Source organism: Lentzea sokolovensis (genome assembly GCF_033949975.1).
Lineage (GTDB): Bacteria > Actinomycetota > Actinomycetes > Mycobacteriales > Pseudonocardiaceae > Lentzea > Lentzea sokolovensis.
Genome location: NZ_JAXAVU010000009.1, coordinates 506,652 through 563,632 on the forward strand (window position 1 = coordinate 506,652; position 56,981 = coordinate 563,632).

The window sequence follows — 56,981 nt, forward strand, 5'->3', positions numbered from 1 at the left end:
AACCTGCTGCTCGTGCGCGAGGACTTCGCGGCCAACAACGCCTGCGCCGTCACCAAGCTGATCTTCGACAAGAAGGCTGACCTGGAGAAGGTCCACCCGGCCGTGAAGGACATCTCGAAGGACAAGGCCTCGGCGTCCGACCCGGTCCCGCTGCACCCAGGGGCGAAGCAGGCGCTCGGCTGAACTACTGTGAGCCCTCGTGCGCGTCCTGGTCATCGGGTCTGGAGCCCGTGAGCATGCCCTTGTCCTCGCGTTGTCGCGCGACCCGCAGCTGACTGCCCTGGCGTGCGCGCCGGGCAACGCCGGCATAGCCGGGCACGCCGAGCTCTACGGCGTCGACGTCGCCGATGCCTCGGCCGTCGCCGGCCTCGCGAAGGAGTGGAAGGCCGACCTCGTCGTCATCGGCCCCGAACAACCGCTGGTGGTCGGGGCCGCGGACGCTGTCCGAGCGCTCGGCATCCCGTGCTTCGGTCCGTCGAAGGCCGCTGCCTGCATCGAGGGGTCCAAGGCGTTCGCCAAGGACGTCATGAACGCCGCGGGGGTGCCGACCGCGCACAGCGAGGTCGTGGACAACCCGGCGCGCCTGGACGCCGCTCTGGCCCGGTTCGGCCCGACGTGGGTCGTGAAGGACGACGGCCTTGCCGCCGGCAAGGGCGTCGTCGTGACCGGCGACCTGGCCGCGGCCCGTGCGCACGCGATGACGTTGCTCGACGGCGGCCACCCGGTGCTGCTCGAGTCGTTCCTCGACGGCCCCGAGGTGTCGCTGTTCTGCGTCACCGACGGCGTGTCCGTGGTGCCGCTGATCCCGGCGCAGGACTTCAAGCGCGTGGGCGACGGCGACGCCGGCCCGAACACCGGCGGCATGGGCGCCTACGCGCCGTTGCCGTGGGCGCCCGACGGCCTGGTGTCCGAGATCGTCTCGCGCTGCGTGCAGCCCGTCGTCGACGAGCTGCGCGCACGGGAGACGCCGTTCGTCGGCCTGCTGTACGCGGGCCTGGCGCTGACGTCCAACGGCGTGCAGGTGATCGAGTTCAACTGCCGCTTCGGCGACCCGGAGACCCAGTCCGTCCTCGCGCTGCTGAAGTCGCCGATCTCCGCCCTGTTCCTGGCGGCGGCTGATGGTTCGTTGGCGTCGTTGCCCGCTCTGGAGTGGGAGAACGGCTACGCCGTGACCGTCGTCCTGGCGGCCGAGGGCTACCCGAACCGCCCGCGCACCGGTGACGTGATCACCGGCTCGGAGGCCGAGGGCGTCCTGCACGCCGGCACGCGTCGCCGTGAGGACGGCGCCGTGGTCTCGGCGGGCGGCCGCGTGCTGTCGGTCGTGGGCACCGGCAAGTCGTTGTCGAAGGCCCGTGACCGCGCCTACAAGCGCATCGCGGACATCCACCTCACCGGCTCGCACCACCGTTCGGACATCGCTTCGAAGGCCATCGACGGGAAGATCACACTGCCGTGAGCCTGCTCGGGTGTGTGCTGGGCGGTGCCGTCGGCGACGGCCTGGGCGCGCCGATCGAGTTCTCGTCGATCGACACGATCCGCCGCCAGCACGGCCCCGCGGGTGTCGTCGACCTCCCCGCGCTGGAGATCACCGACGACACCCAGATGGTGCTGTTCACACTCGAAGGTCTTTTGCTGGCAAGGAATCTGGGCATCGACCCGCACCTGACCGTGCGGGCCGCCTACGCGCGCTGGCTGCACACGCAGGGCGGCCCGGAGGTCGCTTCGGACGGTTGGCTGATGGCGGACCAGCGCCTGCACTCACGGCGGGCGCCGGGCCACACGTGCATAACCGCGTTGAAGCACAACGAAAAGAACAACTCGAAGGGCTGCGGCGGCGTGATGCGCGCCGCCCCGGTCGCCGTCTGGTCGTCCGACGTGCGCGAGGTCTTCGAGCTCGCCGTCGGCACGGCGAAGATGACGCACCACCACCCGAGCGGCTACCTGTCCGCAGGCGCCCTGGCAGCGATCGTCCACGCGTTGCTGGCTGGTGCGGACTTGCGTTCCGCTGTCGCCGTGGCCCGCGCCGAACTGGTCCGCTGGGACGGCCACGAGGAACAGACCTCGTTGCTGGACAAGGTGATGGGCCTGGGCCCGTTGACCCCGGAGGAGATCGAGTCCGAACTGGGCGGCGGCTGGGTGGGCGAGGAGGCCCTGGCCATCGGCCTGCACGCCGCCCTGGTGGCGCCGGACTTCCCCACCGCTCTGCGCGTCGCCGTGAACCACTCGGGCGACAGCGACTCGACGGGTTCGATCTGCGGCAACATCCTCGGCGCCCGCGACGGCGTCACCGTCATCCCCGCCGACTGGCTCGCCGTTCTGGAACTGCGAGACGTGATGGAACGCCTCGTCCTCAGCTGGTGACGGGAATCCACAACTCCGCGGTCGCCTGGTCACCGTTGATCTGCGTGCGCAACATCGACGGCCCCTCAACGCTCTCGTAGCTGTTGGACGGGAACCACTGCGTGTACACGTCCCGCCACATGTGCTGAATCGTCTCGGGATACGGCCCCTCAGCCGTGAACACAGCCCACGTGTTCTTCGGTACTTGCAGGGTCTCCATGTCCTCCGGCGCTTCTGCGCTCGTCACCACCCCCTGGAAGTAGTCGAGCATGTCGCCCTCCTCGACCCCTTCCTGGTTGAAGGTGAGAGCCAGCATCCCTCCCGGCTCCCCGTCACTGAGCGCCTTCATCCGGTCCAGCGCAGGCATCCCGATGCCCTTGACGAACTCGACGATCGCGGGATTCATCCCGAGGTGCACCAACGGCACCCGCGTCCCCCGGCCGACCACCCGGAACGCCTCCTTCTCGACCACCCGGTACTCCATGCTCGTACTCCCCTCCACAACCAGTCTGAACGTGAGAATCTGCTGCGACTGCAACACCTTCTTGCTGGCCCGAGCCTCCTGAGGCCCAACCCCGTGCATAGCCTTGAAAGCCCGCGCAAAGGCCTCGTTGGACCCATAACCCCACCTGACAGCGACGTCGAGCAACGACCCCCGTCCACTGAGGACCTCGTTCGCCGCCTTCGTGAGCCTCCTGCGGCGGATGTACTCGCTCAGCGGAATCCCGGCGAGCGCACTGAACATCCGGCGCAGGTGGTACTCACTGGTGCCCGCGATCCGCGCGAGCACCTTGACGTCCACCTCGCCTTCGAGGTCGTCCTCGATGCGGGCCATGGCCTCGTTGAGTCGTTCCAGCACGTGGTCAACGCTATGGGGCTCGACGCCTTCACACCCGACTAGCTGTGCCCTATCCGATCGCCTGCCGGACCTCGTCCGCCACCTTCTGCGCGATGGGCGTGAACGTCTGGACGTAGGTCCTGGGGTCGTCCGGCGCCCAGTCGCCGTACCCGGTGAGCTGCACCTGCGTGCGTCCGGCCACGAAGGAGATGGTCGGCGAGTCGCCCACCAGGTAGCTGCAGGCCGCGAAGTCGCCGATCTTCTCCGTGCTCATCACCGCCTCGCCCGTGATCTTGCGCGACGGCGAGGCCGGGTTGCAGTCCTGCGCGTCCTTGACCGCCATCTCGGCGTCCCGATACGTCCTGAGGCTGATCTTCAACGCCTTGCCCCGACTGCGTTCCGCGGCGTTGAACCACTCCGGCGACAGCCGCCTGCACTCCTGCGGGTTCGAGTAGAAGTACCGCACCTCGTTCTTGTCGTTCTCGAACCGCTCGTAGGTCTCGCGCTCGTAGTAGTCCCCCTCGACCACACCGGAGTCCTTGCCGTTCGTGATGTCCTGGAAGCGCTGGCTGCTCAGGACGTCACAGGCGTTCGGCACGCTCTCGTACCGTCCCGTGTGCACGTGCGTGGTCCTGCCTTGCGGACCTTTCGCAAGGTTCGCCGCAACACCCTCCAGCAGCTTCACGAACGTCGCCTTGGGGTCCGTGATCTCCTTGACGTTGCTCATGCTCGACGCACCCAGATGCGCCTGGGCCTTGACGTCCGCGCTGGTGACACGAGCGTTGAAGCTGTCCGGCTTGAGGCCGGGGCTCATGTACGCCCTGAGCCCGGCCGCGGTCACCGGCGTGTCGTCCTTGCCCTGGTAGTCGGCCGGAAGCAGATCGTTGAACGGCCGCTGGCTGATGGAGAGCGTGAACCGCTCGATCCCGCCCTCCGCCGTCGACTCGTAGAGGCACGTGGAGATCGCGTCAGTCTCGTCCTTGAGGTGGCATCGGCGGCCGGCACGGACTGCGGCAGATAGCTCTGGCTGTGCCAGCCGTGAGCGGCGTCCCGGAAGCCGATCTCTTCGAGCAGCGTGGCCGGCATGACCGTGCAGGCGTCGATCACCGCCAGGTCGCCGTACCTGACCATCTCCGGCTCGGCCTTCTGAGCGATCACGCTGGTGTCGGCCGCCTCAGGTTCCGGCGCGGCCGCCTGCTTGCCGTCCCCCTTGAACAGGACGGCCGCGGCAACCCCTCCGCCGACCAGCAGAACCGCCGCGAAGATGGCGGTGATGATCAGTCCGGTGCGCCTTTTCTTCGGCGGCTGCCGGTGAAACGGATAAGGCTGTTGATACGGGTGTTGCGCAGGGTACGGCTGCTGTCGTGGCGGGTATGGCTGTTGTGGCCCGTGCACTCATTCCCCCAGGTGGTCGCGTGTCTTCCTCCCCCAAGTCGCGGAAGCTACCGGAATCGCGACGCGCCGCCAGTGGAATCGGAACGGAGAGTGATGTGGAACCAACGAGGGGTGGTCTTCGTCCAACCACAGGTACGTCTTACGCAGGCGTTGGTAGCCTGCGAAGCGGGACCGAACCGTTACCAACCGTACGGGGGTAGGACGTCGTGACACAGGAGAGCGCGGGGGCGGATGCCGCTCTCAGTGCCGTCGCGGGTGCAGCCGGTGGTGCGATCGGAGCCGCGGTCAGCGCGTTCCACTCGGCATCGGCCTTCTTGGACGGCCTGACGTCGGGTCCATCCAGTCAGAACTTCCACGTCAACAAGGACAACGTCCTCAAGGCCGGCGTGATCATTCAGGACCAGGCCGCAGTGCTGGCGAGGGCGCTCAGGAAGGCAGAGACTCACCTCGACGTCGATGTCAACAGCGGAGAATCAGGCATCGTCAGTTCGAACATCGCAGGCGCGTGGAATCGCCGCCTGACGGTGGGTGATGACTCTTATGTCGGTCGTATCAGGCTGTACGTCGAAAGTCTGGACAAGTTGTCCCAGCAGCTCAGGGAATCGGCCAAGCAGTACGGCTTCACCGAAGAAGAAATCACCACGACGTTCGGACCGGTGGCGTGAGCAAGTCGATTCTCAAGATCATGGCAGCGGCGTCCGTTCTCGTGGCGACTGCGGCGTGTACGACGAACGGTGTCGGAGGGACGCCTGGGCCGACCTCCGGAGGGTCTCCCACGTCAGGATCCTCAAAGTCTGACGTCGAGGTGCCGAAGCGCCCTGCGGATCTGAAGGTCAACGGCGTTGATCCGTGCAAGCTGCTCACGGCTTCGCAGATGACGGAGATCAAGGTTGCCGAGGCCGTGCCTGACCAGATCGAAGTTTCGGATCTGGGGAAGCAGCCTGGGTGTTTCTACGAAAATGGCGTCAAGTACGCCTACACGGTCGTCGGACTGACGAACAGGGATATTCGGTCCTGGCTCGACGGCGGTGGGAACACCACGTCGAAGCTCCTGGACGTCTCAGGATTCGGTGCCGCTGAAATCATTCTGACGGGCACCGAAGGCGTCAACTGCGCCGTTGCTGTGGATGTTTCCGACGGTCAGGCGCTTTACGTGAACTACTCGCCGACCACCCAGAAGGGCGAGTCTCAGGATCAGCTGTGCGGCAACGCGAAGAAAGCGGCCACGCTGGCGGTCGAGACTCTCAAGACTTTGAAGTGAGGGGGAGACATGTCGGGTAACGAGCGAATCGCAGACTTCAACTTCGACGGCTGGTCCAACCAGCAGCTCGCGGCAGAGGTCCAGAAGCTCAGCAACGGTGATCTCGCCCGCAAGTTCGCGTCGGCTTCTGACGTCCTTCGCGACCTCGCAGGCACCCTGCAGGACGTGGACACAGAGTTGCGCAACCAGCTGAAGGTTCTCGGGATCGACTGGGGCGGCGCGGCTGGCGAAAAGGGGCAGCAGACGACGAAAGTCTCCGCTGAGGGCATTGGCGATGCTGGCGAAGCGACCGTGGGGAACTCGGACGCCATCGCGCGCCAGAGCGAGAGCACGACGACCGCCCGCAACACCTCGCCTGAGTCCCAGACGCTACGCGGCGACACGGAGCAGAACTTCGGAGACAAGGTCGGCGGCTTCTTCGGCGTCGAGACCGACCACGCCCAGGAGGTCGCGGCGACCAACGCCGCCCGCCAGCAGGCCATCGACAGCCTCAGCGGTTACACCGCGAACAGTCAGAGCGCGCTCGACTCGTTCCGCACGCCCAACTCTCCGCCGGACATCGTGGTGGCCAGCGCTGCCGTCGCCACGCCCGTCGGATCCCAGGTCGGCACGCCGGCGGGTGGTCCTCCCGGCGTCAGCGGCGGACCGGGCTTCACCGGCTCGCCTGGCAGCCCAGGCTCCCCCGGCTTCTCCGGCGTGCCCGTCGGCCCCACTCCGGGCACTCCCGGCAACGCCACCGGCATCCTTCCCGGAGGCGGTACGCCGACCCCGCTCGCCGCAGGCCCCGGCCTGCCCAAGCCGTTCGGCGTTCCGCCGATCGGTGTCGCCGCCGCCACCGCCGCGGCCGCCGGTCTCGCCGGTGGCACGGCCAGTGCACGCGGCGCGCAGGTCGTGGGCGGTGGACGTGGGCCCAGCCAGGCCCCGAAGACGCCCATCGCGCCTGCCGGGCCGAAGGGTGCGCCGAGCACGATCGGTGGCGGCAAGTCCGGCGCCGGTGCTGGAGGTGCTGGTGCCGGTGGTACCGGGGCCGCGGGCAAGGGGCCCGGTGGCGCGATGACGCCTGGTGGCGCCAGTGGCGTTGGGCCTGAGGCCGGCCGGGCTGGTGCTGCCGCGGGCAAGGGTGGCGTCGGTGGCAAGGGCGCCGGGTCGCTCATGTCGCCCGCGGCCAGTGCTGCCAGGGGTGAGGAAGAGGAGGACGGCGAGCACGTGCGCAAGTACGGCGTCGACTCCGACGAGATGTTCGGTGACGACCGCATGGTGGTTCAGTCCGTCATCGGCGAAGACCCGAAGGACAAGTAGATCCCTTGAGCTCACCAGGTTCTGTGGTTCTGTCCACAGTGGAGTTCGCCGTGGTCTGGGAGGCGCAGCGCCTCCCGGCCGCGCACGTCGCGCTCGACACGCGGATTCCGTCCATCACCCACACCGAGAAGTCCGAGGTGGTGAAGCGGGCCTGGGAGTCGCTGGAGGCGCGCGGCCTGGCCCGCAACGGCCGGGTCGTGCCCGAGCTCGCCGACGGGTTCGCGTTGCTGGCGAACCACCAGGTGGCGATCGACCTGTGGATCTGGGCCGACCGGCAGATCACCGGACTGGCCGCGGCCATCGGAGATGAAGCGATCCTGGCGGTGCGGGATCGTGACGAGATGTGGTTGATCGAGGCTCGGGGCACAGCGCTCGCCGAGGCCGCTGTGTCGGTCGCCGGGGAGATGCCCGCCGGTTTCGGACGGTCGATCAGCGCGCCCTACGACGAACTCGTGGCCGCTGCCAAGGACGTCGGGCTGGATGCACAACGGATGATCACCACGCTGGAGCGGCGGGGAATGCGGCTCGGCGACGCGCAGGAACTGGCCGGGATGCTCGACGGCATGTCCACGCGTGGGCAGTTCGGCGTGCAGCGCAACGGACAGCGCGCCGGCCGCGTCGTTTCCTTCCACGACACGCACAACGGGCGTTACCTCCGTCAGCTCAAGCCGAGCAGTGACGGGCGCAACTGGTGCACCATCACGCCGGTCGACAACCATCGACTCGCCGCCTCGATCTGGGAGCTCTTGCAAGAAGTCTGATCGCGGAACCCTCGTTCGTGCCCGCCCGTCGAAGTTGACGGGCGGGCATCGTCGTTCGAAAGAGCGAATCGGCGCATCGCCTGACGCAATTCGTTCTAAGGTCGGCGAGTAGACGTTGAGGGGGTAGGCGCGCGTGGCTGCGATGAAGTTCAACACTGAAGCCATGGAACAGTGCCGAACGACCGTGAGCAGTCAGGCCGGACAATTCGGCGCGATCGGTGACGGCTTTTCCGGCCAGTACGGCAATCCGGACATTTTCGGGAAACTCGGCTCTTCCGGTGCGATCTCGGGCGCGGTGTCCGCAATGGACCAGGCGGGCACTCAGGAGTTCGAAGCGGCCGAGAAGGTGCTGCGCAAGGTCGAGGGCGCGCTCGACACGATCCAGACCAATGTCGCGAACGTCGACGAAGTCAACAAGAACTCCCTGAAGGCGGTGTGACGTGAGCGCGATGGACGAAGTCGCGGCGTTGCCCGGAGGCGCGGAACTGGCCGCGCTCGCGGACGAGATCGAGACCGCGCAACCCCAGGCCGTGCGCGACATCGCGAACCGCTGGAAACAGGCAGCAGGCAAGTGCGGCGACCAGACGAACGTCCTGCAGCGGTCGGTGACCCAGCTCGACAGCGCCTGGGAAGGCAAGTCCGCGGACGGCTTCGTCACCTACATGGCCAACGTCACGAAGTGCGGCACCTCGATGACCGACGCGCTCAACGGCGCCGCGACCGACCTGGAGGCGGCCGCGAACGCGTTGGAAACCGCGAAGACCTCGATGAGCCGCATCTGCGAAAACCTCCTGAGCCGCGCCCGCCAGACGCGCCAGCAACTCCACGGCCAACCGCAGGAGGACGTCGACAGCGTCATCCGCAGTTACTGCGCCGAGGCCGTCAGCGACGCCCAACCCGTTGTCTCCCAAGCGGAAAGCGCAGTCAACGCCGCCGCAGGCACCCTGAAGGGCCGCCCAGGAGCGCTGACCCCGAAGTTCTCGTCGCTCGAAGACCCGAACGCCCAATCCTTCACACCCGCGCCGGGCAAGCCCGTCGAGTGGGCCCCGACCGCACCGCCCGACGAATCCACCAAGGCTTCGTCCACAGCGGACCCGCAGCCCACGTCCACCTCGACGCCCACGGCTTCCGGCCACGGCGGAGGCGGCGGCGGCGCTTCCGGCGGTGGGGGTGGAGGCGGCGGTGGCGGTGGCGGTGAGGGCGGCGGCATGGGCGGCCTCGGCTCCAGCGGCGGCCCGCCCTCGGGCAGCCCGCCTCCCGGCAACGTCGAGGAATGGATCCGCGAGGCCATCAAGATCCTGCAGGCCAACGGCATTCCGGTCACCGAGGAGAACATCGACGAGATCTGGAAGATCATCGAGAAGGAGTCGAGCGGCAACCCGCACGCCATCAACCTCTGGGATTCCAATGCCCAGGCGGGAACGCCCTCCAAGGGCCTCATGCAATGCATCGACTCGACGTTCAACGCCCACAAGCTGCCCGGCCACGACGACATCTGGAATCCGGTCGACAACATCATCGCCGGCGTCCGCTACACCTTCTCGCGCTACGGCGGCTTCGAAGGCCACCCCGGCCTGAAGGCGATGTCCCAGGGCGGCGGTTACCAAGGGTATTAGCTCGCTCGATCGGGTGAGATTTGTCCGGAACCCGGCACTTCTTCGTCAGGTATGTCGTGACGGAAAGGCGCCGGGTTTCAGTTATCCACACCCACACGGGTAACGAATGTCCTGAAACACTGTTATCTGCGCCCGCATATTGCGGAAGCGCGGGGGGTGCGACGGAGGTGCTGCAACCCAGACGCTCCGATCTGGGTGTGGCGACTCCACCGTTGCAACCCAGGTGTGGCGACCGGGACGTTGCAGCCCAGGTGTGGCGATCCAGGTGTGGGGACCGAGATGTGGGGACCGAGATGTGAGGCCGAGGCGCGGGACTGGGTGTGGGGACCTGGGCACGGGACCTGGGGCGTGTCGGAACGGGGCGTGGGGACCTTGGGGCGTGCCGGAATCGAGGGCGCGGGGACCTGAGGCGCGATGGCCTGAGGCGCGGGGGTCTGAAGTAGAGAGGCCTGAAGTAGAGAGGCCTGAGGTGGGGTAAGCCTTGGATGGGAAGGCTCGCGGCGAGGTGTGGACGGACGTAGATGAGGTGCGGAACAGGCAGCGGTGGGAAGAGGCGATGGGGAGTTAGCCTGGCGGCATGCTGACCGTGGCTGCCCGCGCCGACGTCCCGCCCTTCCACGTCATGGACGTGCTGTCCGCCGCCGCGCAGAGGCAGCGGACGCACGGGGACGTGATCTCCCTGGCCGCCGGACAGCCGTCGAGCCCCGCGCCGCGCCCGGTGCGAGAGGCCGCGGCGCGAGCTCTGGGCGAGCACGCGCTGGGGTACACCGAGCAGCTGGGGATTCCCGAGCTGCGGCAAGCCATCGCCGGGCACTACAAGCGGCAGTACGACCTGGACGTGACGGCCGACGACGTGGTGGTGACCACGGGGTCGTCGGGGGCGTTCACGCTGGCCTTTCTGGCGGCTTTCGACGCGGGCGACAGGGTTGCCCTGGCGCGGCCGGGATATCCGGCCTACCGGAACATCCTCAAGGCGTTGGGGTGTGAGGTCGTCGAGTTGCCGTGCGGGCCGGAGACGCGGTTTCAGCCCACGGTCGAGATGCTCGATCCTGGGCTCAAGGGTGTGATCGTGGCGAGTCCGGCCAATCCGACCGGGACCACGGCCAACGTCGAGCCGATCGCTGCCTGGTGTGCTGCCAACGGGGTTCAGCTGGTCAGCGACGAGATCTACCACGGGATCAGCTACGGGGAGCCCCTGCGGTGTGCCTGGGAGACGTCGCGGGACGCGATCGTCGTGAACTCGTTCTCCAAGGCGTTCGCGATGACCGGGTGGCGGCTCGGGTGGATGTTGTTGCCGGAGCGGCTGCGCAGGGCTGTGGACTGTTTGACGGGCAACTTCACGCTTTGTCCGCCCGCGCTGGCTCAGTACGCGGCGGTTGAGGCGTTTCATGAGGACGCGTACGCGGAGACGGCTGAGCATCTTCAGCGATACGAGGTGAACCGGGACCTGTTGCTCGAAGGGCTGACGAACCTCGGCATCGACAAGTTGGCGCCGGCGGACGGGGCGTTCTACGTGTACGCGGACGTTCGGCACCTCACGGACGACTCGATGGGGTTCTGCAAGAAGTTGCTCGACGACACCGGGGTCGCGATCGTGCCCGGCATCGACTTCGACCCCGTGGACGGGCACCACTTCGTGCGGATGTCGTTCGCCGGCGCCACGCAGGACATCGAGGAAGCGCTCAGGCGGTTGAAGGCCTGGCTCTGAGCATCGGGCAGGCAGCCGAGCAGGACGAGACCGGCAGCACCGGCACGACCAGCAGGACCGGCAGGACCGGCGAGCAACAAAACCGGTCGGCCGGACGTTCACGGGGTGGAGGAAGGGGAGTCCTATGTGGGCGATCATCGGGTGGCTGGTGGCGATCTGGATCGTGCTGGCCGTCGTCGGGGCCGTGGTGAAAGGCCTTTTCTGGCTCGCTGTGATTGGAGGACTACTCCTCGCAGGCACCGCGGCTTACGGTGCGATCAAATCCAAGCGTTGACACTGGCTAAATGACTACGCACCGCTCACCATGGGGCGGTGTTGTTAGCCAACGAGGCCCGCCTTGAACGGTGGGAGCGAAAGGTCGAGTGGCCGTTGACGGCACTCGCCGCGGTGTTCCTCGGGGCCTACGCGTGGCAGGTTCTTGATGATCACGGGGCCATGCACGTGCCTCTGGAGATCGCGTTGTGGCTGGTCTGGGCCTTGTTCGCGGCGGACTTCGTCACGCGGCTGACTCTGGCGCAGAACAAGATCAGATTCCTCAGGACGCACATCTTCGATCTTGCGGCGGTTGTTCTGCCGATGGTGCGGCAGCTCAGGGTGCTCCGGCTGATCACGGTCATGAAGCTGCTGAACAAGAAGTTCCAGCACAAGATCAGGCAACGGGTCAGCATTTACGTCGCCGGGGTGACGGTAATCGTCGCGTTTTGCGCGAGCCTCGCGGTGCTGGACGCCGAAAGGCACGCGGAAAACGCCAGCATCACCACGTTCGGTGACGCGTTGTGGTGGACGCTGACCACCATGTCGACGGTCGGGTACGGCGACCGCTACCCCGTCACGGGTGAGGGGCGGCTGGTCGCGGGGTTGTTGATGGTCGGGGGCATCGCGTTGCTCGGTGTCATCACCGGCACGATCGCCAGCTGGCTCGTGGAGAAGCTGCGCGGTGTCGAGGAAGCCGAGCTCGAGACCGTGCAGGAGTTGCGGAGCCTACGGGCCGAGATCGCCGAACTCCGTGCGGAGCTCGGCACGCGCAACAGCGGCTGACGTCCACAGTCGCGCGTCCCAGCCCGCGATCAGGGCGCCCTCCACATTGGACAGGCGGTCGTCGAAGAAGATCACGTCCGACGAACCGATCACGTCCGACGTGTGCTTCCAGATCGCCGCGTCCGGTTTCGCGCAGCCGAGGTCGCCGGAGAAGATCAGGTGCCGGAAGTGCTTGGCCCACGGCACCTTCTCGGCCAGCCGCCCGAACGTCGACGGCGCGTTCGACAGCAACGCCAGCGGTGTGCCGAGAGCCGCCAGGTCCTCGATCAGCGCGACGGTCTCCACCACCGGGTCGTCGAGCCAGCCCGCGTTGTCCGTGGCGGTGAGCTCGCGGACCAGAGCGTCGTCGAGGGTCAGTCCCAACGACGAACCGATCCGGCCCCAGTACTCGGCGTCCGATCCGCCGCGGTCGTAGGCGTCACGGTCCCAGTACGCCGCCTCGAAAGCCTGCAGCGTCACCCCGAGCTTCGCCGCCATCGCGGGCCGCGCCGGGTTCCGCTGGCTGATCACCTCGCCGAAGTCGAACACGATCCAGCGCATCTCAGACGTCCTCTCGAAGCCGGCGCAGCACCTCGGCGATGTCGGACGAGTCCACGTCGCCGTGCGTCACGAACCGAACCTTGCCTGACATGGGACTGGCGAAAACCCCGACCTCGCGCAACGACAGCAGCGTCTTGTCCAGGTCGGGCACCGACGCCAGCACGATGTTCGTGGCGGGCTCGGCCACCTCCCAGCCCAGCGCCCGCAGTCCGGAAGCCAATTCATCGGCTTTCGAATGATCGTCGGCCAGCCGACTAATCCGGTCGAGGGCGACTAGACCCGCCGCGGCCAGCACTCCGCCCTGCCGCACCCCGCCACCCAGCATCTTCCGCACTCGCCGGGCCTCGACGACGAACGACGCGGACCCCGCCACCACCGATCCGACCGGTGCGCCGAGCCCCTTCGACAGGCACACCTGAACGGTGTCCACCCCGGAGGCCAGTACAGCGGGCGACACCCCGAGGGCCGCGGACGCGTTCCACAGCCGGGCCCCGTCCAGGTGCACCGCCAGTCCGATCGACCGAGCCGCCGCCACCAGCGAAACGTGCTCGTCGACCGACGTCACCGTGCCGCCGGACGCGTTGTGCGTGTTCTCCAGGCACAACAACGTGGTCCGCAGCCCGTAATAAGGAGACTCACCGCCACCAGCGGCGATCACGGCCTCAGGAGTCATCGAGGCGAGCGCGTGCGGCATCCCGCCGGCCAGCCACGCGGCCGTCCCGAGTTCGGCGTCGAGCACGTGCGCGCCGAGTGGGGCCAAGAACCGGTCACCACGCTCAAGGTGCAGGAACAAGGCGATGAGATTGCCCATGGATCCGGAGGGAACCCACAGGGCGGCCTCGACCCCGAGCAGCCCGGCCACCCGCTCCTCCAGAGCGGCCATGGTCGGGTCGTGGTCCAGCACGTCGTCGCCGACCTCGGCCGCCGCCATCGCGCGGCGCATGGCCTCGTCGGGCTTGGTGACGGTGTCCGAGCGCAGGTCGATGGGGGTCACGAGCTCGATCACATCACATCCGGTGAACGACCGAGGGGGTGATGTAGCTCTCGCCGATGGTTCGTGCAACCGTTGGTGCCTCAGTTTCCGTCCAGTCAGTGCAACTCGAGGAACGAGCGGAGAGCAGTCCGCGTGGATCAGCGCGACGAGCAGGAGTTCGCGGAGTACTTCGTGGCTCGCCGTGAGGCCGTGCGCCGAACGGCATACCTGCTGTGCGGCGACTGGCACCGCGCTGACGACTTTGCGCAGACGGCCTTCGTCGCGGTGCACAGGAGGTGGCGGAAGATTCGGGACAAGCAGGCTCTTGACGCCTACGTCCGCCGCACCGTCGTGCGCGCGGTGATCGACGAATCGCGCCGCCCGTGGCGTCGCGAGAAGTTCACCGACGAGATGCCCGAGTCGCCGACGACGGACAACGAGATCGGCGAGACGGTCGCGACGCGCGAGGCGTTGCTGAAAGGCCTGCGCAGAGTCCCGCCCAGGCAACGGGCCGTGCTCGTGCTCAGGTTCCTCGAGGGCCTCGACGTCACGGCCACGGCCGAGGCGCTGAAGTGCTCGGAAGGAACTGTGAAGAGTCAGACCGCGCGCGGGCTGGCAGCGCTCAGGGAAGCTCTGGGTGACGCCATCGACGACCTGCGACCGGCGTCGTGACCAGCGAGAGGAGGACGTAGATGGACGAGCAGAAGCTCGCGGACCTGTTCCGCGACGCAGCACAGGACGCACCACCGGCGTCCTTCGACGCGGGCGACGTCCGCACGGCTTCGCGCCGTGCCACGCTGCGAAGGCGCAACTCGATCGCCGCCGGCACCACCTTGGTCGTGGTGCTCGGATTCGGCGGGGTCTTCGCCGCCAACAGCTGGGAGAGCCAGGACTCGAGCAGTTTGAACAACGCGGGTTCTGGGCAGAACCGTGACAACGCGGCAGAATCCCCAATGACTCCGTTGCAGGCGAAACCGCCTACAGGCTTCTCCGGTGAAAGCGACTCCACGCAGGGGGATGCGCAGACGCCGGGAAGCACTGGCCCTTCGGCCAGTGAAAGCGCAGTGCAGGGCTGCGCAGGTGTGGACCGAGAGCTCGCTGACGCCCTCGCCGACGAGCTTTCGGTCTCACCGGACTTCGCAGTTGCACCCACGCAGAGCTGCCCGCCCGACTCGCGCTCGGTCTCGTTCAAGATCGACGGGCTGACGATCACCGCGATCGTCACGCCGCAGCCGTTCGACGCGCCCGCCGGTGCGGAGAAGGTGAAGACCGCCCAGGGCCAGGACCTCTACGTGTTCACGCAGGGCGACGGGGAGCTGAAAGGCCAGGCCAAGCGGTTCGCGGACGCACTGGCCCCCAGGTTCTGATCGTCCGCCCAGTACTCTGGCTCGACTATGACGGCAGCAACTCCCAAGGGTGAGCGCAGGCGGCAGGCGCTCGTGGAGGCCGCGTCCGGCCTGTTCTCCGAGGGCGGGTTCGACGCGGTCCGGCACCGCGCGGTCGCCGAACGCGCAGGTCTGCCGCTCGCGTCGACCACGTACTACTTCGACTCGCTGGACGAGCTGATCATCGCGGCCGTCGAGTTCCACGGCCGCAGCGAGCTCGCGAGCTTCCGGGGACGGCTCTCGTCGCTGCCCGAGCAGATGACCGACGACGTGCTCGTGGAGTTCATGCTCGACCTGCTGGTCGGCGAGGACGCGACCGACATCGAGGCCGTGCTGCTGCGCTACGAACGCCTCGTCGCGACCGGCCGCCGCCCGTATCTGCGGCCGTTGATGCGCGTGCTGTCGACCGAACTGCGCGAGCTGATCGCCGACGTCTTCGCCCGCTCAGGCAGGGACATCGGGAGCGACCGGGTCGAGGAGTTGATCGCGTTGGTGGACGGATCTGTGGTCAACTCGTTCATCGAGCTGAAGTCGGACCCTCGCGGCGTGGCGGCCAGGATGCTCCGTTCGGCTCTTTCGCGTCACGCCTGATGCAACCTCGCGTTCCTCCCATGCGTTCCCCTGGTTGAGGACGCGAGAGGGGAACGCATGCGCAAGGCCGATGAACAGGGCTTTCGTGAATTCGCGGCAGCCAATGCCGCGTCTTTGCGACGTACTGCGTATCTCTTCTGTGGCGACTGGCACACAGCCGAAGACCTGATGCAGTCGAGCCTCATGAAGATGTACGTGGCGTGGAAGCGCATCAAGGATCTCGACAACCTGATCGCGTACGCCCGCAAGGTGCTGCTGCGCACCTGGCTGGACGAGAAGCGCAGGCCTTGGCGCAGAGCCGAGCAGCGGGACGGGGAGCTGCCCGACGCCGCGGACGCCACCGTGGATCCCGACACGACCAGCGCGAAGCTGTGGGCGCGCGAGCTCGTGCACACCGCGCTGCTGCAGGTGCCTCCGCGGCAACGGGCGGTGCTCGTGCTGAGGTACTTCGAGGACCTGCCGGTCGCCGAGGTGGCGGTGGCCATGGGGTGCACCGAGGGAACGGTCAAAAGCCAGACGGCGCGCGGTCTCGCGACACTGCGCACCATCGTGGAGAAGCTCGACAACAGTTCGGGGAGGGTCGCGTCGTGAGTGAGCAGGAGATCCGCGAGGGAATGCTGCTGGCCGTCTGGGACGAGCCGCCGCTCGACTTCGACCCCGACACCCTGATCAAGCGGGTCGAGCAGAAAAAAAGTCGTCGACGAGCGCTGGTCGCTGTGGGCGTGGCTACGGCGATGATCGCCGTCGCGTCGCTCGCGCTGCCCGGCCTGCTGCCGCGCGACCGGGAAAGCCAGCTCGGCGCCGACACCCCGGCGAACTCCTCCGCGCCGCCGACCGTGTCGGTGGACAAGAAGGCCCAGCAAATCGGCGACCAGCTGGCGCGGCGGCTCGAGCAGCAGGTGCCGGACTTCAGGGACATCGGCGCGGGCTTCCACTCCGGCGGTCGCACGTACCCGCCGTACCCGACGTCGAACGCGCCGAAGCGGCCCGACGAGCCGGAGTTCTCCGGTTTCGTGTACTTCACCGACGTGCTCGGACCGACCGCGATGGAGGTCGTCGCCGGCAAGAACCAGCCGATCGCGACGTCCTTCTGCCAGAGCGCCGTGCTGTGCCACGAGGTGCAGCAGCCGGACGGATCGGTCGTGACCGAGATCGAGCTCGCCGAGGGCGCTGAGATCTCGTCGTCGATCGTGGTGCGGACGTTCCGGAGCGGGTACAGCGTCAAGATCGGCACCTACAACTACAACGTCTCCACCCAACTCGGTCTCCGGCGGACCGTGCCGGTGCGCGTGGGGGTGCTCACAGCCCTGGTCACCGACCCGGCCATCAACTGGGAGTGAGTGCGGGGTGCACTAATCTGAGGGCGTGACGAAGCCCCGCATCGCCAACGTCCTCGCAGGTCGCTACGCCTCCACGTCGCTCGCGACGCTCTGGTCGGCCGAGCACAAGATCGTGCTGGAGCGCCAGTTGTGGCTCGCGGTGCTGCGGGCGCAGGCGGCCGCGGGCATCGACGTCCCGGCGACCGCGGTCGCGGACTACGAGCGCGTGCTGGAGCAGGTCGACCTGGAGTCGATCGCCGCGCGTGAGCGGGTGACGCGGCACGACGTGAAGGCGCGCATCGAGGAGTTCAACGCGCTCGCGGGCCACGAGCAGGTCCACAAGGGAATGACCTCGCGCGACCTGACCGAGAACGTCGAGCAGCTGCAGGTGCTGCGGTCGCTGGAGCTGATCAGGTCCAAGGTCGCCGCCGTCCTCGGCCGCCTCGCGCGTCTCGCGGCCGAGCACTCCGACCTCGTCATGGCCGGCCGTTCGCACAACGTGGCCGCGCAGGCGACGACGCTGGGCAAGCGGTTCGCGACGGGCGCCGACGAGCTGCTGGTCGCGTTCTCCCGCCTCGACGAACTGATCGCGCGCTACCCGTTGCGCGGCATCAAGGGCCCGGTCGGCACGGCCCAGGACATGCTCGACCTGCTCGGCACGCCCGAGAAGCTGGAGGAGCTGGAGCGCACGGTCGCGGGCCACCTCGGCTTCGAGCGCGTGCTCACGAGCGTCGGCCAGGTCTACCCGCGCTCGCTCGACTTCGACGTCGTGTCGACGCTCGTGCAGCTCGCCGCGGCGCCGTCGTCGGTGGCGAAGACCATCCGGCTCATGGCGGGCCACGAGCTGGTGACCGAGGGCTTCAAGCCCGGCCAGGTCGGGTCCAGCGCGATGCCGCACAAGATGAACACCCGCTCGTGCGAGCGCGTGAACGGCTTCGCGGTGATCCTGCGCGGCTACCTGTCCATGGTCGGCGAGCTCGCGGGCGACCAGTGGAACGAGGGCGACGTGTCGTGCTCGGTGGTCCGCCGGGTCGCGCTGCCCGACGCGTTCTTCGCGTTCGACGGGCTGCTGGAGACGTTCCTGACGGTGCTGGACGAGTTCGGCGCCTACCCGGCCGTCGTCGCCCGTGAACTGGACCGCTACCTGCCGTTCCTCGGCACGACGAAGGTGCTGATGGCGGCCGTGCGCGCGGGTGTGGGCCGGGAGACCGCGCACGAGGCCATCAAGGAGAACGCGGTGGCCGTCGCGCTGGCGATGCGCGAGCAGGGCCTGGCGCAGAACGACCTGCTCGACCGGCTCGCCGCGGATTCCAGGCTGCCGCTCGACAAGGCCGCTCTGGACGCGCTGCTGGCCGACCGCCTGTCGTTCACCGGCGTGGCGTCGGCGCAGGTCGCGTCCATCGTGGAGCAGGTCGCCGCGGTCGTCGACAAGTACCCGGCCTACGAGCCGGAGCCCATTCTGTGATCGTGTCCGAGCTGGTCGTCTACCCGGTCAAGGGATGCGGCGGACACTCCGTCGCATCCTCCGTCGTGGAGCCGACCGGCCTGCACGACGACCGGATGATGATGCTGGTCGACGACGACGGCGTGTTCCTGTCGCAGCGCAAGATTCCGGAGATGGCCGCGCTGCGTCCGTCCCTCGTGGACTCCTCGCTGTCGATCGGCGGCGAATCCTTCCCGGTCGTCGTTGACGGGCCCAGGGTTCCGGTGGTCGTGCACACCTGGCAGGGCTCCGGAATCGACCAGGGGGACGCTGCCGCGGCGTACTTCTCCCATGCTCTCGGGAAGTCCGTGCGGCTCGTGCGGACACCACCGGACCTGCACCGCGAGACGACCGGCGAGACCACCGGACTGGTCGGATACGCGGACGGCAACGCGTTGCTGGTGCTCTCGCTGTCCTCATTGGACGGGTTGAACGAGCGCATCCTGGAACGCGGCGGCGAACCGGTGCCGATGAACCGCTTCCGCCCCAACGTGGTCGTGTCCGGCTGGCCGGAACCGCACACCGAGGACCGGGTTCGGCGCGCGGCGATCGGCGACGTGGAACTGGCCTACGCCAAGGACTGCGTGCGTTGTGCCGTGCCGATGGTCGACCAGGAGACCGGGCTGAAGGACGGCCCAGAACCGATTCGTTCGCTGGCGACCTACCGGCGTGACCCCGACGGCGGCGTCACGTTCGGCATGAAGGCCCAGGTCGTGCGCACCGGCACGATCAGCGTCGGTGACAAGATCGACGTGCTGGAGTGGGCCTAGGCCTTCTGCCAGCGCAGCCGGTCACCGCGCTGAGGATCCTTGCGGCACACCAGCTTCTCGCCGAGCAGGCCGATGCCGTTCGCGCCTTCCGGATCGCAGCGCGCGCCCTCGTTGACCAGGAGTCCCTGCTGCGGGGGCTCGGTGGTCGTCGGCTGCTGCACGGCGGGAGGCGTCTGCGTGGGTGGCGGCTTCGGCTGCGTGGTCTTCGTCGTGGTGGTCGTCGTCGCCGCTGAGGACGACCCCTTGACCGTGATCTCGACACCGTCCGGAGTCGGGACGATGGTCACGGACTGGGTCGTGCTCGAAGTGAGCGAACCTCCTGCGGCAGGAGACGAGATGGGGCTGGAGTCGAAGCTCCACCCGGCCACGCCCAGCACGATGAGCAGTCCCAAGCTTGCCAAAGCCGGGATCCACAGGGCCTTTCTAGGGAGCACGGGTGCACCTTAAGCTTCTTTTGCCTTGATCTGTAGTGGTGCGGGGGTGTACGTCGGTTTGCGAAACGCGGGCCACGTAGGCTGACCAGCGTGCCTACGCTCGCTGACTACCAGCACGTCGCCCGCGGCAAGGTTCGCGATCTGTACGACGTGGACGACGAGCTGCTGCTGTTCGTCGCGTCCGACCGCATTTCGGCGTACGACCACATCCTGAGCACGGAGATCCCCGACAAGGGCCGCGTGCTCACCGCGATGAGCGTGTTCTGGTTCGAGCGGCTCGCCCCGAACCACCTGGTCGCGTACGACGACCCGCGCATCCCCGCCGAGGTCCGCGGCCGCGCGCTGCTGGTGCGCAAGCTGAAGATGGTCGACGTCGAGTGCGTGGCGCGCGGGTACCTGACGGGCTCGGGCATGGCCGACTACACCGCGACCGGTGCGGTCTGCGGGATCGAGCTGCCGGCCGGTCTGGTCGAGGCGTCCGAACTGGACCCGCCGATCTTCACGCCCGCCTCGAAGGCCGAGATCGGTGCGCACGACGAGAACGTGTCGTTCGACGTCATCGCCGAGAAGCACGGTGTCGAGCTCGCGTCGAAGCTGCGCGACCGGACGATCGAGCTGTACAGCGAGGCGCGCGCGTACGCGTTGACGCGCGGCCTGATCCTCGCGGACACGAAGTTCGAGTTCGGGCTGGACGCCTCCGGCGAGCTGATCCTGGCGGACGAGGTCTTCACGCCGGACTCGTCGCGCTACTGGCCGGCCGAGGGCTACGAGCCCGGTCGCGTGCAGCCGTCGTTCGACAAGCAGTACGTGCGCGACTGGCTGACGTCCTCCGCGTCCGGCTGGGACCGCAAGAGCGACACCCCGCCGCCTGCGCTGCCCGAGGACGTCGTCGAGGCGACTCGTCAGCGGTACGTCGAGGCGTACGAGCGGCTCACCGGCCGGTCTTTCGCTGACTGGCCGGCGTGAGTTAGCGCCGCTTTCACGCGGATGTCACCACGGCATGGCGCACTCATACGGTGCATTCACAGCTCGTGGTCTCTCTGTCCGGCATCGGTCCGCAGACACTCGACCGATGCGCTGATCTCGCCGCGGCCCTTGATCCGCGGCAGGTGCCGTTGTCGCTGCTCGTAGCACCTCGCGAGCTCGGCAGGGCGCAGGAATGGGTGCGGCAGCGCGCCTCGCACGGCGACGCCGTCGTGCTGCACGGCCTCGGTCAACGGCGGCTGCCGGCCTATGAAGCCGGGTTGTTGCTGACGGGCGCACGTCTGCAGATGGACGCCATCGGGCTCGACGTCGACACGTTCGCGCCTCGGCGTTGCGTGGCGTCGCCCGGGACGTTGATCGCGCTGGCCAAGCACAGGTTCCAGCGCTGCGCCGACGTGCACGCCGTCCGCGAGGTCGGCAGCGGCCTGGCGACCCTGGGCCGCCTGCACGCGCTGACCGAACGCACCAGCTTCGGTGAGCTGCGGTCGCTCGCGCTGGTCTACGCGGCCGCCAGGTCCGCGCGCCGCGGCGGACTGACCCGGATCACCGTCGACGCGCGCGACCTGCACCGGCCCGGTGCGCGGCAGGCAGTGCTCGACGCCGTGGACATCGCACTCGCCCACGACGCCGCGCCGACCACCTACGTCAAACTGCCGTCTCCTCGCCTGGCGTCAGCTGCCTGACCTCGGTGCCCTCCGGCTTCAGCATCTCGAAGAACCGGACGGCCATCCCAGGGCTCGCGAGCGTCTTCTCGTGGATCGGCACGGCGACGCGCGGCTTCACGGCGCGCATGAAGTCGACGGCCTCACCGGTGCGCAACCACGGCGCGCCGGCGGGCAGTCCGAGCACGTCGACGTCCTCGTCCGGCACGAACAGCGAGTCTCCGGGGTGGTAGAACGCGCCGTCGCCGATCACGTAGGCGGCGTTCGGCACGATCGGGATGTCCTCGTGGATCAGCGCGTGCTGCCCGCCGGTGACCTTGACCGTCGTGTCGCCGACCTTGAGCACGTCACCGGGCCGGGCGACGGTCGCGTTCTCGACGTCGGGCGCCGTGCCCTCGTCGACGATGAGCTGCGCCTGCGGGTTCGCCTTGAGCAGCGCGGGCAGCCTCTCCACGTCGATGTGATCGAAGTGCTGGTGCGTGATCAGCACCGCGTCCAGGTCTTTCAGGTCCTCGAACCCCGTGGAGAACGTGCCGGGATCGATCAGGATGCGCGTCGAACCCGAGTCCAGCAGCACGCAGGCATGACCGAAATGGACAACTTTCACGAAATCCTCCATTACCGACGTTTGGCGGGCTGACACAGTCAGGTGACGTCGGAAGTATCAAAAGGCATGAGGAAAACCCTGCAACTCCTCACGGCACTGGCGCTTGCCCTGCCGATGACGACCATCGTCCCTGCTACCACCACCTCTACACCTGCCGAGGCCTCGTCGCCGCAGACGCAGGAAATCGGAACTGAGGAAAACGTCTCAGTCCGCGTGGGTGGCGCGAATCGTTCGACGTTGATCGAACGACCGGGGTCCGGCTACGTGAAGCTGCATTTCACGGACCTGCGGATCCTGCCCGGCGACGTGCTCACGGTGTCGAACCCTGACGGCACCGAGAAGTACACGTACACGAGAGATCTGAAGGCCTCGCTGACCGCCACGCTCGACGCGTCCGGCTTCTGGGCCATGTCGATCACGGGCGACCGCGCGGTCGTCTCCGTGACGAACCCGCTGTCGCGCGTGCGGATCGACAAGCTCACGCGCGGCTACACCGACGCCGAGATGTCCTCGCAGCCGTCCGTGCAGAGCATCTGCGGCACGAACGACTACAAGGACGCGGTCTGCTACCAGTCCAGCAACCCGACCGAGTGGGGCAAGACCGCGTCCGTGGCGAAGCTGCTGCGCAACGGCAGCTCGCTGTGCACGGCGTGGCGGGTCGGCCCCAACAACCGCATGCTGACCAACGAACACTGCTTCACCAGCACCAGTGGCATCGAGGTGTGGTTCAACTACCAGTGCCCGACCTGCGGTGGCACCACTTCGGCCACCGTCACGAAGGTGCTGGCAGCGCAGGTCCTGAAGTACAGCGCCGCACTCGACTACACCCTCTTCACCGTGAACAACTTCGCGGCCATCAGTTCGTTCGGCTACCTCGAACTGGACGCGCGCGTTCCGGCCGTGGGTGAGGAGATGTACATCGTCGGCCACCCGGCAGGGAAGCTGAAGAAGTTGTCGTTGCGCGACAACAACAACGGCGGCGGCTACTGCGTCGTGCGTGCCGTGCGGGTGAACGGCAGCTCGTCGCAGTCCGACATCAGCTACATGTGCGACACCGAAGGCGGCTCGTCCGGTTCGCCGGTGCTGTCGAGGCGCACGCACAAGGTGATCGGGCTCCACCACTTCGGCGGCTGCCCGAACCAGGGCGTGCGCATCGACCTCGTCGCGGCGCAGATCAACTCACTGCTGTAAGGATTTCCTGCTCTTCCTGCTGGGTGAGTCCCGCCTTGCGGGGCCGGTCCAGCCCGAGGCCGCGCTCGTACTTCAGCGAGTCGAGCGCGGTCTCGGCCAGTGGCCTGACACGCAGCCCGTTCGCCAGCGCGTTGCTGACGTCGCGGCCGACCATCTTGGCCCACTCCTGCGGCAGCCACAGCGGCAGCGACCGCGGCCCGGCCCACGGGTTGACGTTGAGCTCCTTCAGCACGCTCTCCGGCACCGGTACGAGCTGCGTTCCCGCCGGCGCCGTCGCTCCGGCGATCTCGCCGATGGCCATCTGGAACGGCATGACCGGACCGGTCGAGTCGTACGTGCCCGTCACCCGCTCCTCGGCCGCGAACACGATCCACTGCGCCAGATCCCGCGCGTCGATGTGCTGGAACCCCAGGTCAGGGCTGTCCGGCACGACCACGCGCCCACCCTGAGCCATCCGCGCGGGCCAGTACCCGAACCGGTCGCTCGGGTCGTCCGGCCCGGTGATGAGCCCGGCTCTGACGATGAACTCGCGGCTCGCCACGGCCTCGCGCACCGCGATCTCGCTGGCCACCTTGATGCTGCCGTACCGCTCGGCCGTGAACTCCTGCGCCGGGTCGTCCTCCAGCGGCGGCAACAGCTCGTCGCTACCCGTCGAGTGGTCCGCGTAGACGGAGATGCTGGACACGAACGTCCAGTGCGGCGTGGTCGACCCGAACGCCTCCAACGCGTCCCGAACCCAGTTCACCGAGTACTTCGACACGTCGATCACCGAGTCGAACCGCTCACCGGCCAGCGCGTCGAACGCACCGGGCCTGTCCCTGTCGACCTGGACGAGCGCGGCTCCCTCCGGCACCCCGCCGGAGGCACCGCGGGCAGCGCAGACCACGTCGTGGCCGCGTCGGACGGCCTCCGCCGTGATGGCCTTGCTGAGGAACACGGTTCCGCCGAGCACGAGGATCTTCATGATCCCCAGCATCCGTCCGATCGGGCTCGGCTGCCAGTGGTCTCGCTTTAGGCGAAATAGCTTGTTGGAATAGGTCCAACACCCGATCGTTCGGACCCGATCAGTTGGAGATGCTGAACTGTTGTTCGTAACTTGCCGATCAACGTTCCGTGAGTGTGCACGCCTTCGTCGACGAGTCTCGGCGCAACGACACGTACCTGCTGGCGGTGGCCCTGGTGTCGCCCGGCCAGCTGACCAAACTGCGCAAGATGTTGATGAAGCTGCGCATGCCGAACCAACGCGAGTTGCACTTCAAGAAGGAGACCCCTGCTCGACGCAAACAGATCCTGTCCGTTTTGGCGCCGGCTGTGGTCCACGTCGACATCTACCTCGCCTGCTGCCGCAAGGGTGAGGAGCGGGCAAGGCAGACCTGCGTTGCCAGGCTGACTGACGACGTCCTGAAGGTCGGCGTCACGCGGTTGGTGTTCGACAGCCGGGAGGTTCGCGACGACCACGACCTGCTGACCATTCGAACGACTCTCGGCAAGTCCTCGTGGGGCACGGGATTGTTCTACGAGCACCTGCCCAGCGAGAACGATCCGTTGTTGTGGATTCCGGACATCGTCGCGTGGTGCTGCGGCGCCGGCGGTGACTGGCTGCGCCGCGTTCGACCGTTGATGGGCAACGTCATCGACACGAGGTTGCCCTAGAAAGCGCGAAGCACGGCGGCCGACCGTCCGGACGGGCACCGTGCTCACTTCTCCGGCTTACGGGCCGAAGCTGAGACCAGGTTATCAAACGGCGCTGCCGAGGCAAGTTCGTTCACCCGAAGGTGGACCGGTGACGATGTGCCCCCGAACACGTGTCGGGAGGATGAACGCACAGGTCAGATAGGCTCTCGAGGTACCGCCAGCCCCTCCGAGCACGGGAGCAGTCTGTCGTGGCCCGAGTCGTCGTCGACGTCATGCCGAAGCCCGAAATTCTCGACCCCCAAGGCCAGGCGGTGGCGAACGCGCTGCCTCGTCTCGGCTTCGACGGCATCACCGCCGTCCGTCAGGGCAAGCACTTCGAGCTGGAGGTCGCCGACGACGTCGACGACGCCACGCTCGCCAAGATCGCCGAGACCTTCCTCGCGAACCCCGTGATCGAGGACTGGACCGTGCGCAGGGTCGAGGCATGAGGGTCGGTGTCATCACCTTCCCCGGCACTCTCGACGACGTCGACGCGCAGCGGGCCGTCCGATACGCCGATGGGGAAGCCGTGCCGTTGTGGCACGGGGATCACGACCTGAAGGGCGTTGACGCCGTCGTCGTGCCCGGTGGGTTCTCGTACGGCGACTATCTGCGGTGTGGCGCCATCGCGCGGTTCGCGCCCGTCATGCAGGAAGTGATCGAGGCCGCGAACAAGGGGATGCCGGTTCTGGGCATCTGCAACGGTTTCCAGATCCTCGCCGAGGCCCATCTGCTGCCCGGCGCGCTCACCCGCAACCACAAGCTGCACTTCGTGTGCCGCGACCAGTGGCTGAAGGTCGAGAACAACACCACCGCCTGGACCGGCCGGTACGACCTGAACGCCGAGATCCTCGTGCCGCTGAAGTCGGGCGAGGGCGGCTACCAGGCCGACGAGGACACCCTCAAAGAGCTCGAAGACGACCAAAGGGTCGTGTTCCGGTACGTCGGCGACAACCCGAACGGCAGCCGCAACAACATCGCCGGCATCACGAACGCCAGGGGCAACGTCGTCGGCCTCATGCCGCACCCCGAGCACGCCATCGACGCGCTCACCGGCCCCACGGACGACGGTCTGGGCGTGTTCCTGTCCCTGCTCGACACGGTGGTGAACGCGTGATCGACACCGTCAAGAACGCCGAGGCGACGCCCGACCAGGAGCAGCCCTACAAGGAGCTGGGCCTGAAGGACGACGAGTACGCGCGCATCAAGGAGATCCTGCAGCGCCGCCCGACCGACGCCGAACTGGCGATGTACTCGGTCATGTGGAGCGAGCACTGCTCCTACAAGTCGTCCAAGGTGCACCTGAAGTACTTCGGCGACACCACGACCGACGAGATGCGCAGCAAGATGCTCGCGGGCATCGGCGAGAACGCCGGCGTCGTCGACATCGGGGACGGCTGGGCCGTCACGTTCAAGGTCGAGAGCCACAACCACCCGTCGTACGTCGAGCCCTACCAGGGCGCCGCGACGGGCGTGGGCGGCATCGTCAGGGACATCCTCGCGATGGGCGCGCGGCCGCTCGCGGTCATGGACCCGCTGCGGTTCGGCAAGCCCGACGCCGACGACACGAAGCGCGTCCTGCCCGGCATCGTCGCGGGCGTCGGCGGCTACGGGAACTGCCTCGGTCTGCCGAACATCGGCGGCGAGGTCGTGTTCGACGAGTCCTACCAGGGCAACCCGCTGGTCAACGCCCTGTGCGTCGGGGCGATGCGGGTCGAGGACCTGCATCTCGCGCACGCGAGCGGCACCGGCAACAAGGTCATCCTCTACGGCGCGCGCACCGGCCTCGACGGCATCGGTGGCGTGAGCGTCCTCGCGAGCGAGACGTTCGACGACTCCGCCGGCAAGCGCAAGAAGCTGCCTAGCGTGCAGGTCGGCGACCCGTTCACCGAGAAGGTGCTGATCGAGTGCTCGCTGGAGCTCTTCGAGAAGGGCATCGTCGCCGGCATCCAGGACCTCGGCGGCGCGGGCCTGTCCTGCGCTACGAGCGAACTGGCGTCCGCGGGTGACGGCGGCATGCACGTGTGGCTCGACCGCGTCCCGCTCAGGGCGAAGAACATGACCCCGGCCGAGATCCTGTCCAGCGAGTCCCAGGAACGCATGTGCGCGGTGGTCGAGCCGGCCAACGTCGAGGCGTTCCTGGCGGTCTGCGCGAAGTGGGACGTCATCGCCACCGAGATCGGCGAGGTGACCGAGGGCGACCGCCTGGTCATCACCTACCACGACGAGGTCGTCGTCGACGTGCCTCCGCGCACCGTCGCCCACGAGGGCCCGGTCTACCACCGGCCGATCCAGCGCCCCGCCGACCAGGACGCACTGCAGGCGAACACGCCGGACAGCCTCCCGCGGCCCGAGAACCTGCTGGAACTGATCAAGATCATGGCGGCCAGCCCCAACCTGGCCTCCAGGAAGTGGGTCACCCAGCAGTACGACCGGTACGTCCGCGGCGGCACGGTGCTCGCGCAGCCCAGCGACGGCGGCATGATCCGGATCGACGAGGAGACCGGCCGCGGTGTGGCTCTCTCGACGGACTGCAACGGCCGCTACGCGAAGCTCGACCCGTACGAGGGCGCGAAGCTGGCGCTGGCCGAGGCCTATCGGAACGTCTCAGCGACCGGTGCGACGCCCGTGGCCGTCACGAACTGCCTCAACTTCGGCTCGCCGGAGGACCCGGCGGTCATGTGGCAGTTCGAGCAGGCCGTGAAGGGTCTCGCGGACGGCTGCGCCGAGCTGGGCATCCCGGTGACCGGCGGCAACGTCAGCTTCTACAACCAGACCGGCTCCACGGCGATCCTGCCGACGCCGGTCGTGGGCGTGCTGGGCGTGATCGACGACGTGCGGCGCCGCATCCCCACCGGGATCGGGGCCGAGGCCGGCGAGACGCTGCTGCTGCTCGGTGAGACGCGGGACGAGTTCGGCGGGTCGGAGTGGGCGCACCACGTCCACGGCCACCTGGGCGGACTGCCGCCGAAGGCTGATCTGCAACGCGAGAAGCTGCTCAGCCAGGTCCTGGTCGCGGGCTCCCGTGACGGCATGGTCTCCGCCGCGCACGACCTGTCCGAGGGCGGCCTGGCCCAGACACTGGTCGAGACGTGCCTGATCGGCGAGGTGGGTGCGCGGATCTTCCTCGAAGGCGACCTGTTCACCGCGCTGTTCAGCGAGTCCGCGGGCCGCGTGCTGGTCGCCGTGCCGCGCACCGAGGAACAGCGCTTCGTCGACATGTGCACCGCGCGCAGGCTGCCGTGGCGCAAGGTCGGAGTCGTCGACCCGGAGTCGAACGCCCTGGAGATCCAGGGCCTGGGCGAACTCCCGCTGGACGAGCTCCGCGAGGCCTGGGAGGGCACCCTCCCCGCCCTGTTCGACTGAGCACGAAGGGCCCCGTCGCCGGCGGGGCCCTTCTCAGCTCGTGGCGATGCGCTGGAGCTGCTCGAACCGGCCGTTGAACAGGTTCTGGTCGCCGGGGAAGAGCCCGGCCGCCTGCCACTGCCAGATCGTGTGGAAGTCGAACCCGACCGGCAACGGGCCGAGCTTCGAGGTGTAGTGCGCGATCCACAGCGGATTGGTGTCGCCGAACTTCACCGAGCCGCCGACGCACTTGTTCCACCAGCTCGTGGACGTGTAGATCGCCGGATAACGCCTGGTGCGGGCGAAGACGGTGTCGCTGAACTCCTTCACCCACGCGGTCATCGCGGTCTGGTTCATGTTGTAGCAGGTGTCGCCGTACGGGTTGTACTCCATGTCGAGCGCGGGCGGCAGCGTCCTGCCGTCGGGTGACCAGCCGCCGCCGTTGTCGACGAAGAAGTTCGCCTGCGCCACGCCGTTCGCGCGGTCCGGCAGCGCGAAGTGGTACGCGCCGCGGATCATGCCGATGCCGTAGGAACCGTCGTACTGCTGGGTGAACTTCGGGTTCCGGTAGTGGACGCCCTCGGTCGCCTTGACGTAGGAGAACCGGGCTCCTTTGTCCCAGGAGGACTTCCAGTCGACGTCGCCCTGGTGACTGCTCACGTCCATGCCGGGGACTTTGCCCTCGGTGGGCGGGGACTCCTCCGCACGAAGGTTGCCGCCACCCTCGTGTTTGAGGATCTGGGATCCCGCGGTGTGGTCCGCGGAGCCCTCGGGCAAGGGCGCCGCGGACGCGGGTGCCGGCGTCATGCCGGCGACGATCGCCACGATGCTGATCAAGGTCCGCATGGGTTAGATCGTGCGACCATTTGTCGCAATTTGCTACCGGGGTCACCCGTCCAGGCGGGACAACTCCTCGGCGGACAACTCCACGTGGGTGGCCGCGGCCGAATCCGAGATGCTCGCCGGTCGAGAAGCACCCGGAATGGGGACTACCACTTCCGACTTCGCGAGCATCCAGGCGAGACAGACCTGGTGGGCGCTCACGCCGTGCGCCTCGCCGACCTCCTTGAACGGACCGGCCAGCGCGCCCGCCTTGCCGATGCCGCCGAACGGGCTCCACGGCAGGAAGGCGATGCCGAGCTTGTCGCACAGCTCCAGTTCGGGCTCACTCGATCGGAACGACGGCGAGAACTGGTTCTGCACGGCCGCGAGCCGTCCGCCGAGGATCTCGTTGGCGAGCACGATCTCCTCGGGGTTGAAGTTCGAGACGCCCGCGTAGCGGATCTTGCCGCTGTCCAGGATCTCCTTCAGAGCTCCGACCGACTCCGCGATCGGCGTCTTCGGGTCCGGCCGGTGGAACTGGTAGAGGAAGATCTGGTCCACGCCGAGCCGCCGCAACGACCCGTCGACGGCCTTGAACAGGTACTCCGGCCGTCCGTCGAGCTCCCAGCCACCGCCCGGCACACGCGTGTGCCCGCCCTTGGTCGCCACGAACACCTCTTCGGAACGGCCGCGCAGCCCTTCGGCGATGAGCGACTCGTTGTGGCCGAAGTCGGAGTCGTCGAGCGAGTAGGCGTCGGCGGTGTCGATGAACGTCACGCCCGCGTCCAGCGCGGCGTGAATGGTCTCGATCGCCTGCGCGCGCTCCGGCCTCCCCTGGACGGAGATGGGCATGCCGCCCAGGCCGATGGCGCTGACTTCCACTTCTCCGATGCGACGCTTCTGCATGTCCTCCACTCTGGACCCTGACGATTAAGCTGTCCAACGCAGAGAAGTGATCTCATTCAGCAGCGACGGTGATGAATCGTGGAACTCAGACAGCTTCAGTACTTCATCGCGGTCGCGGAGGACTGCCACTTCACCAGGGCAGCGGGCCGGATGCACGTCACCCAGTCCGCGCTGTCGGCGTCGATCAGGGCGCTGGAGGTGGAGCTCGGCGCGCCGCTGTTCCTGCGCACCACCCGTCAGGTCGAGCTGACCCAGGCCGGCCGGGCGCTGCTGCCCGAGGCGCGGCGTGCGTTGGGCAGCGTCGAATCGGCCAGGGACGCCGTCGCCGCTGTCCAGGGGCTGCTGCGCGGCACGTTGTCCGTCGGCAGCCTGCAGTGCCTGCACGTGGTGCACCTGCCCGCGGTGCTGTCGCGGTTCCACGAGCTGCACCCCGGCGTGGAGATCAGGATGCGCCAGTCCGGCAACGCCGAACTGGTCGAGGACGTCCGTGCGGGTCGCCTCGACCTCGCGTTCGTCACGCGGCAGCCGAAGATCGCCGACGACCTGCGAGTGTCCACTTTGTCCAGTGAGTCGCTGGTGCTCGCGTGCGCGCCGGAAAGCCCGTTCGCCACCAGGGAGTCGGTAGGGCTGGAGGAGCTGGCAGGTCAGTCGTTCGTCGACTTCAACGCCGACTGGGGCACGCGCGACGAGGTCGACCGCGCGCTGGCCGCGGCCGGGGTCGAGCGGCACGTCGCCGTCGAGGTCAACGACGTGCACTCACTTCTTGACTTCGTCGGGTTCGGTCTCGGGGTCGCGCTCGTCCCCCAGTCCTTCGCCGGGAAGTCGGAACTGGTTCGCTTCCTCGGGCTCCGCGGCGACGTAGACGTCCCCGTCGCGGAAACGGTCGTCGTCACCGGTCACACCGTCGGCGCCGCCGCCCGTGTCCTTCTGGACATGGTCTTCGAGGCGCGGGGCGGCCGGCTTCGGACTGCCGGATAGCTTCCAGCCCTTGTGCTCGGTGCGCATCGCCGTGTCGGGCAACACGGTCAGCTCGCCCGTCTGCTTCCGCGGTGGCGGATCGGTGAGCGCGAGGAACGTGTCGACCGTCGTGGCGCGGACGTCGACCTCGCCCTCGAACGTGGCTTCGGTGAACGCGAGCCCGCCGTCGAACTTCGTCTCCGTGAGGTTCAGCCGTCCGTGGAAGGTGGCGCCGGAGAAGAGCGTCGGCTTGCGGATCTCCATGCGGGGCAACGTGGTGATGCCGTAGAACTGCGCCCGGCGCGCGGTGAACCTGTTGACCCGCCTGCCGTCGAGCTGGAAGTACTCCAGGGCGGCACCGGTCAGGTCGAGGTCGTAGTACAGCTTCTTCTGGTTGCCCCACGAGAGCAGGTCGCGGATCAGCCGTTGCGCGGTCCGCCGGACCTGCTGCTCCCGCTGGTCCTCCGGCTTCACCTTGGCGAACACGGTGTCCGGGTCGCCGCCGTTCTCGTCCCAGGACGGGTGGTGGAAGGGTCGGCGCAGGTAGGCGCACAGGACGTCGATGACCGTCTGCTTGTAGCGCGGCGTGGAGTTCGCCAGCCACACCAGCGAATGCATCGCGCCCACCCGCACCTGGTCTGCCTCGTTGCCGAGCATCTCGACCGAGCGCGCGAACCGTTCGTCGGCGACCTTCTCGCTCTCCAGGTTGTGCTTGCGGTCGTTGAGCCACAACGCGTACAGCGCGACGACCGCACCACCCGCGACCCCAGCGGTCTTCACGATCTCGACCGGCGGCGCCTTCACCAGCCACAGCGCCACCCCCGTCGCCGCGGTCGTGAGCAGCGCGGCGAGCACCGCCACCAGCCATGCGGCACGCACGTCAGTTCCTCCACGCTTCGGGAAGATCGGCTTCCACCGCGAACGTACAGCCGTCCGCCTTCACGTCCGCCCACTCCGAGTTCGCGAACTTGGTCTCGCCGCCGAACTTCGTGTCCGTGAAGATGGCGATCCCCTGCGCCTTGAACCTGCTGAACCAGGCCCTGCCCACGATCTCCGTGTGGTGCATGTGGAACCGGCCGTTCATGGTGGCCTCGGTGACGTAGAAGTGGCCGTGGATCTTCATGTGGTGGAACGAGTTGGAGTCCTCGAAGTGGGCGACGCGGATGTAGAGGTCGCCGACCTGCCGGTACGACAGGTCCATGAACTCGAGGTGCGCCTTGGTCAGGTTGAGGTCGTAGATCGGCGGGTCCTTCTCCTCCAGGCGCGGCAGCAGGTCCTCGATGAGACGCTGCGAGGTGAGCCTGACCTCCAGCTCGATCTCCTCGGGGTCGTTGCGCGTCTTCTTGTACGGCTGGCGCAGGTACGCGCAGAGGATGTCGAGCACGGTCTGCGTGTACTCGATCCTGGACTTCGCGAGGCCGGCGAGCGCGTGCATGGCGCCCACTCGCACCTGGGCGGTCTCGTGGCCGAGCAGTTCCACGGCGCGCGCGAACCGTTCGTCGGCCACGCGGGACCGGTCGTGCTCGATGCGCTGGCTCTCGAGCTCCTGGCGCGCCTCCTCGACCTTGCGGCGCCGGTCGTTCAGCCACAACGCGTAGAGGGCGACGATCGCGCCGCCCGCGAGACCGCCCGTCTTGATCGCCTCGTGCTTGGGCGCGCCGGGGTCCAACAGCAGGAGCACGCCGCCGACCAGCACAAACGCGCATATCGACGCGAGAATGGTCGACAGGAGCAAACTTTTCCTCACGAGGTCGGCATTCTGCCAAGCGGCGGGTGCATGATGGGCGCGAACGGTACGAACGCGGGTGGGGTGAGCGGGTGGAGCGGCCGAACTGGGCCCCGGGGGACATCGACCTGGAACGGCCGAGTGTCGCGCGCGTGTACGACTACTGGCTCGGCGGCGCGCACAACTTCGCCGCGGACAGGGCCGTCGCTCAGAAGACCCTGGAGACGATGCCGGAGATCCGGGACGTCGTCCTCAACCACCGCGCGTTCCTGCGCAGGGCCGTCCGCTACCTGCTCGGCCAGGGCGTCCGGCAGTTCCTCGACCTCGGTTCCGGCATCCCGACCGTCGGCAACGTGCACGAGATCGCGCAGGCCGCAGACCCCGAGGCCCGGATCGTCTACGTCGACATCGACCCGGTCGCCGTCGCGCACAGCCGCTCGATCCTCAACAGCAACGGGCACGTGAGCGTGCTGCAGGCCGACGTCCGCGACCCGGCGAACGTGCTGGGCTCGCCCGAGGTCGACAAGCAGCTCGACTTCGACGAGCCGGTCGCCGTGCTGATGATCGCGCTGCTGCACTTCGTGTCGGACGACGAGGACCCGTGGGGCATGATCGGCGGCTATCGCGACCACCTGGCCCCCGGCAGCTTCCTCGCGCTCTCCCACGCCGGTTACGAGGCGGACGAGGAGACGGACGCCTCGCGGGAGGCCCGCAAGATCTACAACCGCGACGTCACGCGCACGACGTTCAGGGACGGGTCCGAGCTCACCCGGCTGTTCGACGGGTTCACGCTGGTCGAGCCGGGGGTGGTCAGGGTGCCCGCCTGGCGTCCCGAGTCACCGGCCGACATCGGGGAGTCCGGCAAGCGCTTCCCCGGCTTCGCCGCGCTGGGCCGGAAGGCTCAGAGATGACTCCGGACGGCGACCGGCCGTATGCTGCGCGTTCGTGGGGTTAGGGCCGAGAAGATGACCGATCGGGTTGACCAGCGGGTGCGTGAGGAACGCTCTCCTTTGAGCCCGGCCGTACTGGCCGGTGCCGAGTCGTTCGCGCGCAGCTGGGCCACAGCCGTCATCGGGTCGAGCTACGTGCCCATGACCAGGGCCGAGGTCGCGCAGCACCTCCAGGACCTCACCGAACTGCTGGTCGAGGCGCTGTTCGCGAGCCCGTTCCGCACCGCCCCCGGCTACGAGATCGGCTCACGGCTGGTCGACGCCCACTTCACCGGCACCGACACGCTGGGCCGCACCGTCCAGCTGCTCGGCGACGACCTGCTGGCCGAGCTGGGCTTCCCCGGCGACGAGCGGCTGCAGTCTCGTCTGGCGGCCCTGCAGGGCGCGCTGGCCGCCGGGTACGCCCGTGCGTTGCGGGAACGCACCCTCGCCGAGCAGGAGGCGATCAGGGCGGCCGTCCTGGACGCCCGCGACCAGGCGGAGGCGGCGCTGCGGGCCTCGGAGGCCCGGTTCCGCGCGATGTTCACCGAGGCCGCGATCGGCATCGGCATCGCGGCCATCGACGGCCGGATCCTCGACGTCAACCAGGCGCTGCAGGACATGCTCGGGTTCAGCGTCGAGGAGATGCGCCAGTACAACGTGCGCGACCTCATGCACCCCGAGGACGCGGGCAGCGTGTGGCGGCTCTACGACCAGCTCATCGCGGGCGAGTGCGACCACTACCGGGCCGAGAAGCGCTTCCACCGGGCCGACGGCGAGCAGGTGTGGACACACCTGACGTTGTCGCTGGTCCGCGACGACCACGGCGAGCCGCAGTACCAGGTCGCGATGATCGAGGATGTCACCGACCGCCACCTGCTGCAGAACCGGCTGCGCTACCAGGCCTTGCACGACCCGTTGACCGGCCTGCCGAACCGGGCGCTGTTCCTCGAACGCCTCGGGCGCGTGTTCAACAACCGCGCCAAGCACGTCCGGGCCGGTCTCTGCTACCTCGACCTCGACGGTTTCAAGGTCATCAACGACTCGCTGGGCCACGACATAGGGGATCAGCTGCTGGTCGAGGTCGGCCGCCGGCTCGACCACTCGGTGTCCGGCGAGGGCAAGCTGGTCGCGCGCATGGGCGGCGACGAGTTCGTGATCCTGGTCGAGGGCTCGTCCGGTGAGCAGGACATCGTCGACGTGGCGGGCCGGGTGCTGACCGAGCTGGAGGTGCCGATCCGCATTGCCGGCCACGAGCTGTCGGTGTCGGCGTCGATCGGCATCGTCGAACGGCAGCTGTCCGGCACGACGTCGGCGGACATGATGCGCGACGCGGACATCACGCTGTACTGGGCCAAAGCCGACGGCAAGGCCCGCTGGGCGCTGTACGACCCGGAGCGCAACGCCCGCGAGGTAGCCAGGTTCACGCTGTCCGCCACGATGCCGCGCGCGTTGGAACGCGGCGAGTTCTACGTCGAGTACCAGCCGCTGGTGCGCCTGGAGGACTCCACCGTCACCGGTGTCGAGGCCCTGGTCCGCTGGCAGCACCCGGAGTTCGGGCGACTCGCGCCGGACCGGTTCATCGAACTGGCGGAGGAGACCGGCCTGATCGTCCCCTTGGGACGGTGGGTGCTGCGCAAGGCGTGCGAGGAAGCCCGGCGCTGGCTGGAGGAGTTCGGCGACGCGGCCCCGTTCGTGTCGGTGAACCTGGCCGTGCGGCAGTCGCGCGACCCCGAGCTGGTGCGCGACGTCAAGCGGATCCTGGACGAGTGCGCGCTGCCGCCGCACCACCTGCAGCTGGAGCTCACCGAGTCGGCGATCATGGGCACCGCCGACGAGCCGCTGGAAGCGCTGCGGGCGTTGTGCGACATGGGTGTGCGCATCGCGATCGACGACTTCGGCACCGGCTACTCGAACCTGGCCTACCTCAAGCACCTGCCCGTGCACGAGTTGAAGATCGCCGGCTCGTTCATGGAGGGGCTGCGCGCCGAGAACGAGGAAGACCCGGTCGACTCGCAGATCGTGGCGACGCTGGTGCAGCTCGCGCACGCACTCTCGTTGGGCGTGACGGCCGAAGGTGTGGAGACGCCCGCTCAGGCCGCGCGGTTGTTGCGGCTGGGCTGCGACACGGGGCAGGGCTGGTTCTTCGCGCGCCCAGGTCCGCCGGAGAACATCGACAGTCTTCTGCGTGGTGATCTCTAGCTCGGGGAACACCCCAGGGCATGAAGTCATTGGCCCTGGTCGTGCTGCTGCTGGTCATGTCGGCCCCGGTCGCTCGCGCGGCCGAAGTGGTTCCCCTGCCCGCGGACAAACAGGCGTTCGGCACAGCCAGGTCCGCGGCCAGTCCGGTGTGGTTCACCCTCGGCCACCAGGGCCTTTCTGAGATCTTCCACCCCGACCTCAGCACGCCCGCGACCCGCGAGACGCGGTTGCTGGTCGACGGAAAGCCCGGCCGGGCGTACACCGAGCCCGCCGACGACAGGTCGCTGACGTTCCGGCAGAAGCTGCGCGGCGACGGCTGGCAGGCCGAGATCACCTACGTCACCGATCCGCAGCGCGCCGCCGTGCTCGCGGACGTGGTGCTCACGGCTCAGCGCCCGGTCCGGCTGTCGGTCGAGCACGTGCCGATGAAGGGCTCCAGTTCAGTGGCCAGCTCCTTGCCGACCGATCCGGTGCGACGCGCGCACGGCACGTTCGCGGTCGGGTTCGGCGAGGGCGTCGCCCAGGCCGCGCTGGATCGCGGATTCCGTTCCGCCGCCAGGGAATACGCGCAGGGCTGGCACTCCTACCTCGACGGGCTCAAGCGCCCGAGGTCGGCGGACCGGCGGCTCTACGACATGTCCGTCATGGTGCTGGCGGCGACGGAGGACAAGGCCCACCCCGGTGCGTCGATCGCGTCGCCGAGCTTCCCGTGGGCCTTCGGGTTCGACCGGGAACTGGCGCCGGAACTCGGGCCGTACGCGCTGGTCTGGCCGCGCGACCTGTACCACGTGTCCACGGCCATGATCGCGGCAGGAGACAGCGGCTTCGCCCAGCGCGCACTGGACTTCATGCTGCGCGAGCAACAGGAACCGGACGGGCACCTGCCGCAGAACACGCGGGTCGACGGCACGCCGGTGTGGACCAAGGTCCAGCTCGATCAGACCGCGGCACCGCTGCTGCTGGCCTGGCACCTGGACCGGCAGGACAAGTCCACAATGGACCAGCTGCGCCGTTCGGCCGACTACCTGCTGAGCTACCCGAACTCGCCGTTCAGCGAGCAGGAGCGGTGGGAGAACCAGGACGGCTACTCGCCCGCCACGATCGCCTCGGCGGTCGCCGGGCTGGTGTGCTTCGCGGATCTGTTGCGGCGCAACGGGGAGAACGCGGACCGCTACCTCGCGGCCGCCGACGCGTGGCAGCGGCAGGTGGAGGGCTGGACCGCGACGCGGACCGGGCCGTACTCGCCGAAGCCGTACTACCTGCGGCTCACCAAGGACGGAAAGCCCGATCAGGGCACCAAGTACAACCTCGGTGACAACAACCCGACCGACATCGACCAGCGCGCGGTCGTGGACCCGAGCTTCCTCGAACTGGTGCGGCTCGGCGTCAAGCGCGCCGACGACCCGGTCATCCGCAACACCGTCAGCGTCGTGGACCAGCAGTTGAAGGAACAGGGCTACTGGCACCGATTCACGCAGGACGGTTACGGCGAGACTGCGGACGGCAGGCCGTGGGGCATCAACTGGCCGACGCCGACGCGGACCTACGGCCGGTTGTGGCCGTTGCTGAGCGGCGAACGCGGCGAGTACGAGCTGCTCGCCGGTGACAAGGCCAGCGCCGCCAAGCGGCTCAGGGAGATCGCCGCGACCGCGAACACCGGCCTCATGCTGCCGGAACAGGTGTGGAATGGCCGAGGAACGGGCTCGGCCACCCCACTCGCCTGGACGCACGCGCAGTACGTGCGGCTGGCGTGGTCGCTGGACGCGGGTCGTCCCGTGGAACGACCCGCCGTCGTCGCTGACCGCTACTCGCGCTAGCGCTTGCTCACGTTGTGCCCGGACACCTCGACCACCGGCTGCGCGCCGCCGAGGCCGGACGTCCGGTACTCGGCCCGGATCGTCTGCGTCTCACCGGGGAACAGCGTGATGTAGTTGTCGGACCAGTCGGCCGGCAGCACCTCGGGACCACCCTGGCCCTTGCGCAGTGACGCGCGCAGGAAGAACGCCACGGACGTGCCGGTGTTCTTGATGGTCACGCTGGTGACCTGCTTGCCGTTGGTGCCCGGCGTCGTGGTGGTGGACACCGACACCTGGCCCGCCTTCAGGCTGCTCAACGACTTCAGGTCCGTGTACTGGGCCTGCGGCGTGTAGTACCAGTCGCCACCGTTGTAGTTCAGCGTGTCCGCCTTGGTGGACAGCCAGTAGACGTTGCGGTCGACCTCGTTGCCGTTCGCGTCCTTCAGCAGCAGCCGCACGAAGTACGCCGACGAGAGCCCGGACGGCTGCGGGAGGTTGCCGACCCGCACGGAACCGTTGGCCTTGGCCGGAACCGAACGCGTCTCGTTCGCCTTCTGCGTGCCGTCGGAGTTGAAGACCGTCACCTGCAACTGCAGACCCTGCTTGGCTTCCAGGCCCATGTTCACCACGGCGAGCGACTTGTCGTCGTAGGAGTACTGGGCGTGCAACGCCTTGTTCGCCGTCTTGGCGCCGAAGTACGACCCCGCGGTCGCGAGGTTGTAGTTGTAGAGGTGCCAGAACAGCTTGGGCCACGGGTCGTTCTGCATCCAGTAGATGACGCCCTGGGCCTGGTTCGCGCCGGTGTCGGAGAAGTCGCGGCCGAACGCCTCGAACTGCGCGCGGTTCGTCTCGTACTGCTGCAGCTGGGACTTCTTGACGAAGTCGTCCACGTTGGCGGGCTTGCCGTAGCGGTTGTCGAGCGCGGTGCCCCAGAAGCCGATCTTGCTGAAGTTGCCGGACGGCGACAGGTGGTACTGCGACGCGTTGTAGTCCGTCAGCTTGTTGATCTCGGCCTGGCTCAGGAACTTCTTGAGCTCGTCCATCTCCGGGATGGCGAGGCCGGGACCGATCTCGGACGCGAAGCCCGCCGAACCGCCCTTCTGGTTGTTGTACCAGTAGACCGGCGGCTCCCACCAGTACGGGCCGTCCATCTTCATGCCCGAGTCACCGAGCTGCGGTGAGCTGCGACGCGCGGCGGCGTTGACGATCGGCGTCTGCCAGTCGGCGCGCTTCAGGGTGTCCAGGTAGATCGTCTCGACGGCGGCCACCGGGGCCTCGTCCGATCCGATCAGGAACGTGAACACGCTGGGGTGGTTGCGGATCCGCTTCGCCTCGCCCTCGGCGGACGCGCCGGCGACCCTCTTGTCCTCCGCCGAGAACCCGCCGGTGTTCTGCCACTTCGAGCAGCACTCCCAGCCGGTCATCAGCAGGATGCCGGCGCGGTCGGCCATGTCGTAGATCTCGTCGTTCTCCGGCTTGCCCTCAAGGCGGATCGTGTTGAGGCCCATGGACTTCGTCAGCTGGATCTCGTCGGCGATCTTCTGCACGTCGGTGCGCAGGAAGAGGTCCGACGCCCAGCCGCCGCCGCGGATCAGGATCGGCTTGCCGTTGATCTGGTACTGGATGTTGCCGCTGATCATCTTCGAGGTGACCTCGCGGATGCCGAACGTCGTCTTCTGCTGGTCCGACGCAGCACCGGCCACGGTCGCGTTCGCCGTCGCCTCGTACAGCGGCTGCGCGCCCATCTGGTACGGCCACCAGATCTGCGGGTTGGCGACGGTGAGCGGGAACGTGACGGTCTTCGTCTCGTTCGCGGCCAGGCTCACGTTCTGGCTGTAGTTCTGGCCCGCCGCGCTGCCGGCGACGGTCGTGGTGACCGCGCTGCCGGTGTTGTTGCGCGCGTCCACCTTCACGGTGACCGCGGCGGTGTTCAGGTTGGGCAGCGGCAGGTCGCTCAGCACGTGCAGGCCGCGCAACGAGACCGCGCCGCTCTGCACGATGTCGACGTCGCGGAACAGGCCCTGGTTGCGGTCGGGCGGGAGCTGGGCCCAGTCGATGAAGTGGATCACCAGGTCCTTGGCCGGGTCGGACGGCGACGCCTTGATGGCGAGCGCGTTGTCGCCCTTGCGCAGCAGGCTGGTGACGTTGAACTCGAACGTCGGGTACGCGCCGATGACCGTGTCCGTGCCGGCGACCTTCGTGCCGTTGAGCCACACCTCACCGCGGGAGATCACGCCGCCGTTGAGCTTGAGGAACGTGTTCACGCCCGGCTGCGGGTCGGCCTGGAAGACCTTGCGGTACCACCACGGCACCTTGAAGTCGCCGGGGTTGGCCTTCTTCAGGTTCTCCGAGTAGTTGACGTCCCCGTACTTGTTGTTCGCGATCAGCCCGGCCATCACGGTCGACCGCGCGGGCACGGTCAGCCAGCCGGTGTCCGAGTACGCCGGGCCGGAGATCACGCTGCCGGACTGCGTGGCGGTGACGCTGGTCTGCATGCGCCAGTCGGGGATGGTGGAGGTCTGTCCTGGGGCGGCGGCCACCTTGAGCGCCGCTCCGGTGCCGGGCACGGGGCCCGCGTTGGCTGAGGTACCTGGCACCAGCAGGGCCAGACCCACCGCCGCCACGACCAGAGTCGGTAGTGGTCGGTTGCGCAGCATGTCGCTCCTCGACGCATCGGGGCGGCGGCGCTTCGGGGTATCGTAAAGAAGGTTTCCTTTTTGTGAGGTCGGCGGCAATGGACCTTATGGGTGACGCGGGACACGTCGTTCGCCACCCTCCGTGCCCGGCGATCCGATATTTTGGCCGCCATGCGTCGACTTGCCGTCCCGTTCCTGCTGGCAGCGGTCCTGACCGGGTGTTCATCGACGGAGGTCGGGAAGCCCTCCGCGGGGGATCAGACGGGCTCCGCGCCGACGACCGGAACTTCTGCCGGGACCGCGCCGGTGAACAGGCCGAAAGCCGTCGACCTCAAGACGCTCGACCCGTGCTCGCTGATCACACCCGAGCAGAAGACGGCTTTGGGTTTGAAGAGCGCCAACGCGGGTACCCCGCTGCCCGATTACGGGGAGGGGAGCAAGTCGTGCAACGTGAGTTTCGACGTCCGCACCTATCTCGGCACCATGCACACTTTGCTCAACGGCGGCGTGGACCGGCTGAAGAAGACGGTTGGTGAGTCCAAGCTCACCTCCCTGCAGGTGGCGGGCTATCCCGCGTACCTGACGCAGAGGGAGTCGCCGGGTTCTGTCGGCGGTTGCGAGGTCTACATCGACGCCAACGAAGGCCAGTTGTTGCTGGTGGACGCCTTCGGAGGGCTCGGCGAGACGAGCGCGACCACGGACGGTGCGTGTGAACGTGCCAAGGCGGTCGCGGGCGCTGTTGCCGCCACGTTGGCGGCCAAATGACAGTTGAGTAGAAGTACGCACCTTGTACCGGGAACCGGTCACTCGCGTAATGCATCAGAGTTAAGGTCGTCCCAAAAGCACACACGGCCCGATTTTCTGGGGGGCCGTTACTGAGGAGGGTGTGCCGTGTTTCTCGCGGATGGTGGTGGAGGCGCGTCGTCGCCGCCCGAGTTCGGGCAGCGCAAGCTGAAGGTGGACCCGTCGGCCATTCCACAGGCGAGGAAGGCCTTCGAGCAGGCGCTGGCGGAGTTCGAGGAGAAGATCGAGCACTCTGTTCGCGACCTGCCCACCAAGCCCTGGGCCGAGGACCCGATCTCCAGCGAGACCTCGAAGGCGTTCAACGAGCAGACCTCCGAGAAGGCGCTCGCCGCGCTGACCTTCTACAAGAAGCAGCTCGTCGGCGTGATCGACCAGCTGAAGATGATCGAGGAGCAGTACCGCCAGACCGAGGGCGACAACGCGGCCATGTGGGGCAAGCACCTGCGGAACCAGGACTGAGAGGGGGACTGACCGATGACTGACCACCGCTTCCAGGGGTACGGACACCCCGAGCTGTACAAGATGATCAACTCCGGTCCCGGCGTCTCCGCCTCCATCCCGGTGGAGCAGGGCTGGAAGACGATCGCCGCGACGCTCGCGCAGATCGACGCCGACCTGCACGCCGGTCTGACGAAGATGGGCGCGGACTGGGAGTCCGACGCCTCCGACGCCGCCCAGGGCGCGCTGTCGCCGCTGGCCGAGTGGGCCGGTTTCGCCGAGACCGGTGCGACGACCATGGAGAGCTCCGCGCGCCTGCAGGGCGAGTACATCGCCGACGCGCGCAAGAAGATGCCCGAGGTCGTCCCGATCACGACCGAGAAGCCCGGCCTGCTCGACATCGCGGCCGGCGCGCTGACCGGTCCCGTCGGCATGGCGCACGTCGTCGGCCAGCAGGTGGACCACGAGCGGCAGGAAGCCGCCGCGGACAACGCCGCCGCCAAGGCCGTCCAGGTCATGGAGGACTACCAGTCGGACAGCCGCTGGAACTCCTCGACGCTCGGTGACTTCCCGACGCCGCCGCAGGTCGTGATCGACACGCCGCCTCCGGCCGACACGGGTACCGGCAGCACGCGCGTCGGTTACAGCTCGACCGGCCCCGGCGGGCCGTCCGGCACGAACACCGGCACGACCAACCCGTCGTGGTCGCAGCCCCAGCCGACCCCGCAGCACGTCTCGACCGGCTGGACGCCGCCGCCCACCGACACCACGCACACGTCGTGGACGCAGCCTCCGACGACGACGCCGACTCCTCCTCCCACGCACACCCCGCCGCCCACGAACCTGCCGCACCCGACCCCCACGCCGACGCCGACCCCTGGTGGTCCGGTGTTCACCCGTCCTGGCACGGGCGGTCCCGGTGGTCCTGGTGGCCGTGGCCTCACCGGAGGCCCTGGTGGCTCCGGTGGCGTTCGCGGTGGTCAGCTCGGTGGCGGCAAGGCGTTCGGGCCGATGTCCGGCTCGCTCGGCGCGTCCGGCCAGCAGGGCTCGATGAAGCCGGGCGGCATGCCCGGCGGCATGTCCGGTCTGGGCTCCGGTCCTGAGGGCGTGCGCGGCGCTGCCATGGGCTCCGGTGCGGGCGCTGGTGCCGGCAAGGCCGGTGCGGCCGGCGTCGGCGGCGGTGGCGCTCACGGCCAGAAGGGCGAGGGCGAGGACGACATCGAGCACAAGGCGGCCGACTACCTGGTCGAGACCGACGACGTGTTCGGCGACGAGCGCATGGTCGCGCCGCCGGTCATCGGCGGCCTGTCAGAGTGAGCCTATTCGGCGCTCCGGCGGAGAGAGAGCCGATCACTCTCTCCGCCGAGGAGTTCGACGTGCTGTGGGAACGCATGAACGTCGGCCCCATGCCGCTCGTGCTCAAAGTTCCCACCCCGGGTAAGACGCGGGACGAGCGCGTTCAGCTCGAGAACCGCGTCTACCAGCAGTTGGACCACCGGCGCCTGGGCAACTCGCGCGGCCTCTCGTCCCAGTTGGACGGGTTGCTGCGGATGTTCGTGAAGCCCGAGCGGGAGGCGGACGGCCGCCTCTGGCTCGGCCACAGCCTGCGCGTCCTCGCCGTGGCGAACGGCGACTGGGGCGCGCTCGCGACGTTGCGGGACGACCAGCTGACGTTCCAGCCGTGGGAGGGCTCCGGGCTCGCCTCGGCGGTGCTGTCCCTGCTGCCCGCGCACCCCGCCGGAACAGGGCTCTCGGTGACGTTGCCGAGCGCGGACATCGAGAAGGCGATCGCGCAGACCGACGGCTCGCCGAAGTCGACGGAGGCCGCGTTCCGCAACATCGGGCTGCGCGAGGACGACGCGAAGGCGCTGGTGAAGATGTTCACCGGGATCGTGCACACCGGGAACTTCGGCGCGGCCGCCCGGGACAAGTACGGCAAGCGCTGGCGGCCCGAGCGCGTGGTCGCGTTCTTCGACACCGAAGAGGGCCGCTACCTGCAGCAACGCCGTGCCTCGAACGGCCAGCCGCCGTGGAGCACGTTCACGCCGACCGACGGCCGCCGGATGCTGCACCAGGTGGACGAGCTGATCTCCGAGGCGGTTCGTTCCGCCGGGGCCTGATGTCTGGTTTGATCTGACCACCGCCGCCGTGGCCAAGACCCCTTGGAGACGGCGAAATGAGCATCGACAGAAGGCAGTTCCTGCTGGCTACAGGGGCTGCACTGGTCGGGTCGTCAGCGTTGACGGGGACTGCCTCCGCGCAGTCCTCCGACTCGCTGTGGCAGGAGTTCGTTGCCAACCCGTACAACCACCCGCAGATCCCGAACATCTCGTTCGCGGGCTACAAGACGGGTGAGAAGCCCGCCCGTCGTCCCGTTCTCGCCAACGTCCTCTTCTTCGGCGCGCGCCGCGACGGTTCGGCCGACGCGTCGGCGGCGATCAACAAGGCGATCGAGTTCGTCGGCAGGCTGGGCGGTGGCACCGTGTACGTGCCGCCGGGCCGCTACCGGATCGACGACATCATCCGCATCGGCTACGACAACGTGGTGCTGCGCGGCGCGGGCAGCGCGAAGACGACCTTCTCCGCGACCCGGTCGCTTGAGGAGATCGTCGGCATCAACCGCAGCCGTTACGGCTCGGAGAACTCGGCGTGGAGCTGGTCCGGCGGCCTGGTGTGGGTCTGTCACCGCGACCGCTACCAGCCGCTGGTCGACGCGATCAAGGCTCGGAAGTGGCCGTTCGAGGGCTGGACGGGCAACGAACTGGAGCAGGGCTCGACGCTGACGGCCGTGACCGGTTCCGCGGCAAGGGGTTCGTTCGTCGTGACCGTCGAGAACGGACGGTCGTTGCGCGCCGGCCAGCGGGTTCTGCTGCGGCTGGACGACTCCGAGTACTCGCTGCCCAAGCACATGTGCGGCGACGTCCCCGGCACGCAGACATACAGGTGGGACGACAAGGACAAGCTCCTGTCGTACTTCCCGTTCCTGTGGCCGGTGCGCGTGGAGTGGGTGCGCGGCAACACGGTCAAGCTCGCGCAGCCGTTGCCGCTGGAGATCCGCCCGGAGTGGAAGGCGCGCCTGACCACGATGGCGCCGGTCGTCACCGGTGCGGGCGTCGAGGGCATCAAGATCGAGATGTTCAAGGTGTCGACCCCGAAACACCTGCTGGACAAGGGGTACAACGGTCTCGCGTTCCAGTGCGCGTGGGACTGCTGGGCCGACGACGTGCACGTCCAGGACGTCGACAACGGCTTCCTCCTGGTGTCCTCCAAGGGAATCTCGCTGCTGAACACGCACGTGTCCGGCCGCGGCCACCACCACGCGTACGCGGTGCGCGAGCAGTCGCACGACAACCTGACCGACGGTTTCGTGATCGAGGCACCGTCCGAACCCTCGCAGGCGGGCGCCGGCAACCACGGCCTGAACGTCGAAGGCCTGTCCTGCGGCAACGTCTGGACCCGCGGTCGCATGGACCACGACGTCTTCGACACCCACCGCGGCCTGCCGTTCGCCAACGTCCGCACCGAGATCACCATCAACAACGTCGGCGCACACGGCGGCAGCGCCAACGCGGGCCCGTTGTACGGCGCCCGTTTCGCGCACTGGAACGTCACCGTCACCAACCAGCGCGCCGGCAACGTCCGCATCGACCAGGTCGCACCGTGCAGCGCCACCGTCGCGATCTCCGAGGTCCGCGACTTCGGCCAGATCGACAAGCCGGACTTCACCGGCGAGCTGAACTCCCGCCTGGAGCTCTACGGCACGACCACCGTGACACCGCGCAACCTCTATGACGCACAACGAAAGTTGCGCCGTTCATGAGGTTGGGCGGTTGGCGGAGCGGCTTGTAAAGGTTGTCGCGCCCGGTCGGCGACAACCAAGTCGGCCGGGTCTACCGCCGGGCTGGTGGGATGTCAGGTCTGTGGAGCTCGTGCAAGACCGTGGGCGGTACACCGTCCCTGTGCCGGTAACCCCAGGCGGCAACGGGCTGTGAAGCAGAGAACTCGACCCGCGAGGGATGAATCTCCCTGCTTCAACTGGGAGAGAGGTCAAGAGCCAGCCATCGCCACGGGCAGCGACCACACCACGTCGTGCAGGTCGGTGGGGAGCACGACGCTCTCCACCGACCTCCCGATCCGCCGAGTCCAGCCCTCGTCGGTGAGTTCCAGCCGGTACGACGTGTGGACGCCCTCCAGTTCGCCGGGTGTCGTGTCGGACAGCAGCAGGTGCTGGCCGTAGGTGCGCCCGTCCCTGCTCAGGGTCTGCAGCACCGTCAAGAACTCCGGGCGTTCCCGCACCAGGCCCTGCACGCCGTCGACGCAGACCAGAAGTTCCGGCAACGGGCCGAGTCCCGCCGCCCGGTAGTCCCAGATGTTGCGGTAGTTGCCGCTGTCCACCAGCTTCCTGAGGCGCTGCTCGTGGTCTTCCAACAGGTCCACGAGCCCGTGCCGCACGTGCGGTGCGCCGTCCAGGCCCGCGAACATGCCGTTGCCGTGGAAGTCGATGAGGACGACCTGAAGCTCGTCCGGCGAGTGGCGCAGCATCTGCCCGAGAACCAGCGCGCGGATGCCCTCCGCCCGTCGCTTCTCCGGCGCGGTCACCTCGCCGTGCGGACCCATCCCGTCCTGCAGGTGCTTGGACTTCAGGTCGATCTCGACCCGTTGCCCGTACTCGTCCACACCCACCGCGACCCGGTACTGCAGCTTGACGGGCCGCGGCCGCCACACGTGCTTGTTGGGCACGTCGTGCAGCGCGAAGAAGTCCGGCGCGGGCTCCTCCTGAAGCATCAACCGCGGCAACGACTCCGCCACCTCGCCGAGGTTCGCCGGCGCCACGCAGTCGTCGATCAGCAGGTCCGCCACGTCGTGCGGACCGTCGAGGAGCAGCTGCATCCCGGACTGGCCGACGTCCTGCGCGATGGTCACGAGCGCCGCGCCGAGTTCGGTGGCTTCGAGTTCCGCGAAACCGCTGACGCAGATGAGGAGCTGCGGCAGCACCAGGTCGAAGCCGCGGTGGTCGAAGATCGTCCAGGTGTTGCCGACGACTTCCAGCCGGCGTTCCGACTCGGCCAGCAGAGCTGCCGCGATCGTCGCGGGATCCCTAGCGGCGTCACGATGATGAGCCTGCACGTGCGGCGCCTGATCAAGCCCGGCGAACGCGTCCGTGTCGTGCGCGTCGATGAAGACCGCCTGGAACAACTTCGGCGAGTGCGTGGTCATCAGCCCGAGCACCAGACTCCGGAACGCCTCCGGCGTCGTGACGCTCAGATGCGATCCCGTGCGCCACTTCCCGTCGGCGAAGTGCGTCAGCTCCACGACCACCGGCCTGCCGTCCGAGCCGACGCCGACCGGAACCTTCCACCACCGGCCCTTCCAGGCGAGCGCCTTGGTGAAGCGCCTCAACCCGTGCAGCGCGAGGAAGTCCAGCACCTCGATCCGCACCGGCACCCGCTCCGGTAGCTCGTCCACCGACCGCGCGGTGATGATCACCCGCACGTTCCACACCCTCGCCGCGATCCACCTGACCGAGTCCGCGAGTCCAGGATCGTTCTCCGCGCAGTACTTCCAGTCGTCGACCAGCAGGGTCGCGCCAGGCTCCGCACCCCGTTCGAACCACGCCAGCAGGTTCTGCCGCCGCCGTTCGTCACCGGGCTCGAAGCTCCTCGCGACGCCCGCCACGTCACCCTTGCCGATGCGGTAAACCCCTTGTATCGCAGCGATTCGGGACGCGACGGCGTCGGGCGGACCGATGAGCGCGAGGTGGTTCACGGGAGCGCGATCTGTGCGGGGAAGCGGTGCGGGTGGTAGTCGAGGCGGAAGGCGAGGCAGTAGCCGGGACGGTCCGGCACCCCGGCGGCCAGGCCGTCGTCCATCATCGACCTGGCCGGGTCGTCGAGCCGGAACTCCAGCACGAAGCTCATCGTGTTCCAGACGAACGACGGCACCTCGTCCCAGGAGCGCGCGGTCAGCACGACGAAGCGCTCCGGGTCGAACTGCTCGCCGGGGCCGTCGAGCAGCTGGTACTTCGGCAGGTCGTCACCCAGAGCCCTCGCCAGCGCGCGCAGGGCCGTGGTCTTGCCAGAGCCCGCTTTGCCGACGATGACCCCGAAGCGGCGTTGCACGTCGAAGGTGGGAACGAGGGGACGACGTTGCTCCCACTGCTCGTCCACCAGACCGATGGCGCCGGGAGGTAGCACGTCCAGCCTGAGATCGAGGTGGCTCTCGTGCAGCGAGGGCAGGACGACCGGGCGTGCCGGCGGGCCGGAACCGGCCAGTGCCTTCGGCAGCACCTCGGCCCATTCCTCGAGGTCGTAGGGCGGAACTCCGGACGGCCACTCCGGGCTCCGGACCCGCGTCCCCTCGGGGAACGCGTCTCCGGAGTAGAGCACGTACATGCCCAGGACACGACCTGCACCGACGATGGCGTTGAGGGCGTCCTTGAATCGTGGCAGCCGCCCGATCAGCACCTCGGCGCTGTCGATGCAGATCAGCAGAGCCGCCAACGGTTCGAGGTCTTCGCCGGCGTGGAGCTTGTCGCGGTAGTCGTGGAAGTTTCGGCAACCGCCGGTCTTGTGCACGAGTTCCTGCCGTCGGCTGAGCTCGCCCTCGAGACCGAGCAGGAACCGTTCGAAGGTCTTGTCCGAGGTGTCACCGTTGAGGCTGAAGGTCGTGTGCGGTGCGTGCTCCAGGCCGTCGAACACGCCGATGTTCTTCATGTCGAAGAGGCCGAAGTTCAGGTCGGCCGACGAGTGCGTGACCATGAGTCCCAGCAACGCGGCGAGCAGCTTCTGCTCCCGTTGCGCGGCCGGGCCGAGGTAGGAGCCCAGATACCCGTCGCCGTCGACGCTGATGTGCAGGTACACCGGCCATCCGCGCTCGTCGGACCCGACGGCGGCCTTCAGGTCGCGGCGCCCGTACTTGTTGCTCAGGTCGGGCTGGATGCCGTGCAGCGCGAGGAAGTCCGTGGCCTCACCGTGCAGGTGCTTTCGCAGCCGATCCGGTACGGCCGCCCACTTCCGCGCCGTGACGATCGTCTGCACACCGCGTGCCGGACCGAACGCGGCGATCCACTCGACGGTCCTGTCCAGCTCCGGGTCGAGGCCGGCGCACAGCTCCCAGTCGTCCACCAGCAGCACCGCACCCGCCGGCGCGCCGCGTTCGAACCAGTCCAGCAGGCTCCGACAGCCCGGCTGGTCCGCCGGGTCGAAGGTGGCCGAGACGGGCAACGGGTCCGCGCCCCGCCCGATCCGGTACACCGAGATGTCCGGTGCCGCCCCTAGAGCCGCCGTCAGCCGTTCCCTGGTCGCCTGCCCGGGACCGACGACGGCGAAGTTCCTGATCACAGCCCAGAGGTATACCAACAGGCCGGGGAGCGCCGCTGCCCCTTCGCTAATGTGGGCGACGTGCCAGCCAAAGCCGTCGACCCCGCCGAGATGCGAGCCGCCGTGCAGGCCGTGCTCCCCTGGCTGCGCGGTGAGGCTGACCAGCCAGAACGTCCCGTGCTCGCCGCCGCCGTCCGGCTGAGCCTGCGCACCCTCGAACGGATCGCCCCCGGCCGCAGCGTCGAGGTGCGCGTTCCGCCGTTCGCCGCCGTGCAGTGCGTCGAAGGTCCGCGCCACACCCGCGGCACGCCCCCGAACGTAGTGGAGACCGACCCCCGCACCTGGCTCGAACTGGCCACCGGAGGCCTGGCGTGGGCCGACGCGCTGGACGGAGCCCGGGTCACCGCGTCGGGGACCCGAGCCGACCTCTCACACCTGCTGCCGGTCGTGAGGTTCTAGAACCACGACCCGATCGTCTTGACGGCTCCGCCGACGCCGTCGACGACGTCCTTGCCGAGCTCCACCGCGTTGCCGATCGTGTCGACCACGACGTCACCGGCATCACTCGCGACCTCGCCGACGGTGTCCACCGCGTGCCCGGCCGCGTCGCCCCAGCGGCCGTTCGAGATGTCGTCCACGACCTGACCGCCACCGCGCCAGACGTCCTCGCCCATGTCGACGACCTCCTTGCCGGTGTTGACGCCCCAGTCGATGACCGGGCCGACACCGGGCAGGTCCGAACCGGGCACCTCACGCGGCGTGGGCGCGTCCTGCCAGCGCTGCTCGGTGACGCTGCCGCCCTCACCGTTGGCGATCTTCGCGATGTTGCTGAGCGACTCGGTGCCCTTGTCGTAGTAGGACGAATGGGCGTGCCCGATCCAGGACTCACCGGACGTGCCGAACGTCTTGGCGCCGAACGAGGAGTCGTACGGACCGGTCGACGACCCGTCCTTGGTGAACCAGTCGCCGCTCGTCGCCTGGATGACCGGGTCGTGTTCCGTGCCGCCGACGTAGACGTGCCCGCCACCGGCCGACAGCTGGTCGACGTTGGACGCACCGACGCCGGGCGAGCCGACGAACACGATGTCGTCCGCTTTCAGGCCGTTGTCCATCGCGGAGTAGCCGACGACCGTGCTGCCGTAGCTGTGGCCGATCACCGTGACGTGCGCGTTGGGGTTGGCCGTGCGGTAGCCCTCGACGTCCTTCGCCAGGATCTGACCACCCTCGATCGCCTGCTGGGGGTCGTTCACCTGACCGGGCAGGAACTCCGGTGCGTCGTAGCCGAGCCACTGGATCGCGGCGCCGTCCCGCCCCATCTTCTCGCTGAGAGCCGAGGACTGCTCCAGGCCGAAGCTGCTGAGCGTGGACGTGGTGCCGGGCACGCACACCGCGACGTTCTTCGCGGTGTCCGGGTTGCCGAACGCGACGGCGATCGCGCCTTCCTTGGCACCTGCACCGTCCGGGCTCCACGCGAGGACGTACGCCTGCTTGCCGCTCTCCTCGCTCAGCTGCCCGGCCTTCTGCAACGCGCCCACCGCGTCATCCGCGTTCTTCGCGCGACGGGCCGCCTCGTCGTACTGCGACATGAGCTGCGAGCCCTGCGCGTCGTTGCGCAGAGCCCGCTGGCCTTCTGCCGAGTTCGGGTCGACGCCGAGCTCGCGGGCGCGGTCCGCCAACTGCTGCTTGAGCTGGTCCTTCTCCGCGTTGAACCGGGCCGCGTCCTCCGGGATCCGCTTGCGGTTCGCGTAGTCCAGCACGTCGGCGGGCAGGCCGCGGAGCTGGCCGAGTTCCTGGTACTTGGTGTTCTTGAGCGCTTCCTGCTGTTCCTTGCTGAGCGACTTCCACCAGTCGGCGACGGCCTTCGGGTCGGAACCCGGCGGCGGCACCGGAGGCAGCGCACCGCCCGCACCTCCGCGCTGGGCGGCGCGGTCCCAGCCGCAGTCGGTGCGCGCGGACTCCTCGAAGCCCGGCGGGATCTTGGTCAGCGCACTCGCGTAGGAGCGCAGAACGTTGTTGTAGCCCGACTTCACCTTGTCCAGGTGCTGGTTGACCTGGTTGGCGAGCTGGCGGGTCTGCTCCTCGTCCATGCCCGGCGGACGGCCACGCCACACGCCGATCGCCTGGTCGGCCGCGCCACGCATCTGGCCGTAGGCACGCGAAGCGGCCTGCACGATGTCGACGCCCGCGCCGAGCCGTTCGGCAGCGGCCTTGGCAGCGGTGGCGGACAGCTGGGCGCGGGCGGTGAACTTCGTGGCGGCGTCGCCGGTCCAGTTGCAGACGGCGGTCTTGCCACCGTTCGCGACGGACTCGCCCGCCCGGCCGACCGCGCTGATCGCACCGGTGATCGGGTCCGCGGCGGCGGCGATCCGGCCGACATCACCGGACGCGAGCCTGCCGTAGAGGCTCTCGGGATCCGTGTAGCTCACTGACCGCCCCCAAATCCCGCCATGAGCTTCTTCAGCGCGGACGTGTGGTCCTCGTCCGTGCGCTGGTAGGCCTCGGCGTTCGACACGAGACCCTCCGCCGCGTCGGTGAACCAGGAGGAACCGCGCTGCAGGTCCTGGGAGTGCGTGCCGACGAACTTCGACAGCGCGTCCGCGAACTCCGCGGCGGCGTCGACCTCCCCGAACGCGCCCGCGTCGAGCTGGAGCATCGAGATCATCTCCGCTGCCTCGCGCACCGCGTCGGAGCCGTTGCCGAACTCCTTGGACGCGTTGCGCAGCAGCTCTGGCTCAACGCCGAACATCGCCACCCCCTGTTGGTCACCGATCAATGCGACGCAGATACATGATGGCCGGTTCCCCACTCATCGATGGGCGGTTTCGGGCACGATGTCGTTCATGGTGCAGACAGGGTGGACGGCCCAGCGGTGGACCGCTGTGTTCATCGAGCAGGCCGAGTTGTTCCGCAAGGCGGTGGCAGACGCGGACCCGGCCGCCCAGGTGCCGACGCGTCCCGGCTGGACCGTCCAGGACCTGGTCATCCACCTCGGACGCTTCCTGGAGACCTCCACCGAGTACCTGCGCACCGGCAGCCGCACCGCGATGCGGCCGCCGCCCCCGCAGGCGGGACTGACGCCGCTGCAGTACCTCGACCTGCAGATCTCCGCGGCCGCCGAGATCCTGACGGCCGTGCCGGGAAACCGCCCCGTCTGGACGTTCTCGCCCGCAGCGCCCGATCTGGCCTGGGTGTGGCACCGCCGGATCGCGCACGAGACGGTGCTGCGCCGGTTCGACGCGCAGACGGTCGTGCGCCAGGTCGTGGCCACGGACGCGGACCTCTGCGCCGACGGCATCGACGAGGTGCTGAGCACGATCGTCGCGGCCAATCTTGACGGCGACGTGCCGAGCACCGTGACCGGCACCGCGGTGGTTCGCCCTACCGACGTTCCGGAGTCGTGGCTGATCTCCTTGGTGGCTGGCGAAGTGCCGGAGGTCCGTGCCGCGGCCCCCGGTGAAGAGGGCGACGCGCAGGTGACCGGCGAGGCCGAGGTCGTCTACTTCTGGCTCTGGAACCGAATGAACTTCAAGGAGATGACCGGCGACCGGCGCGTGCTGGACGTCCTCCAGGTCGGACGGGGGCACTGATGCGCAAGCTCACTGCGGTACTGCTCGGCTGCCTGGTGCTGACCGGGTGTGCCGCGAACTGGCAGGCGCCAGAAGTGAAGTACAAGATCGCCTCGGTGAACAACAAGTCCCCTACCGAATTCTTCGTTCTCGAGTTGGTGGGCGACGCTCCCAAGGGCGCATTGGAACCTGCGCAGCTGAACGGGAAGTTCATGCAGACCTACCTGATCGAAGGTGCTGAGGTCGGCGATGAGGTTCTCTGTCAGGTCGAGCAGGAGAAGGGCAACGCGTTCGGGAACTCGAACGTCGTGACGCACCTGAAGAACTGCAAGAAAGCTTGATGCGCAAGATCATCGCGGCGCTCGCGGCCTGCCTGGTGCTGGCCGGCTGCGGGCTCGGCCGCTGGGAAGGCGAGATCCGCTTCAACGTCACCAGCATCAACAACTGCTACAAGGGCTACAGCGACGTCATCTGTGCGACCCGGATCTACCTCGACGTCGTGGGCGACCTGCCCGCCGGCGCACCGGGGAAGAGCTCCTTCAAGGGAGCCTTCGTCGAGCCGGACGACTTCGAGGACGAGTCGAAGGTGCGCGACCAGGTGGCGGTGGGCGACGAGATCATCTGCGTGGGCCAGGAACAGTCCGAGGGCTTCGAGTACCTCAACGGCAACCCGCTGGAGCTCTCGAAGTGCCGGATGGCATGAGTTTCATCACCTCACCAGGGGTCTGAAGGGGGTGGTTGGCCCCCTGCTCCACTTACACTCGGGTTGCAGCCAGCCCCATCGTGAGGGAGCCAATTCGGTGGTCGACGACCATTCCCAGTCCGAACAGGAACCCCGTGAGGAGTGTGGCGTCTTCGGCGTCTGGGCTCCCGGTGAAGACGTCTCGAAGATGACCTACTACGGGCTCTACGCCCTGCAGCACCGCGGCCAGGAGGCGGCGGGCATCTCGGTCGGAGACGGGGCGCAGGTCGTCGTCTTCAAGGACCTCGGACTCGTCAGCCAGGTGTTCGACGAGCAGGTCCTGCAGAGCCTCAAGGGCCACGTGGCCGTCGGGCACTGCCGCTACTCCACCACCGGGTCCACGACCTGGGAGAACGCGCAGCCCACGTTCCGCACCACCGCCGCCGGCTCCGGTCTGAGCCTCGGCCACAACGGCAACCTGGTGAACACCGCCGAACTGCTGGAGAAGGCCAAGTCGCTCGGCATCGTCGAGCGCAACGGCGCCACCACCGACTCGGACATCCTCTGCGGCCTGCTCGCCCACGCGGCGGCCGACAAGGGCATCGAGCAGGCCGCGCTGGAACTGCTGCCGACGGTCAAGGGCGCGTACTGCCTGACGTTCTCCGACGAGTCCACCCTGTACGCGGCGCGCGACCCGCACGGCGTCCGCCCGCTGGTGCTCGGCCGGTTGGAACGCGGCTGGGTCGTGGCGAGCGAGACCGCGGCACTCGACATCGTCGGCGCGAGCTTCGTGCGCGAGGTCGAGCCCGGTGAGCTGATCGCGATCGACGGTGACGGCCTGCGGTCGACCCGGTTCGCGACGCCGGAGCCCAAGGGCTGCATCTTCGAGTACGTCTACCTGGCGCGTCCGGACACGACGATCTCCGGCCGCGGCGTCCACGCGACGCGCGTCGAGATCGGCCGCCGCCTCGCCAAGGAGCACCCGGTCGAGGCCGACCTGGTGATCCCGGTGCCGGAGTCCGGCACGCCCGCCGCCATCGGCTACGCGCAGGCCAGCGGCATCCCGTACGGGTCCGGCCTGGTCAAGAACGCCTACGTCGGCCGGACGTTCATCCAGCCGTCGCAGACCATCCGCCAGCTGGGCATCCGGCTGAAGCTGAACCCGTTGCGCGACGTCATCCGCGGCAAGCGCCTGGTCGTCGTGGACGACTCGATCGTCCGCGGCAACACCCAGCGCGCGCTCGTCCGCATGCTGCGCGAGGCCGGCGCGCTCGAAGTGCACGTGCGGATCGCCTCGCCGCCCGTCAAGTGGCCGTGCTTCTACGGCATCGACTTCGCCTCGCGCGCGGAGCTCATCGCGAACGGCCTGGACGACGACGGCATCCGTCGCTCGGTCGGCGCCGACTCGCTCGGGTACGTGTCGCTGGAGCAGTTGGTCGCGGCGACCGAGCAGCCCAAGTCGCGGCTGTGCTCGGCGTGCTTCGACGGCGAGTACCCGATCGAACTGCCGCAGGACGCGCTCATCGGCAAGCACCTGCTCGAAGGCCTCAAGGGCGTGTCGGGCTCAGCCGCTCCCGTTCTGGCGAGCGGCTATGGTGCCGAAGACGCCCTGCGTCGTCCCTGAGCACCCAGATCCAAGTGGAAGAAGTTGACGTGACCGACAGCGCCAAGGCCACCTACGCCGCCGCCGGAGTCAGTATCGCCGCAGGTGACGAGGCGGTGGAGAAGCTCAAGCCGTGGGCGGCCAAGGCGCATCGGCCCGAGGTGCTCGGTGGCATCGGTGGCTTCGCCGGCCTGTTCCAGCTCAAGCTCGACCGCTGGAAGGAGCCGATCCTCGCGTCCTCCACGGACGGCGTCGGCACCAAGATCGCGATCGCGCAGGCGCTCGACAAGCACGACACCATCGGCATCGACCTCGTCGCCATGATCGTGGACGACCTGGTCGTGTGCGGCGCCGAGCCGTTGTTCGTGCAGGACTACATCGCGGTCGGCAAGGTCGTTCCGGACAGGATCGCGTCGCTGGTCAAGGGCATCGCCGAAGGCTGTGTCCAGGCCGGTTGCGCGCTGCTCGGCGGCGAGACCGCGGAGCACCCCGGCCTGATGGGCGACGACGACTACGACATCTCCGGCACCGGCGTCGGCGTGGTCGAGCACTCCAAGCTGCTCGGTCCCGACCGCGTCCGCGACGGCGACGTCGTGATCGCGATGGGCTCGTCCGGCCTGCACTCCAACGGCTACTCGCTCGCCAGGCACGTGCTGCTGGAGATCGCGCGCATGCCGCTGGAGGGCCACGTCGAGGAGTTCGGCCACACCCTCGGCGAGGAGATGCTGGAGCCGACCAAGATCTACGCCAAGGACTGTCTCGCGCTGATCGCCGAGACCGAGGTCCGCGGGTTCTCGCACGTCACCGGTGGTGGCCTGGCCGCGAACCTGGCCCGCGTGCTGCCGGAGGGCCTGCACGCGACGCTGGACCGCGGCACCTGGACGCCCGCGCCGGTCTTCCAGCTCATCGCCCAGCGCGGCCGCGTCGAGCGCGAGGAGATGGAGAAGGCGTTCAACATGGGCGTCGGCATGGTCGCCGTTGTCGCACCCGAGGACGTCGACCGCGCGCTGGCCGTGCTCACCGCCCGCCACGTCCCGGCGTGGGTGCTCGGCGAGATCACCAAGTCCGAAGAGGGCGGCGCCAAGCTCGTCGGCGACCACCCGCGATTCTGAGGCAACCTCCCGGCCCGGTCGTCGCGTACTAAGCGGCGACCGAGGAGGGGGCACTTGGACCGCGACCGCGAGTTCGGGGAGTTCGTCGACGCCCGTGCGCTCGTCATGCGCCGCACGGCTTATCTGCTGTGCGGCGACTGGCACCGCGCGGAGGACATCGTCCAGACCGCGCTGATCAAGATGTACGTGGCCTGGTCGCGCGTGCGCAAGGACAGCGTCGACGCCTACGCGCGCAAAGTGCTCGTGCGCACCGCCATCGACGAGACCCGGCGCGGGTTCTTCCAGCGCGAACGCATCGTCGACGCCGTGCCCGAACTGGCCGTCACGGACTCGTCGTCCGACCTGGACCTGCGTGAAGCCCTCGACACGTTGCCTCCGGGGCAACGCGCCGTCGTCGTGCTGCGGTACTGGGAGGACCTGAGCATCACCGAGACCGCCCGCATCCTCGGCAGGACGGAGGGCACGGTGAAGAGTCAGGCCGCCAAGGGCCTCGCCGCGTTGCGCGACCTGCTGGAGAACGAGCCGGTGTCGCGGATCCACACCTCCGAGGTGATCCGCAAGGGCAGGACCAAGCTCGTCCGCCGGCGCACGGCCATCGCGGGGGCGATGGTGTTCACGCTGCTCGCCGGGGTCGGCGTGACCGGGTACCTCGCGGCGGTGCCGCACAAGGCGTCGGCGCCGACGACGTCCCAGGACTCCGGGGGTGTGGTCGACCGCAACGCCCAGCTGACGGCGTTGCTGAGGAACGGCTACCAGCTTCCGCCCGGCATCACCGCCGAGGACGTCCCCGAGATCAGGGCGCAGGCGTTCGTGTTCTTCACCCGCGACACCAACACGCCCGACAACAAGCGACGAGCCGTGGCCAGGCTGCGAGACGCACAGGGCGTCGGCGGCGTCACGATCGCGATCGGCCGTGCCACGAGCTCCGACCCGGGCAACTGCGACGATCCGTCGTGCCGCGTCGAGGAACGTGACGGCATCAGGATCCGCAGCATCCAGCTGCCGAGCACGACCCCAGGGGCGCAGATGGTGTACGTCGACGCCATCCGCCCCGACGGCACGAGCATCATGCTCAGCAGCGACAACATCGGCCGCTTCAGCAACGCGGTGTGGGGCGACCCGGACATCGGCGGGGCTCCGCAGCGGTCCACACCGGTGCTCGACCGCGAGGAGCTGATAAAGATCGCGACATTGCCGGGCCTCACCTTCTAACCTTGAGGCATGAACGACGTGACCGTGACGAGGACGCTGGTGGTGCCGGCGTCCGAG

General features: G+C 68.3%; 59 protein-coding genes and 1 pseudogene (2 of these 60 cut by a window edge). 43 read left to right on the forward strand and 17 right to left on the reverse strand.

Annotation, left to right across the window (positions count from 1 at the left end; translation table 11 throughout):
- The 3 genes in view from SK854_RS19885 to SK854_RS19895 are tightly spaced (at most 16 nt apart) and all read left to right on the forward strand, a layout consistent with a single transcriptional unit that may run on beyond the window.
- Positions 1–183, forward strand: the 3' end of a protein-coding gene (locus SK854_RS19885; RefSeq protein WP_319976593.1) for a TAXI family TRAP transporter solute-binding subunit. The gene continues 795 nt to the left of window position 1, outside the view; the window shows 183 of its 978 coding nt (coding positions 796–978); the start codon falls outside the window, past its left edge; the stop codon is at positions 181–183.
- A gap of 16 nt (positions 184–199) precedes the next feature.
- Positions 200–1,456, forward strand: a complete 1,257-nt coding sequence (gene purD / locus SK854_RS19890) for a phosphoribosylamine--glycine ligase (RefSeq protein WP_319976594.1) — start codon at positions 200–202, stop codon at positions 1,454–1,456.
- The gene (locus SK854_RS19895; RefSeq protein WP_319976595.1) at positions 1,453–2,361 is read left to right on the forward strand and encodes an ADP-ribosylglycohydrolase family protein; all 909 of its coding nucleotides are present in this window, start codon (positions 1,453–1,455) and stop codon (positions 2,359–2,361) included. The genes purD and SK854_RS19895 overlap by 4 nt, the downstream gene beginning before the upstream one ends.
- Here the strand turns inward: SK854_RS19895 and SK854_RS19900 are convergent.
- The 3 genes from SK854_RS19900 to SK854_RS19910 are packed head-to-tail and all read right to left on the reverse strand — an operon-like array spanning position 2,351 to position 4,573.
- On the reverse strand, positions 2,351–3,199 hold the full coding sequence (locus SK854_RS19900; protein WP_319976596.1) for an AraC family transcriptional regulator: 849 nt from the start codon (positions 3,197–3,199) through the stop codon (positions 2,351–2,353). The two genes, SK854_RS19895 and SK854_RS19900, sit on opposite strands and share 11 nt — an antisense overlap.
- 49 nt (positions 3,200–3,248) lie before the next feature.
- On the reverse strand, positions 3,249–4,019 hold the full coding sequence (locus SK854_RS19905; RefSeq protein ID WP_319976597.1) for a hypothetical protein: 771 nt from the start codon (positions 4,017–4,019) through the stop codon (positions 3,249–3,251).
- Positions 4,016–4,573 (reverse strand): hypothetical protein, encoded by a 558-nt coding sequence (locus tag SK854_RS19910; RefSeq protein ID WP_319976598.1) that lies wholly within the window; start codon positions 4,571–4,573, stop codon positions 4,016–4,018. The genes SK854_RS19905 and SK854_RS19910 overlap by 4 nt, the downstream gene beginning before the upstream one ends.
- 206 nt (positions 4,574–4,779) lie before the next feature.
- Between SK854_RS19910 and SK854_RS19915 the strand changes: the two genes are divergently transcribed.
- The 9 genes from SK854_RS19915 (at position 4,780) to SK854_RS19955 (ending at position 12,256) form a co-directional block, all read left to right on the forward strand.
- On the forward strand, positions 4,780–5,238 hold the full coding sequence (locus tag SK854_RS19915) for a hypothetical protein (RefSeq protein ID WP_319976599.1): 459 nt from the start codon (positions 4,780–4,782) through the stop codon (positions 5,236–5,238).
- Complete coding sequence (locus SK854_RS19920) at positions 5,235–5,834, forward strand: DUF3558 domain-containing protein (protein WP_319976600.1); 600 nt, start codon at positions 5,235–5,237, stop codon at positions 5,832–5,834. Before SK854_RS19915 ends, SK854_RS19920 begins: the two co-directional genes overlap by 4 nt.
- 9 nt (positions 5,835–5,843) lie before the next feature.
- Positions 5,844–7,133 carry a hypothetical protein gene (locus tag SK854_RS19925; protein ID WP_319976601.1) on the forward strand — a complete coding sequence of 430 codons (1,290 nt, stop codon included), beginning with the start codon at positions 5,844–5,846 and terminating at the stop codon, positions 7,131–7,133.
- Positions 7,134–7,156: 23 nt separating this feature from the next.
- Positions 7,157–7,894, forward strand: a complete 738-nt coding sequence (locus SK854_RS19930; RefSeq protein ID WP_319976602.1) for an ESX secretion-associated protein EspG — start codon at positions 7,157–7,159, stop codon at positions 7,892–7,894.
- Between the two features lie 133 nt (positions 7,895–8,027).
- Positions 8,028–8,333 carry a hypothetical protein gene (locus tag SK854_RS19935; RefSeq protein WP_319976603.1) on the forward strand — a complete coding sequence of 102 codons (306 nt, stop codon included), beginning with the start codon at positions 8,028–8,030 and terminating at the stop codon, positions 8,331–8,333.
- 1 nt (position 8,334) lies between these two features.
- Complete coding sequence (locus tag SK854_RS19940; protein WP_406601794.1) at positions 8,335–9,510, forward strand: transglycosylase SLT domain-containing protein; 1,176 nt, start codon at positions 8,335–8,337, stop codon at positions 9,508–9,510.
- A gap of 577 nt (positions 9,511–10,087) precedes the next feature.
- Positions 10,088–11,218: a pyridoxal phosphate-dependent aminotransferase gene (locus tag SK854_RS19945; protein WP_319976605.1), complete on the forward strand. Its 1,131-nt coding sequence runs from the start codon at positions 10,088–10,090 to the stop codon at positions 11,216–11,218.
- Between the two features lie 124 nt (positions 11,219–11,342).
- Positions 11,343–11,492, forward strand: coding sequence for a hypothetical protein (locus SK854_RS19950; protein ID WP_166049133.1), 150 nt, complete (start codon positions 11,343–11,345; stop codon positions 11,490–11,492).
- A gap of 38 nt (positions 11,493–11,530) precedes the next feature.
- Entirely contained in the window at positions 11,531–12,256 is a 726-nt protein-coding gene (locus tag SK854_RS19955; protein ID WP_319976606.1) for a potassium channel family protein, read from the forward strand.
- Here SK854_RS19955 and SK854_RS19960 read toward each other — a convergent pair.
- Together SK854_RS19960 and SK854_RS19965 are read right to left on the reverse strand one after the other, a co-directional pair.
- The gene (locus SK854_RS19960; RefSeq protein ID WP_319976607.1) at positions 12,200–12,796 is read right to left on the reverse strand and encodes an HAD-IA family hydrolase; all 597 of its coding nucleotides are present in this window, start codon (positions 12,794–12,796) and stop codon (positions 12,200–12,202) included. The genes SK854_RS19955 and SK854_RS19960 overlap by 57 nt on opposite strands.
- Position 12,797: 1 nt before the next feature.
- A complete protein-coding gene (locus SK854_RS19965) occupies positions 12,798–13,739 on the reverse strand; it encodes a threonine aldolase family protein (protein ID WP_406601803.1) in 942 nt (313 codons plus the stop codon).
- Positions 13,740–13,922: 183 nt separating this feature from the next.
- Here SK854_RS19965 and SK854_RS19970 point away from each other — a divergent pair, with 183 nt between their 5' ends.
- Genes SK854_RS19970 through SK854_RS20000 form a run of 7 tightly spaced genes read left to right on the forward strand, consistent with a single transcriptional unit; the run spans position 13,923 to position 19,317 of the window.
- A complete protein-coding gene (locus SK854_RS19970; protein WP_093595689.1) occupies positions 13,923–14,441 on the forward strand; it encodes a SigE family RNA polymerase sigma factor in 519 nt (172 codons plus the stop codon).
- 20 nt (positions 14,442–14,461) lie between these two features.
- Positions 14,462–15,136, forward strand: coding sequence for a hypothetical protein (locus tag SK854_RS19975; RefSeq protein ID WP_319976608.1), 675 nt, complete (start codon positions 14,462–14,464; stop codon positions 15,134–15,136).
- A gap of 27 nt (positions 15,137–15,163) precedes the next feature.
- Complete coding sequence (locus SK854_RS19980; protein WP_319976609.1) at positions 15,164–15,745, forward strand: TetR/AcrR family transcriptional regulator; 582 nt, start codon at positions 15,164–15,166, stop codon at positions 15,743–15,745.
- Positions 15,746–15,802: 57 nt separating this feature from the next.
- On the forward strand, positions 15,803–16,336 hold the full coding sequence (locus tag SK854_RS19985) for a SigE family RNA polymerase sigma factor (RefSeq protein WP_319976610.1): 534 nt from the start codon (positions 15,803–15,805) through the stop codon (positions 16,334–16,336).
- Positions 16,333–17,085, forward strand: a complete 753-nt coding sequence (locus SK854_RS19990) for a hypothetical protein (RefSeq protein ID WP_319976611.1) — start codon at positions 16,333–16,335, stop codon at positions 17,083–17,085. The genes SK854_RS19985 and SK854_RS19990 overlap by 4 nt, the downstream gene beginning before the upstream one ends.
- A 25-nt stretch (positions 17,086–17,110) precedes the next feature.
- Positions 17,111–18,529, forward strand: a complete 1,419-nt coding sequence (gene purB, locus SK854_RS19995; protein ID WP_319976613.1) for an adenylosuccinate lyase — start codon at positions 17,111–17,113, stop codon at positions 18,527–18,529.
- Positions 18,530–18,531: 2 nt separating this feature from the next.
- On the forward strand, positions 18,532–19,317 hold the full coding sequence (locus tag SK854_RS20000; RefSeq protein WP_319976614.1) for an MOSC domain-containing protein: 786 nt from the start codon (positions 18,532–18,534) through the stop codon (positions 19,315–19,317).
- Here SK854_RS20000 and SK854_RS20005 read toward each other — a convergent pair.
- Positions 19,314–19,751 (reverse strand): hypothetical protein, encoded by a 438-nt coding sequence (locus SK854_RS20005; RefSeq protein ID WP_319976615.1) that lies wholly within the window; start codon positions 19,749–19,751, stop codon positions 19,314–19,316. The genes SK854_RS20000 and SK854_RS20005 overlap by 4 nt on opposite strands.
- 90 nt (positions 19,752–19,841) lie before the next feature.
- On the opposite strand from SK854_RS20005, the gene SK854_RS20010 reads away from it, so the two are divergent.
- Together SK854_RS20010 and SK854_RS20015 are read left to right on the forward strand one after the other, a co-directional pair.
- On the forward strand, positions 19,842–20,717 hold the full coding sequence (locus SK854_RS20010) for a phosphoribosylaminoimidazolesuccinocarboxamide synthase (RefSeq protein WP_319976616.1): 876 nt from the start codon (positions 19,842–19,844) through the stop codon (positions 20,715–20,717).
- A gap of 50 nt (positions 20,718–20,767) precedes the next feature.
- Positions 20,768–21,418 (forward strand): DUF2334 domain-containing protein, encoded by a 651-nt coding sequence (locus SK854_RS20015; RefSeq protein ID WP_319976617.1) that lies wholly within the window; start codon positions 20,768–20,770, stop codon positions 21,416–21,418.
- Here SK854_RS20015 and SK854_RS20020 read toward each other — a convergent pair.
- A complete protein-coding gene (locus tag SK854_RS20020) occupies positions 21,381–22,004 on the reverse strand; it encodes an MBL fold metallo-hydrolase (RefSeq protein ID WP_319976618.1) in 624 nt (207 codons plus the stop codon). The genes SK854_RS20015 and SK854_RS20020 overlap by 38 nt on opposite strands.
- 237 nt (positions 22,005–22,241) lie before the next feature.
- Between SK854_RS20020 and SK854_RS20025 the strand changes: the two genes are divergently transcribed.
- Complete coding sequence (locus tag SK854_RS20025; protein ID WP_319976619.1) at positions 22,242–23,195, forward strand: trypsin-like serine peptidase; 954 nt, start codon at positions 22,242–22,244, stop codon at positions 23,193–23,195.
- Here the strand turns inward: SK854_RS20025 and SK854_RS20030 are convergent.
- The gene (locus SK854_RS20030; protein WP_319976620.1) at positions 23,179–24,159 is read right to left on the reverse strand and encodes an NAD-dependent epimerase/dehydratase family protein; all 981 of its coding nucleotides are present in this window, start codon (positions 24,157–24,159) and stop codon (positions 23,179–23,181) included. The genes SK854_RS20025 and SK854_RS20030 overlap by 17 nt on opposite strands.
- Before the next feature lie 149 nt (positions 24,160–24,308).
- Between SK854_RS20030 and SK854_RS20035 the strand changes: the two genes are divergently transcribed.
- From SK854_RS20035 to purL, 4 genes are all read left to right on the forward strand, one after another.
- On the forward strand, positions 24,309–24,848 hold the full coding sequence (locus tag SK854_RS20035) for a hypothetical protein (RefSeq protein WP_319976621.1): 540 nt from the start codon (positions 24,309–24,311) through the stop codon (positions 24,846–24,848).
- A 230-nt stretch (positions 24,849–25,078) separates the two neighbouring features.
- Complete coding sequence (purS, locus tag SK854_RS20040; RefSeq protein ID WP_030465889.1) at positions 25,079–25,318, forward strand: phosphoribosylformylglycinamidine synthase subunit PurS; 240 nt, start codon at positions 25,079–25,081, stop codon at positions 25,316–25,318.
- Complete coding sequence (gene purQ / locus SK854_RS20045) at positions 25,315–25,986, forward strand: phosphoribosylformylglycinamidine synthase subunit PurQ (protein WP_319976622.1); 672 nt, start codon at positions 25,315–25,317, stop codon at positions 25,984–25,986. Before purS ends, purQ begins: the two co-directional genes overlap by 4 nt.
- Positions 25,983–28,235, forward strand: coding sequence for a phosphoribosylformylglycinamidine synthase subunit PurL (gene purL / locus SK854_RS20050; RefSeq protein WP_319976623.1), 2,253 nt, complete (start codon positions 25,983–25,985; stop codon positions 28,233–28,235). The genes purQ and purL overlap by 4 nt, the downstream gene beginning before the upstream one ends.
- 33 nt (positions 28,236–28,268) lie before the next feature.
- On the opposite strand, the gene SK854_RS20055 is transcribed toward purL, so the two are convergent.
- Together SK854_RS20055 and SK854_RS20060 are read right to left on the reverse strand one after the other, a co-directional pair.
- Positions 28,269–29,060 carry a lysozyme gene (locus SK854_RS20055; protein WP_319976624.1) on the reverse strand — a complete coding sequence of 264 codons (792 nt, stop codon included), beginning with the start codon at positions 29,058–29,060 and terminating at the stop codon, positions 28,269–28,271.
- A 42-nt stretch (positions 29,061–29,102) separates the two neighbouring features.
- Positions 29,103–29,942, reverse strand: coding sequence for an aldo/keto reductase (locus SK854_RS20060; protein ID WP_319976625.1), 840 nt, complete (start codon positions 29,940–29,942; stop codon positions 29,103–29,105).
- Positions 29,943–30,020: 78 nt separating this feature from the next.
- Here SK854_RS20060 and SK854_RS20065 point away from each other — a divergent pair, with 78 nt between their 5' ends.
- The gene (locus SK854_RS20065) at positions 30,021–30,920 is read left to right on the forward strand and encodes a LysR family transcriptional regulator (protein WP_319976626.1); all 900 of its coding nucleotides are present in this window, start codon (positions 30,021–30,023) and stop codon (positions 30,918–30,920) included.
- Between the two features lie 117 nt (positions 30,921–31,037).
- Here the strand turns inward: SK854_RS20065 and SK854_RS48245 are convergent.
- Positions 31,038–31,556, reverse strand: a pseudogene (locus SK854_RS48245) (pentapeptide repeat-containing protein); the annotation flags it as partial.
- A 223-nt stretch (positions 31,557–31,779) separates the two neighbouring features.
- Positions 31,780–32,580 carry a pentapeptide repeat-containing protein gene (locus SK854_RS20070; protein ID WP_319976627.1) on the reverse strand — a complete coding sequence of 267 codons (801 nt, stop codon included), beginning with the start codon at positions 32,578–32,580 and terminating at the stop codon, positions 31,780–31,782.
- A gap of 137 nt (positions 32,581–32,717) precedes the next feature.
- On the opposite strand from SK854_RS20070, the gene SK854_RS20075 reads away from it, so the two are divergent.
- The 3 genes from SK854_RS20075 to SK854_RS20085 are packed head-to-tail and all read left to right on the forward strand — an operon-like array spanning position 32,718 to position 37,573.
- The gene (locus tag SK854_RS20075; RefSeq protein WP_319976628.1) at positions 32,718–33,536 is read left to right on the forward strand and encodes an SAM-dependent methyltransferase; all 819 of its coding nucleotides are present in this window, start codon (positions 32,718–32,720) and stop codon (positions 33,534–33,536) included.
- Positions 33,537–33,590: 54 nt separating this feature from the next.
- On the forward strand, positions 33,591–35,756 hold the full coding sequence (locus SK854_RS20080) for a putative bifunctional diguanylate cyclase/phosphodiesterase (RefSeq protein ID WP_319976629.1): 2,166 nt from the start codon (positions 33,591–33,593) through the stop codon (positions 35,754–35,756).
- Positions 35,757–35,776: 20 nt separating this feature from the next.
- Entirely contained in the window at positions 35,777–37,573 is a 1,797-nt protein-coding gene (locus tag SK854_RS20085; RefSeq protein ID WP_319976630.1) for a glycoside hydrolase family 15 protein, read from the forward strand.
- Here the strand turns inward: SK854_RS20085 and SK854_RS20090 are convergent.
- Complete coding sequence (locus SK854_RS20090; RefSeq protein WP_319976631.1) at positions 37,570–40,209, reverse strand: glycoside hydrolase family 2 protein; 2,640 nt, start codon at positions 40,207–40,209, stop codon at positions 37,570–37,572. The two genes, SK854_RS20085 and SK854_RS20090, sit on opposite strands and share 4 nt — an antisense overlap.
- A 150-nt stretch (positions 40,210–40,359) precedes the next feature.
- On the opposite strand from SK854_RS20090, the gene SK854_RS20095 reads away from it, so the two are divergent.
- The 5 genes from SK854_RS20095 (at position 40,360) to SK854_RS20115 (ending at position 45,250) form a co-directional block, all read left to right on the forward strand.
- Positions 40,360–40,953, forward strand: a complete 594-nt coding sequence (locus tag SK854_RS20095; protein WP_319976632.1) for a DUF3558 domain-containing protein — start codon at positions 40,360–40,362, stop codon at positions 40,951–40,953.
- A 126-nt stretch (positions 40,954–41,079) separates the two neighbouring features.
- Positions 41,080–41,451, forward strand: a complete 372-nt coding sequence (locus SK854_RS20100; protein WP_319976633.1) for a transcriptional regulator — start codon at positions 41,080–41,082, stop codon at positions 41,449–41,451.
- Between the two features lie 15 nt (positions 41,452–41,466).
- A complete protein-coding gene (locus SK854_RS20105) occupies positions 41,467–42,747 on the forward strand; it encodes a PPE domain-containing protein (RefSeq protein ID WP_319976634.1) in 1,281 nt (426 codons plus the stop codon).
- Positions 42,744–43,550 carry an ESX secretion-associated protein EspG gene (locus tag SK854_RS20110; RefSeq protein WP_319976635.1) on the forward strand — a complete coding sequence of 269 codons (807 nt, stop codon included), beginning with the start codon at positions 42,744–42,746 and terminating at the stop codon, positions 43,548–43,550. Before SK854_RS20105 ends, SK854_RS20110 begins: the two co-directional genes overlap by 4 nt.
- A 56-nt stretch (positions 43,551–43,606) precedes the next feature.
- The gene (locus tag SK854_RS20115; protein WP_319976636.1) at positions 43,607–45,250 is read left to right on the forward strand and encodes a glycosyl hydrolase family 28-related protein; all 1,644 of its coding nucleotides are present in this window, start codon (positions 43,607–43,609) and stop codon (positions 45,248–45,250) included.
- Positions 45,251–45,477: 227 nt separating this feature from the next.
- Here the strand turns inward: SK854_RS20115 and SK854_RS20120 are convergent, their stop codons facing one another.
- Together SK854_RS20120 and SK854_RS20125 are read right to left on the reverse strand one after the other, a co-directional pair.
- Positions 45,478–47,196: a hypothetical protein gene (locus SK854_RS20120; RefSeq protein ID WP_319976637.1), complete on the reverse strand. Its 1,719-nt coding sequence runs from the start codon at positions 47,194–47,196 to the stop codon at positions 45,478–45,480.
- A complete protein-coding gene (locus tag SK854_RS20125) occupies positions 47,193–48,770 on the reverse strand; it encodes a hypothetical protein (RefSeq protein WP_319976638.1) in 1,578 nt (525 codons plus the stop codon). The genes SK854_RS20120 and SK854_RS20125 overlap by 4 nt, the downstream gene beginning before the upstream one ends.
- 90 nt (positions 48,771–48,860) lie before the next feature.
- Between SK854_RS20125 and SK854_RS20130 the strand changes: the two genes are divergently transcribed.
- Positions 48,861–49,208, forward strand: a complete 348-nt coding sequence (locus SK854_RS20130; RefSeq protein ID WP_406601804.1) for a sterol carrier family protein — start codon at positions 48,861–48,863, stop codon at positions 49,206–49,208.
- Here the strand turns inward: SK854_RS20130 and SK854_RS20135 are convergent.
- Together SK854_RS20135 and SK854_RS20140 are read right to left on the reverse strand one after the other, a co-directional pair.
- A complete protein-coding gene (locus SK854_RS20135) occupies positions 49,205–51,175 on the reverse strand; it encodes an alpha/beta hydrolase (protein WP_319976640.1) in 1,971 nt (656 codons plus the stop codon). The two genes, SK854_RS20130 and SK854_RS20135, sit on opposite strands and share 4 nt — an antisense overlap.
- Positions 51,172–51,495, reverse strand: a complete 324-nt coding sequence (locus SK854_RS20140) for a type VII secretion target (RefSeq protein ID WP_319976641.1) — start codon at positions 51,493–51,495, stop codon at positions 51,172–51,174. Before SK854_RS20140 ends, SK854_RS20135 begins: the two co-directional genes overlap by 4 nt.
- A 94-nt stretch (positions 51,496–51,589) precedes the next feature.
- On the opposite strand from SK854_RS20140, the gene SK854_RS20145 reads away from it, so the two are divergent.
- The 7 genes from SK854_RS20145 to arfB all read left to right on the forward strand — a co-directional run.
- Positions 51,590–52,336 carry a maleylpyruvate isomerase N-terminal domain-containing protein gene (locus SK854_RS20145; protein ID WP_319976642.1) on the forward strand — a complete coding sequence of 249 codons (747 nt, stop codon included), beginning with the start codon at positions 51,590–51,592 and terminating at the stop codon, positions 52,334–52,336.
- On the forward strand, positions 52,336–52,656 hold the full coding sequence (locus SK854_RS20150) for a hypothetical protein (protein ID WP_319976643.1): 321 nt from the start codon (positions 52,336–52,338) through the stop codon (positions 52,654–52,656). Before SK854_RS20145 ends, SK854_RS20150 begins: the two co-directional genes overlap by 1 nt.
- Positions 52,656–53,018, forward strand: coding sequence for a hypothetical protein (locus tag SK854_RS20155; RefSeq protein ID WP_319976644.1), 363 nt, complete (start codon positions 52,656–52,658; stop codon positions 53,016–53,018). Before SK854_RS20150 ends, SK854_RS20155 begins: the two co-directional genes overlap by 1 nt.
- 97 nt (positions 53,019–53,115) lie before the next feature.
- Positions 53,116–54,621, forward strand: a complete 1,506-nt coding sequence (purF, locus tag SK854_RS20160; RefSeq protein ID WP_090066113.1) for an amidophosphoribosyltransferase — start codon at positions 53,116–53,118, stop codon at positions 54,619–54,621.
- A 29-nt stretch (positions 54,622–54,650) separates the two neighbouring features.
- Positions 54,651–55,712 (forward strand): phosphoribosylformylglycinamidine cyclo-ligase, encoded by a 1,062-nt coding sequence (purM, locus tag SK854_RS20165; RefSeq protein WP_319976645.1) that lies wholly within the window; start codon positions 54,651–54,653, stop codon positions 55,710–55,712.
- 54 nt (positions 55,713–55,766) lie between these two features.
- Positions 55,767–56,924: a SigE family RNA polymerase sigma factor gene (locus tag SK854_RS20170; protein WP_319976646.1), complete on the forward strand. Its 1,158-nt coding sequence runs from the start codon at positions 55,767–55,769 to the stop codon at positions 56,922–56,924.
- A 9-nt stretch (positions 56,925–56,933) separates the two neighbouring features.
- Positions 56,934–56,981: the start of an alternative ribosome rescue aminoacyl-tRNA hydrolase ArfB gene (gene arfB / locus SK854_RS20175; protein WP_319976647.1), read on the forward strand. It continues 381 nt past the right edge of the window; only the first 48 of its 429 coding nucleotides appear in the window; its start codon is at positions 56,934–56,936; its stop codon lies off the right edge, out of view.

Coding starts and splice junctions, on each gene's coding strand:
- SK854_RS19925 (WP_319976601.1), top strand. CDS start 5,844: ATGTCGGGTAACGAGCGAATCGCAGACTTCAACTTCGACGGCTGGTCC.
- SK854_RS19945 (WP_319976605.1), top strand. CDS start 10,088: ATGCTGACCGTGGCTGCCCGCGCCGACGTCCCGCCCTTCCACGTCATG.
- SK854_RS19950 (WP_166049133.1), top strand. CDS start 11,343: ATGTGGGCGATCATCGGGTGGCTGGTGGCGATCTGGATCGTGCTGGCC.
- SK854_RS19960 (WP_319976607.1), bottom strand. CDS start 12,796: ATGCGCTGGATCGTGTTCGACTTCGGCGAGGTGATCAGCCAGCGGAAC.
- SK854_RS19965 (WP_406601803.1), bottom strand. CDS start 13,739: ATGCGCCGCGCGATGGCGGCGGCCGAGGTCGGCGACGACGTGCTGGAC.
- SK854_RS19975 (WP_319976608.1), top strand. CDS start 14,462: ATGGACGAGCAGAAGCTCGCGGACCTGTTCCGCGACGCAGCACAGGAC.
- SK854_RS19980 (WP_319976609.1), top strand. CDS start 15,164: ATGACGGCAGCAACTCCCAAGGGTGAGCGCAGGCGGCAGGCGCTCGTG.
- SK854_RS19985 (WP_319976610.1), top strand. CDS start 15,803: ATGCGCAAGGCCGATGAACAGGGCTTTCGTGAATTCGCGGCAGCCAAT.
- SK854_RS20030 (WP_319976620.1), bottom strand. CDS start 24,159: ATGAAGATCCTCGTGCTCGGCGGAACCGTGTTCCTCAGCAAGGCCATC.
- purQ (WP_319976622.1), top strand. CDS start 25,315: ATGAGGGTCGGTGTCATCACCTTCCCCGGCACTCTCGACGACGTCGAC.
- SK854_RS20055 (WP_319976624.1), bottom strand. CDS start 29,060: ATGCGGACCTTGATCAGCATCGTGGCGATCGTCGCCGGCATGACGCCG.
- SK854_RS20060 (WP_319976625.1), bottom strand. CDS start 29,942: ATGCAGAAGCGTCGCATCGGAGAAGTGGAAGTCAGCGCCATCGGCCTG.
- SK854_RS20080 (WP_319976629.1), top strand. CDS start 33,591: ATGACCGATCGGGTTGACCAGCGGGTGCGTGAGGAACGCTCTCCTTTG.
- SK854_RS20085 (WP_319976630.1), top strand. CDS start 35,777: ATGAAGTCATTGGCCCTGGTCGTGCTGCTGCTGGTCATGTCGGCCCCG.
- SK854_RS20090 (WP_319976631.1), bottom strand. CDS start 40,209: ATGCTGCGCAACCGACCACTACCGACTCTGGTCGTGGCGGCGGTGGGT.
- SK854_RS20095 (WP_319976632.1), top strand. CDS start 40,360: ATGCGTCGACTTGCCGTCCCGTTCCTGCTGGCAGCGGTCCTGACCGGG.
- SK854_RS20105 (WP_319976634.1), top strand. CDS start 41,467: ATGACTGACCACCGCTTCCAGGGGTACGGACACCCCGAGCTGTACAAG.
- SK854_RS20115 (WP_319976636.1), top strand. CDS start 43,607: ATGAGCATCGACAGAAGGCAGTTCCTGCTGGCTACAGGGGCTGCACTG.
- SK854_RS20130 (WP_406601804.1), top strand. CDS start 48,861: ATGCGAGCCGCCGTGCAGGCCGTGCTCCCCTGGCTGCGCGGTGAGGCT.
- SK854_RS20140 (WP_319976641.1), bottom strand. CDS start 51,495: ATGTTCGGCGTTGAGCCAGAGCTGCTGCGCAACGCGTCCAAGGAGTTC.
- SK854_RS20145 (WP_319976642.1), top strand. CDS start 51,590: ATGGTGCAGACAGGGTGGACGGCCCAGCGGTGGACCGCTGTGTTCATC.
- SK854_RS20150 (WP_319976643.1), top strand. CDS start 52,336: ATGCGCAAGCTCACTGCGGTACTGCTCGGCTGCCTGGTGCTGACCGGG.
- SK854_RS20155 (WP_319976644.1), top strand. CDS start 52,656: ATGCGCAAGATCATCGCGGCGCTCGCGGCCTGCCTGGTGCTGGCCGGC.